Origin of the sequence: Porphyromonas sp. (assembly GCF_030529325.1) — a bacterium.
Classification (GTDB): Bacteria; Bacteroidota; Bacteroidia; order Bacteroidales; family Porphyromonadaceae; genus Porphyromonas_A.
Map to the genome: position 1 here is coordinate 19,568 of NZ_JAUMXC010000002.1, position 57,671 is coordinate 77,238.

The 57,671-nt window shown below is 43.5% G+C and carries 45 protein-coding genes and 1 tRNA gene (1 of these 46 cut by a window edge); 23 read left to right on the plus strand and 23 right to left on the minus strand.

Annotation, left to right across the window (positions count from 1 at the left end; all coding sequences use genetic code 11):
* Positions 1-666 precede the first annotated feature (666 nt).
* Complete coding sequence (locus Q4A14_RS00610) at positions 667-2,052, plus strand: UvrD-helicase domain-containing protein (RefSeq protein WP_303169175.1); 1,386 nt, start codon at positions 667-669, stop codon at positions 2,050-2,052.
* Here Q4A14_RS00610 and Q4A14_RS00615 read toward each other — a convergent pair.
* The 4 genes from Q4A14_RS00615 to Q4A14_RS00630 all read right to left on the minus strand — a co-directional run bounded on the left by Q4A14_RS00615 (position 2,049) and on the right by Q4A14_RS00630 (position 6,177).
* A complete protein-coding gene (locus Q4A14_RS00615) occupies positions 2,049-3,368 on the minus strand; it encodes a VWA-like domain-containing protein (RefSeq protein ID WP_303169177.1) in 1,320 nt (439 codons plus the stop codon). The two genes, Q4A14_RS00610 and Q4A14_RS00615, sit on opposite strands and share 4 nt — an antisense overlap.
* A gap of 2 nt (positions 3,369-3,370) precedes the next feature.
* On the minus strand, positions 3,371-4,444 hold the full coding sequence (locus Q4A14_RS00620) for an AAA family ATPase (RefSeq protein WP_303169178.1): 1,074 nt from the start codon (positions 4,442-4,444) through the stop codon (positions 3,371-3,373).
* 135 nt (positions 4,445-4,579) lie between these two features.
* A complete protein-coding gene (locus tag Q4A14_RS00625) occupies positions 4,580-5,074 on the minus strand; it encodes a calycin-like domain-containing protein (RefSeq protein ID WP_303169179.1) in 495 nt (164 codons plus the stop codon).
* Between the two features lie 5 nt (positions 5,075-5,079).
* Complete coding sequence (locus Q4A14_RS00630; RefSeq protein ID WP_303169181.1) at positions 5,080-6,177, minus strand: DUF2891 domain-containing protein; 1,098 nt, start codon at positions 6,175-6,177, stop codon at positions 5,080-5,082.
* Between the two features lie 613 nt (positions 6,178-6,790).
* Between Q4A14_RS00630 and rplM the strand changes: the two genes are divergently transcribed.
* The 15 genes from rplM to Q4A14_RS00705 all read left to right on the plus strand — a co-directional run bounded on the left by rplM (position 6,791) and on the right by Q4A14_RS00705 (position 26,538).
* On the plus strand, positions 6,791-7,243 hold the full coding sequence (gene rplM, locus Q4A14_RS00635; protein WP_303169183.1) for a 50S ribosomal protein L13: 453 nt from the start codon (positions 6,791-6,793) through the stop codon (positions 7,241-7,243).
* Between the two features lie 10 nt (positions 7,244-7,253).
* Entirely contained in the window at positions 7,254-7,640 is a 387-nt protein-coding gene (gene rpsI / locus Q4A14_RS00640; protein WP_025839583.1) for a 30S ribosomal protein S9, read from the plus strand.
* A gap of 205 nt (positions 7,641-7,845) precedes the next feature.
* Positions 7,846-8,700 (plus strand): 30S ribosomal protein S2, encoded by an 855-nt coding sequence (gene rpsB / locus Q4A14_RS00645; protein ID WP_303169186.1) that lies wholly within the window; start codon positions 7,846-7,848, stop codon positions 8,698-8,700.
* A gap of 168 nt (positions 8,701-8,868) precedes the next feature.
* On the plus strand, positions 8,869-9,693 hold the full coding sequence (gene tsf, locus Q4A14_RS00650; RefSeq protein WP_303169187.1) for a translation elongation factor Ts: 825 nt from the start codon (positions 8,869-8,871) through the stop codon (positions 9,691-9,693).
* Between the two features lie 205 nt (positions 9,694-9,898).
* Positions 9,899-11,992, plus strand: coding sequence for a M3 family metallopeptidase (locus tag Q4A14_RS00655; RefSeq protein ID WP_303169188.1), 2,094 nt, complete (start codon positions 9,899-9,901; stop codon positions 11,990-11,992).
* A 369-nt stretch (positions 11,993-12,361) separates the two neighbouring features.
* A complete protein-coding gene (locus tag Q4A14_RS00660) occupies positions 12,362-13,876 on the plus strand; it encodes an Mfa1 family fimbria major subunit (protein ID WP_303169189.1) in 1,515 nt (504 codons plus the stop codon).
* Positions 13,877-14,051: 175 nt separating this feature from the next.
* Positions 14,052-14,957, plus strand: coding sequence for a FimB/Mfa2 family fimbrial subunit (locus Q4A14_RS00665; protein WP_368492340.1), 906 nt, complete (start codon positions 14,052-14,054; stop codon positions 14,955-14,957).
* 37 nt (positions 14,958-14,994) lie between these two features.
* Positions 14,995-16,245 (plus strand): fimbrial protein, encoded by a 1,251-nt coding sequence (locus Q4A14_RS00670; protein WP_303169192.1) that lies wholly within the window; start codon positions 14,995-14,997, stop codon positions 16,243-16,245.
* A gap of 414 nt (positions 16,246-16,659) precedes the next feature.
* Positions 16,660-17,541 carry a bile acid:sodium symporter family protein gene (locus tag Q4A14_RS00675; RefSeq protein WP_303169194.1) on the plus strand — a complete coding sequence of 294 codons (882 nt, stop codon included), beginning with the start codon at positions 16,660-16,662 and terminating at the stop codon, positions 17,539-17,541.
* Positions 17,542-17,656: 115 nt separating this feature from the next.
* Positions 17,657-18,913, plus strand: a complete 1,257-nt coding sequence (locus tag Q4A14_RS00680) for an FtsW/RodA/SpoVE family cell cycle protein (RefSeq protein WP_303169196.1) — start codon at positions 17,657-17,659, stop codon at positions 18,911-18,913.
* Between the two features lie 11 nt (positions 18,914-18,924).
* Positions 18,925-20,046, plus strand: a complete 1,122-nt coding sequence (gene murG, locus Q4A14_RS00685; RefSeq protein ID WP_303169197.1) for an undecaprenyldiphospho-muramoylpentapeptide beta-N-acetylglucosaminyltransferase — start codon at positions 18,925-18,927, stop codon at positions 20,044-20,046.
* Position 20,047: 1 nt separating this feature from the next.
* Entirely contained in the window at positions 20,048-21,460 is a 1,413-nt protein-coding gene (gene murC / locus Q4A14_RS00690) for a UDP-N-acetylmuramate--L-alanine ligase (RefSeq protein ID WP_303169199.1), read from the plus strand.
* A gap of 5 nt (positions 21,461-21,465) precedes the next feature.
* Positions 21,466-22,221 (plus strand): cell division protein FtsQ/DivIB, encoded by a 756-nt coding sequence (locus Q4A14_RS00695; protein WP_303169201.1) that lies wholly within the window; start codon positions 21,466-21,468, stop codon positions 22,219-22,221.
* A gap of 478 nt (positions 22,222-22,699) precedes the next feature.
* A complete protein-coding gene (locus Q4A14_RS00700; RefSeq protein WP_303169203.1) occupies positions 22,700-23,563 on the plus strand; it encodes a mechanosensitive ion channel family protein in 864 nt (287 codons plus the stop codon).
* Positions 23,564-23,778: 215 nt separating this feature from the next.
* A complete protein-coding gene (locus tag Q4A14_RS00705; protein ID WP_303169205.1) occupies positions 23,779-26,538 on the plus strand; it encodes a TonB-dependent receptor in 2,760 nt (919 codons plus the stop codon).
* Between the two features lie 244 nt (positions 26,539-26,782).
* Here the strand turns inward: Q4A14_RS00705 and Q4A14_RS00710 are convergent.
* Positions 26,783-26,866: transfer RNA gene (locus Q4A14_RS00710), tRNA-Leu, on the minus strand.
* A 451-nt stretch (positions 26,867-27,317) separates the two neighbouring features.
* Here Q4A14_RS00710 and Q4A14_RS00715 point away from each other — a divergent pair.
* From Q4A14_RS00715 to lpxB, 4 genes are read left to right on the plus strand one after another with little or no spacing between them, the layout of a single operon-like run.
* Entirely contained in the window at positions 27,318-28,856 is a 1,539-nt protein-coding gene (locus Q4A14_RS00715) for a glycine--tRNA ligase (RefSeq protein ID WP_303169206.1), read from the plus strand.
* Between the two features lie 39 nt (positions 28,857-28,895).
* Complete coding sequence (locus Q4A14_RS00720; protein WP_303169207.1) at positions 28,896-29,498, plus strand: FKBP-type peptidyl-prolyl cis-trans isomerase; 603 nt, start codon at positions 28,896-28,898, stop codon at positions 29,496-29,498.
* 17 nt (positions 29,499-29,515) lie between these two features.
* Positions 29,516-30,286, plus strand: coding sequence for a 5'/3'-nucleotidase SurE (gene surE / locus Q4A14_RS00725; protein ID WP_303169260.1), 771 nt, complete (start codon positions 29,516-29,518; stop codon positions 30,284-30,286).
* A 33-nt stretch (positions 30,287-30,319) separates the two neighbouring features.
* Positions 30,320-31,441, plus strand: coding sequence for a lipid-A-disaccharide synthase (lpxB, locus tag Q4A14_RS00730; RefSeq protein ID WP_303169208.1), 1,122 nt, complete (start codon positions 30,320-30,322; stop codon positions 31,439-31,441).
* 171 nt (positions 31,442-31,612) lie between these two features.
* Here the strand turns inward: lpxB and Q4A14_RS00735 are convergent, their stop codons facing one another.
* The 5 genes from Q4A14_RS00735 to Q4A14_RS00755 form a co-directional block, all read right to left on the minus strand.
* Positions 31,613-33,190 (minus strand): DUF6029 family protein, encoded by a 1,578-nt coding sequence (locus Q4A14_RS00735; RefSeq protein ID WP_303169209.1) that lies wholly within the window; start codon positions 33,188-33,190, stop codon positions 31,613-31,615.
* A gap of 26 nt (positions 33,191-33,216) precedes the next feature.
* Positions 33,217-33,690 (minus strand): TlpA disulfide reductase family protein, encoded by a 474-nt coding sequence (locus tag Q4A14_RS00740; protein ID WP_303169210.1) that lies wholly within the window; start codon positions 33,688-33,690, stop codon positions 33,217-33,219.
* A 35-nt stretch (positions 33,691-33,725) separates the two neighbouring features.
* Positions 33,726-35,459 (minus strand): Omp28-related outer membrane protein, encoded by a 1,734-nt coding sequence (locus tag Q4A14_RS00745; protein ID WP_303169212.1) that lies wholly within the window; start codon positions 35,457-35,459, stop codon positions 33,726-33,728.
* Positions 35,460-35,917: 458 nt separating this feature from the next.
* Positions 35,918-38,398 (minus strand): TonB-dependent receptor, encoded by a 2,481-nt coding sequence (locus Q4A14_RS00750; protein WP_303169214.1) that lies wholly within the window; start codon positions 38,396-38,398, stop codon positions 35,918-35,920.
* Between the two features lie 158 nt (positions 38,399-38,556).
* Positions 38,557-38,913, minus strand: coding sequence for a hypothetical protein (locus Q4A14_RS00755; protein ID WP_303169215.1), 357 nt, complete (start codon positions 38,911-38,913; stop codon positions 38,557-38,559).
* Positions 38,914-39,090: 177 nt separating this feature from the next.
* Between Q4A14_RS00755 and Q4A14_RS00760 the strand changes: the two genes are divergently transcribed.
* Together Q4A14_RS00760 and murI are read left to right on the plus strand one after the other, a co-directional pair.
* Positions 39,091-39,462 (plus strand): YccF domain-containing protein, encoded by a 372-nt coding sequence (locus Q4A14_RS00760; protein ID WP_303169216.1) that lies wholly within the window; start codon positions 39,091-39,093, stop codon positions 39,460-39,462.
* Between the two features lie 6 nt (positions 39,463-39,468).
* Positions 39,469-40,338: a glutamate racemase gene (gene murI / locus Q4A14_RS00765; protein WP_303169218.1), complete on the plus strand. Its 870-nt coding sequence runs from the start codon at positions 39,469-39,471 to the stop codon at positions 40,336-40,338.
* 294 nt (positions 40,339-40,632) lie between these two features.
* Here murI and Q4A14_RS00770 read toward each other — a convergent pair whose 3' ends face one another.
* From Q4A14_RS00770 to pyrB, 10 genes are all read right to left on the minus strand, one after another.
* A complete protein-coding gene (locus Q4A14_RS00770) occupies positions 40,633-41,118 on the minus strand; it encodes a PaaI family thioesterase (RefSeq protein WP_303169220.1) in 486 nt (161 codons plus the stop codon).
* Between the two features lie 84 nt (positions 41,119-41,202).
* A complete protein-coding gene (locus Q4A14_RS00775) occupies positions 41,203-42,477 on the minus strand; it encodes a hypothetical protein (RefSeq protein ID WP_303169221.1) in 1,275 nt (424 codons plus the stop codon).
* Between the two features lie 34 nt (positions 42,478-42,511).
* On the minus strand, positions 42,512-45,100 hold the full coding sequence (locus Q4A14_RS00780) for a TonB-dependent receptor plug domain-containing protein (protein ID WP_303169222.1): 2,589 nt from the start codon (positions 45,098-45,100) through the stop codon (positions 42,512-42,514).
* 299 nt (positions 45,101-45,399) lie between these two features.
* Positions 45,400-45,954: a DNA alkylation repair protein gene (locus tag Q4A14_RS00785; RefSeq protein ID WP_303169223.1), complete on the minus strand. Its 555-nt coding sequence runs from the start codon at positions 45,952-45,954 to the stop codon at positions 45,400-45,402.
* Between the two features lie 11 nt (positions 45,955-45,965).
* On the minus strand, positions 45,966-47,630 hold the full coding sequence (locus Q4A14_RS00790) for a formate--tetrahydrofolate ligase (RefSeq protein WP_303169225.1): 1,665 nt from the start codon (positions 47,628-47,630) through the stop codon (positions 45,966-45,968).
* A gap of 179 nt (positions 47,631-47,809) precedes the next feature.
* Positions 47,810-49,258 carry a DUF3078 domain-containing protein gene (locus tag Q4A14_RS00795; RefSeq protein WP_303169226.1) on the minus strand — a complete coding sequence of 483 codons (1,449 nt, stop codon included), beginning with the start codon at positions 49,256-49,258 and terminating at the stop codon, positions 47,810-47,812.
* 234 nt (positions 49,259-49,492) lie between these two features.
* Positions 49,493-50,710 carry a YgcG family protein gene (locus Q4A14_RS00800; protein ID WP_303169227.1) on the minus strand — a complete coding sequence of 406 codons (1,218 nt, stop codon included), beginning with the start codon at positions 50,708-50,710 and terminating at the stop codon, positions 49,493-49,495.
* Between the two features lie 20 nt (positions 50,711-50,730).
* A complete protein-coding gene (locus Q4A14_RS00805) occupies positions 50,731-51,327 on the minus strand; it encodes a LemA family protein (protein WP_303169228.1) in 597 nt (198 codons plus the stop codon).
* Positions 51,328-51,351: 24 nt separating this feature from the next.
* Positions 51,352-51,825 carry an aspartate carbamoyltransferase regulatory subunit gene (gene pyrI / locus Q4A14_RS00810; RefSeq protein ID WP_303169230.1) on the minus strand — a complete coding sequence of 158 codons (474 nt, stop codon included), beginning with the start codon at positions 51,823-51,825 and terminating at the stop codon, positions 51,352-51,354.
* Between the two features lie 24 nt (positions 51,826-51,849).
* A complete protein-coding gene (gene pyrB, locus Q4A14_RS00815) occupies positions 51,850-52,782 on the minus strand; it encodes an aspartate carbamoyltransferase (RefSeq protein ID WP_303169232.1) in 933 nt (310 codons plus the stop codon).
* A gap of 410 nt (positions 52,783-53,192) precedes the next feature.
* Between pyrB and Q4A14_RS00820 the strand changes: the two genes are divergently transcribed.
* Complete coding sequence (locus tag Q4A14_RS00820) at positions 53,193-54,062, plus strand: glycosyltransferase (RefSeq protein WP_303169233.1); 870 nt, start codon at positions 53,193-53,195, stop codon at positions 54,060-54,062.
* A 2-nt stretch (positions 54,063-54,064) separates the two neighbouring features.
* Here Q4A14_RS00820 and Q4A14_RS00825 read toward each other — a convergent pair whose 3' ends face one another.
* The 3 genes in view from Q4A14_RS00825 to Q4A14_RS00835 are tightly spaced (at most 46 nt apart) and all read right to left on the minus strand, a layout consistent with a single transcriptional unit that may run on beyond the window.
* The gene (locus tag Q4A14_RS00825) at positions 54,065-54,940 is read right to left on the minus strand and encodes an ATP-grasp fold amidoligase family protein (protein WP_303169235.1); all 876 of its coding nucleotides are present in this window, start codon (positions 54,938-54,940) and stop codon (positions 54,065-54,067) included.
* Entirely contained in the window at positions 54,940-55,668 is a 729-nt protein-coding gene (locus Q4A14_RS00830) for a lipopolysaccharide kinase InaA family protein (protein WP_303169237.1), read from the minus strand. Before Q4A14_RS00830 ends, Q4A14_RS00825 begins: the two co-directional genes overlap by 1 nt.
* A gap of 46 nt (positions 55,669-55,714) precedes the next feature.
* Positions 55,715-57,671, minus strand: partial view of a xanthan lyase gene (locus Q4A14_RS00835; protein ID WP_303169238.1) — the 3' portion only. The gene runs 959 nt beyond the window's last position; 1,957 of the gene's 2,916 nt are visible here — the last part of the coding sequence; the start codon falls outside the window, past its right edge; its stop codon occupies positions 55,715-55,717.

The following is a 57,671-nucleotide window of genomic DNA, read 5'->3' on the forward strand; positions in this document are numbered from 1 at the left end:
ACATGCACCCTCTTTCCCCCTCAGGATTTAGGTCTTGTGTCTTTCGGATTCCGCTCCCCCATATTGCGTTTTCCTCTTTTTATTAAATTTTGTCCCAAAGCACAACGCACGGATGCTTAACAGCCATGGTGTATTTTTTAACTCTAAAAAAACGAAATTTGGAGAAACTTCTAAATGTGAAGATTATGTCCCTTCTTCCCCCTCAGGATTCAGGTTTTGTCTTGTGGATTCCGCTCCCCCATATTGCGTTTCCTTGTATTATACCACAAATGTAAACTATATTATTTGTAACTCCAAATTTATTTACGGATTATTTTGTGTTTTTGTTTTATTTGTTACACTGAGATGAGATGTAATATTCTCTTAATCTATTTGTTAGGGATTTTTTATACAAGGCGAAATACTTCGTGATTCAAGACTCTTGTTCACTTCGACCAAAAGAGTGATTCATAAATAATCATGGGGTATGCAGTCTTTGACTTTTTCGGGGAAGACAAAAAGGTTGTCTAACTTGACGCCTCAAGTTAGACATCTTGATTCATCAAGTTAGACACCTGAATTTCGAGGGTTGTATACCCCATATATTGGGATGTGGATCACGTGTTGAATTGTGATTTAGGATGATGTTATTTAATTTTGTCAAGACGTAAATGCAGCTATTTCATTATGCGACTACAGTTGGACGACATACAAAGGCAAGTGATCGACTTTACGAGAGGTCGGGCATTGGTGCTCGGAGCTCCCGGTACAGGTAAAACAGAAGTCTTGAGACAGAGGGTGCTAAAGGCTTTACAGCAAGAGAATATCAAGGGCGAAGATATGCTTTGCCTCACTGATGCAGCTATGAGCGGTGTGGGTGGATGCTTTGTTGGCAGTATGGCAGATTTCTGTTGGATGTTCCTTGCAGATAATGCCCTTTTATCTCCCGATGTCAGGGTCATCAAAACAAGCGAACAGCTGGAAATCATTTCCACACTCTCTCGAATACAGTACCGTGTGGAAGAATTAAAAAGTATCACAGATTGTGCTTGTATGATGCGAGAGAAGGAATTGGGATTTCCTGAATATTTGCAAGTACACCGTAATGCCAATCTTCGTTATCGTGGATTGGCGATGGAATACACGGAGCATAAAAAGAAAAATAATCTTGTCGATATTGATGACCTCCTGATGTTGACCTTGTTCGCCTTGCTCCGAGAGGATTATCGCACGTATAAATATTCTTCCTACAAGTGGATTGTTGTTGATGATGTGCAAGACATGGGTCAGATACATTATTGCATTCTGAACAGGTTAAGTGAGTGTGAGGACTCTACGTTCGTTATGTTTGGAGATGAGTCTTCGAGATTATCAACGGACGCTGATAAAGCTCCTATTTCGGAGCAGGTCAAAGTAGACAGTATCTTCATCCTTCGGAATAACTATAGATCATCCAAGTCTGTGGTCGAGATGCTTAATGCGTATATGAAGGAGCAGTTGGCGTTTGTTTCAAGGTCGAGTATTGAGCCTTCGATCTGCGTAAGGAGGGATGAAATCCTTCCCACGCTCGTCCCATGTCGCAATGAAGTCGAGCATTGCGATATGCTGGCAGCTCTCGTGCGACAAGCTCTTGTGGGAGATGCTGATCGCTCAGTGGGGATCTTGGCGAGTACGGAAGGAGAGGTGGATAGGATATGGAACTTGTGTGAAGCTCATGGCTTGGAATGCAAAAAAAAGTCGGATGTCAATCTCGATAATAAATCTGCTCTCGCCCAAGGAGCCGTCATAATGACTGTGGCAGAGTCTGTGGGAAAGGAGTTTGATCAAGTCATCATATACAATGTCTCAGATGGGATCTATCCACACGGCCCTACATCTGCAGAGCTTGATGCTTTGACTTTATATGTGGCTCTATCAAGAGCAAAAGGCCAGCTATATATTACGTATGAGAGGGAGCTGTCTCCATTTTTAACAAAGTTGGAGTCAGGACTTTTTTATGAGATGAGTGAGGGACAAAAGCAGCGAATGATGAAGATGGAGAGACTTTTTGTCAAATTCTCTCCAAATCCCTAAATCTCCATGGCGCAACACCTGCCGATCTTTTTCATCCAATTGTGATTGACGTTGTAGGCTCTTTGGGTGTTACAGACCCATATGACCTTACACTTCATGTGTTTGGGTAGGGTAGGGATAGGAGCATCCCCATCTGTAAAGATGATCAATCCGTTGTACTCCGGATGTCCACCTACATAATCAAAGAGTGGCTGGAAACTTGTTCCTCCGAATCCCATCACTTTGACTTGTATTTGTTTTTTCTTTATCGATTCGACAGCAGATAGCGTTGTGTCAAACTGAACCACGTCGATGGCTTCTATGCCATATTTGAAGAACCGATTGATCACAGAATAAAAATGCCTGATGCTTGCCTCTCCGATCGAAGCGCTCACATCCACTGCGACAAGTAGCCGGGTGTCGTAGCGTCGCATACTTCCCATGTTGTCAAAGCCTGTCCTACGATTGGGGCGCATGCGGGTCAACTGTCTTTTTGTGGATAGTATACTAGCCCTAAACCCTGCCAATACCTTACGGTAGTCTACTTTGGCTTGCGTATTGGCGATGATGTGGCGAGCAAAAGCGCCGGCAAGGCTTCCCCATTCGTTGGAAGCCTGAATTTCTTCGATCAAAGCCTCAATGGTGCTACCCATTGTTGGGTCTTCTTCCCAGAGTTCGGAAATGTCTTGAGCTTTGTTCTCTTCTAATTCAAACTGTCTGTCTTCAGTTGCTCTGTCTTGAGATTGAGTATTCTCCTCTCGTTTTTGATCTTCCGAAGATGAGGCTTCCTCTACATTTTCCGGAGGGTTTGAACTCTTGTTTTCCTCAGAGAGATTGCTCTCCTCTTCGCCCTCATTTCCGCTTGTGTTGTCCGAATTGGAGTTTTTGTCCGTAGGGTTTTCGCTCATGCTGTCAAGGTCGAGCTCCTGATTGGCGTACATCTCCTGTACTCTGTGAGCATACCATTCGAAGCTTTCTTGAGCTTCCAGATCAAACATCTCAGGTGTCGACATACCGATCTCTGTGAAGTCCTCGTAGTTGTCTGCCAGCACAAGGTTACTTCCCATCGCCACTGCTTTACGCTTGCACCCTATGGGTTGGCGCTCGTATGGGTGTTTTAGGAGGATTCGTATCATTTCTGCCTTTAGATGAAGTTCGATGGACCTCATCGGCATGGAAGTGACGATCATAGGGTTGTACTCGACCTTGCCCCTACCGCATCTGAATGGGCAGGAGATAGAAAGGTTAGCCTCAAAGTTGTGAGAGACAAAGGTCTGAAACAATGCTCCCTCAGATAGGTACCACCTGTCTACGATCTGTCTTACTTCAGGAAGCATAGTTACCTGATGTTGGCTGTATAGCTAAATAGCTTTTGAGCTATCTGAGGACATTTGCGCATGATGAACTCCTGTGTCTGCTCATACTTGTCTTGTTGGAACAAGTGTGCAAAGCTTGCAAGGACTTCGTTCTTTTTCTCACTTTCTATATATGCTATATACTTTGATAAGTTAGGCGCAATGATGTCTTCTGTTGCATCATCCAAATATGTTATGTGGATGTGCTTGAAGATATCTTCGTTTATTACTGAAAAGTCGTGCGTTTTGAATGTCGGGAGAGCTTCTTCATAATCATCAAAGTGGCGTAGAAAATCTGCTACATCGACTTGCTTGATCTGTCCTATCTTGGAGATGAATACATTGGCAGCCTTGTGGCCCACAATACTTGAAATAAGTTTGATATCTCTCTGATCAAGGTTTTCCACTCCGAGTATGACATCAGAGACCCTTTTCCATGAGCGACGGTCAGGCATCTTGTCCAATCCGGTGTCCGGATTTTCTTCCAATTGAGGATCTTTATCCAGCCATTCAGGGTTTTCTCTGATAAAAGTGATCACTCGCTCATCAAGTCCGATCTCTTCTCCCCACTCGAGCCACTCATGTACCGTAGGCTCAAATCTGAATACATTAAACCTTGACACCAAAGCCGGGTCAAGGTCTGTCAGTTGATACTCGTCTCCCTCATTTACTGCTGCAATGACACGACTGCCTACAGGGAGAGCTCTTCCTGCCAACTTGCGGTTCAAGGCGAGATCCATGATGGTCTGGAGTACTTCCGGACGAGCTCGGTTGAGTTCATCGAGAAAGAGTACTATCGGGTGCCCATCCATGGGAAACCAGTAGGGTGGGCGAAAAACTGTGAGTTCGCCGGATTTATCAGGGAGCCCTATGAGGTCTCCCGGGTCACTCATTTGCCCGAGAAAAAGGGTTACGATTTTCATCCCTTTACGGGCGAAGTAAGCTGTGAGTATCTCTGATTTTCCTATACCATGACGCCCTGTCAACATGATGTTGTGCGTTGCGGGTGTCCTGTCGAGCATGTATGTGAGTTCCGAAATATTTATCTTGATGTTCATCGTTGTTGTTTTTCTGACGGGAAACAAAAGTACACAATATATTTCAATGTGTGATGGGGTAAAGTCCTTTGATGACCTTTATATTTATTTGACTCTCAGTCCTGAAAGGTCATCTGTGGCTCTGTTTCTGAACCCTTATTGTTTTCTCCCCTCAAAGGTGGTAATGGAGGTGAAAGATTTAAATGCAAATTGACCTTTTACCGTGACGGTATACCTGAGTGTGTCCCCATCAAACGCTCCCGAGATTGTGCCGTCATATTTTAGAGGGAGGCCTATCATCTTGATCTTGACTATGTTCTTGCATTTTTGCGCGAAAGTGCCATCCTCAGATACTTCGATGTCTTTCGCCTCTATGCTGACAGTCCCGGGCATTGCTCCTACTTTGAATGGGGAGATGTGTATGTTGACTTTGGTATCCTTGTTACCCCGGGTTACTTGAGACTTGATATGATGAATAGGAGACTTGTCTTCGTTCATATGAACACGAGTCAATGCCCCACTGTATTCTCCCGTCAAGCTATACTCTCTTGTATTGAGTCCCGAACTCTTCTGAGTTTCTGCCTTTGCATCTCCTATATAGAGGATGAGCATCATGCATAGCGATAGGAGAGGGAGAAAAGTTGTCCTCATATCTATTAGAGTTTTTTCATCTGCTGACGGGCATAGGCTGAAAATGTGCCGAGCCAGTGATCTCCTCCATAGTTGCTGCGGAAGATCTGCCCCATCCCGATATCATAGTGCTTACGGGCAGATACCTCAAAGACGCCCTTGATAGGGTCTGTGTTGGGGAGAGCTTTGGCTATGGATGCCATACACCATGCCCTTGAAAATGAAAGTCCGACAAGGTGAACAATATGGTAGTCGTTGAGGTCGGACACCGTAGGGGGCGTGATGAGATTGCGTATTCCTTGGGGGGTGAGGAAGTTTTTCATCCACTGAGCAAATACAGCGGGCGAAAGCACTCTGCTCATAAGGTCAGCCTCTGTGAGTGAGGGAGAGAAGAAGTCAGTCGCGTTGGGTTCCCACTCTGCGGGTATGTCCTTGTCTCTGCTGTAGAGGTCAAGAGCCTTGGCACGTATTGCACTTGCGAACTCCGTATCTTCCACAAGTTCTGCCCAGTCAAGTGCAAACCCCAGCGCAAATGCTGAGTTGGAGTGCGTTCCGATACGATCGGCATAAGTCATCTTGGGTAGGTAAGCCTTCCATCGTTTGACGATACTTGTTGTGAGGGGCTTCATATTGTCGTGCCAGTTTCTCGCCTTCTTGGTGAGTTCCGGAGATGCGTTTTCTGCCTGAGAAAGCCTTATCAGGCCCTCATCTAATTTTAGCAACCAAGCCCATCCATATGTGCGCTCAAATGCAGCACCCAATGGGCGGTCAAAATACTCAGCTTCCTTGAGTAGCTTTTGTGTGGTAAGCGAGTTGTCGAGTGCTCCTACGATGCTGTCGCGTAGAGAAATATCAGGATGAGTGTAAAGCGTCTGCACCAGCATCCAATGGCTGTGGACACTGCTGTGCCAATCAAAAGAACCAAAAAATGCGGGGTGTAACTCTGATGGCGTGAGTTTGGCATCTGCCGCGTCGTTGATGATTTGGCCTGTTTTGTTGGGATATTCTACCGTGATGCTCTTTAGGGGCATTCGGACGAGGCGGAGCAGTGTGGAGTCCTCTTGTGCAGAGACTGTCATCCTGCAGATGAGGACGACAAAGAGTAATATTATTGTTCGTTTCATAGTGTGAAAATATTCCCTATTAACCATTGGGCTAAAGTCTTGGCGACAAAATTACCTTTTTTTCATCACTCCTACTATACATATATGTGTGTTTTTGTATCAGACGTTCATGTGTATAGGCTCTTGTTTCATGCGAATAACAATAGGGGCTATTCTTAGTGGCCTTTTTATATGTCGGACTTTGGGGTATACTCAATGTGGTGTCCTGAGCAAAAAATAATGTACACTCTTTCGAGTCGATGTGTCTAACTTGAGATCAGAGGTTGTCTAACTTGAGACTAAAGGTTGTCTAACCTCTGATCTCAAGTTAGACAACCTTTTTAGACCTTCTATAAATGGTTTTATACCAGAGGTTTCGATAAACTATGTTTTTTAGTCCTCTTGAAAACAAGTTTGCTGTGATGTTTCGGTTATAAAAACATAGAGAGGTGTGAAGTTCGGGTTTGTTTAATCGACAATAAATGTGTACCTTTGTAGGCCGAATTTTATGTTCAGGTCAATAGAAGTGAGTAGAGCTTGATGTCTTCCATCGGTTGAGAGTGTCCACTCTTGTTAGAGATAGAGAGCTTTTGTGTCACTTTTTTACTAACTCATTAATTTTTATTTATAGAAAGTGGAAACTTTAAGTTACAAGACCATTTCTGCAAACAAGGCAACTGTGAAAAAAGAGTGGGTTGTAGTTGATGCTACAGACCTTTCTTTGGGCCGTCTATGCAGTGAGATCGCGAAGATCTTGCGCGGCAAGAACAAACCAAACTTCACTCCACACGTTGATTGTGGCGACAATGTAATCGTCATCAATGCAGACAAAGTAGTCCTAACAGGTCTTAAGTGGACTGACAGAGAGTATTTGACATTCTCGGGATATCCCGGAGGTCAGAAGTCATTCTCTCCAGAGAGATTGAAACAAAAGGGTGTAGACCGTCTTTTCCGTAAGGTAGTCAAGGGTATGCTTCCAAAAAACAAACTTGGAGACAAGCTCATCAACAACCTTTATGTCTATGGCGGTAGCGAGCACAAGCATGCTGCACAACAACCTAAACTTGTCGAACTAAAAACTATCTAAGTAAACAACTATGGAAGTTATCAACGCATTAGGTAGAAGAAAAGCAGCCGTAGCTCGTGTCTACGTGAAAGAAGGTAGCGGTAAAATTGTCATCAACAAGAAGGAACTTGCTGCTTACTTCCCATCATCACTCCTACAGTTTGTCGTAAAGCAACCTCTTGCTACACTTGGTGTGGAAGAAAAGTACGACATCTATGTAAACCTCAAAGGTGGCGGTTTCAAGGGTCAGAGCGAAGCAGCTCGCCTCGGTATCGCACGTGCCCTCGTGAAGATCAACGCAGAAGACAAGGCAGCACTCCGTGCTCAAGGCTTCATGACTCGCGACCCACGTACGGTAGAGCGTAAGAAACCAGGTCAACCAAAAGCACGTAAGAGATTCCAGTTCTCTAAGCGTTAATACATTTTCTCCTTTGGAGGGGTATCGGGTATTATATGCTTCGGCATCTTCTCCCAAGAAAAGAGTAAAGAAAACAGTATTATTTAATCTACGTTTAGTATCTAAATCTGTAAGATGGGTCGTCCTCCCAAAATATTATCAGAAGGACAGTGTAGAAATACCCCTACTCGCAGGTTGAAAACAAACAGAAAGTAAACGAACAACTATGTCAAGAGTAACATTTGAACAACTCCTTGAGGCCGGTGCACACTTCGGTCACCTAAGAAGAAAGTGGAATCCGGCAATGGCTCCTTATATCTTTATGGAGCGCAATGATATTCACATCATTGACCTACACAAAACAGTTGCCAAAATAGATGAGGCAGCAGAAGCTCTAAAGAAAATGGCTCAAAATGGCAAGACTGTCCTTTTCGTTGCTACAAAGAAGCAAGCTAAGGAAGCTGTCGCTGAGCTCGCTCAAGCAGCTTCAATGCCTTATGTGGTAGAAAGATGGCCGGGCGGTATGCTCACCAACTTCCCTACTATCCGTAAAGCTGTCAAGAAGATGGACACCATCGACAAGATGACTTCTGATGGCACATTCGACAATCTCTCTAAGAGAGAAAAGCTTCAGATCAACCGTCAACGTGCTAAGCTCGAAACAACTCTTGGCTCGATCGCAAGCATGAAGCGTCTCCCATCAGCTCTTTTCGTCATCGACGTAATGAAGGAGCACATCGCTGTACGTGAGGCTAACAGACTTGGCATCCCGGTATTCGGTATCGTGGATACAAACTCTGATCCTTCAAACATCGACTACATGATCCCTGCCAACGATGACTCTACTAAGGCTATCGAAGTTATCCTCGGTGCAATGGTAGAAGCAATCAAGGAAGGTGCAACAGAGCGCAAGATCGAAAAGCAAGACGACGAAAACAACGAAGAAGCAGCACCACGCCGTGAGCGTCGTGCTCGTACAGGCGGTGTCCGTCGTGAGCGCACAAAGAAGGAAGACAGCGACGCAATGAATGCTCGCGTAGCTGAAAAGTTTCAAAAGGCGTCTGAAGACAACGAAGAGTAAATCAGATCTCGATCAGTTTTTTAGACATATCGGATCGATGAGATAGACTTTGTAGCTCGGCGACGACTCTTAATCAAATTAAAGAGCAGGCGCATGAGAGCTACAAAGTCTCTCAAATTAAGGAGATATAAAAGACCAAATACAAACCTAAAACAAAGGAATACAACTATGGCTGTATCAATGGCAGATATTAGCCACCTCAGAAAGATGAGTGGCGCAGGTATGATGGACTGTAAAAAGGCCTTGGAAGAAGCTAATGGCGACTTCGACAAGGCTATGGAAATCATCCGTAAGAAAGGTCAGGCAGTAGCTGCAAAGCGTTCGGACCGTGAGGCAACAGAAGGTTGCGTGCTTGCTAAGAGCAATGGCGATTTCGCTTGTGTCGTGGCTATCAACTGCGAAACAGACTTCGTCGCAAAGAACGAAGACTTCGTGGGCATGACTCGTGAGGTCCTCGAAGCTGCAATGAACAACAAACCTGAAACAAAGGACGCTCTCCTTGCAATTAAGCTTGCTGACGGTCGTACCGTTGCAGAGTGCATCACAGACCGCTCCGGTATCACCGGTGAAAAGATGGAGCTTAGCGCTTATGAAGCTGTTAAGGGTGTTGCAACAGTGGAATATATCCACCCGGGAAATAAGTTGGCCACCATCGTTGCTTTCAACGAAGGTCTTGAGCACCAACTTGCTCGTGACATCGCAATGCAGGTAGCAGCGATGAATCCTGTGGGTGTGACACCTGAAAATGTTCCTCAGAACATCATCGATCAGGAAATGGAGATCGCTCGCGACAAGGCTCGCCAATCAGGCAAGCCTGAAAACCTCATCGATCGTATCGCTGAAGGTGCTCTCCAAAAGTACTTCAAGGAAAATACGCTTTTGATGCAGGAGTCTATCAAGAACCCTAAGGAAACTGTAGAGCAAGTACTCAAGGGGGCGTCTAAGACTCTTACAGTCGCTGAGTTCAAGAGAGTAAACCTCAACGTAGACTAATCTCTATCCCAGGATAGAATTCTCACAATAACGAGAGGCTCTCGTGGTATGTTTATATCCGAGAGTCTCTCTTCTTTTTTGACAGATCAGGGATCTGACTTACTCTGATATAGTCTTTTTTGTATCTTTGCAGAAGTCCCTTTCCTTATTATAACCAAGAGTAATTTAACTTATCATGACAAAAAAAGTATTTTCTATTATCTGTATGGCACTTATTGCAACTGCCTGTGGATCAAAAAAGACCGATGCAGGTCTTGAAGGAAATCCATTCTTGACAGCCGGCTCATTGGAGTTTGGAGCTCCAGACTTCAGTCAGATCCGGACAACCCATTATCTTCCTGCAATGAAAGAGGGTATCCGTCTCGAAAAGGAAGAGATCAATGCTATCGTATCAAATACTGAAGCTCCTACATTTGAAAACACCATCCTTGCTCTTGAAAAAGCCGGAGAGGTGCTAAGACGTACGAGCAATGTCTTTTTTGCGGTTGCCGGTGCAGACAAGACTTCAGAGATCCGCGCTATCGAGGAAGAGATAATCCCTCTCATTACTGAGTGGAGCAATGAGAAGAGCCTCAATGAGGAACTCTTTAAGAGAGTTAAAGCTGTCTACGACAACGAACGTGCAAGCCTTACGGGTGAGGATTTAAAGCTTCTTGATGAAGTTTACAATAATTTTGTTCGCGAAGGGGCAGAACTTGATGCAGAGAGGAAGGCAGAACTTAAGGCTATCAATGCAAAGCTTGCGGAACTCCAACAAAAGTTTGGTAACACCGTCACTGATGCTACTGTAGCTGCGGGCGTATGGGTGGATAGCGAAGAAGAACTTGCAGGTCTCAGCCAAAGCCAAATCAATCAGTGTAAGCAAGATGCAGAGTCTGCAGGAGGAAAAGCTCCTTACTACATAGTCATTACAAATACCACACAGCAGCCTGTCCTTGCATCTCTCGAGAATAGAGCGCTGAGAGAAAAGGTTTATCAGGCCTCTATCCACAGAACAGACGAGACTTCAGACAACAATACTTACGGTATCATCGTAGAGTTGGCTAAGCTTCGTGCGCAGAAAGCTGCCCTCCTTGGTTATCCCAATTATGCAGCGTACTCTATAAGCAATGCTATGGCTAAGAAGCCTGAGAATGTCTATGGATTCCTAAATCGCCTCATTGATGAATATCTCCCAAAAGCGCAGAAAGAGACTGCTGAGATCGAGGCATACGCTCGTAAGACTCAAGGCTCAGACTTTAACCTTCAGCCATATGATCGCTTCTTCTACTCAAGCAAGATGAAGCAGGAGATGTTTAATATTTCTGATGATCAGGTGCGTCCATATTTCAATATGGATACTGTGCTTATCAAGGGTGTGTTCTATGCGGCAGAGAGAGTTTATGGTCTCTCATTTAGTGAACGCACGGATATCCCTGTCTATCATCCTGATGTCAAGGTATACAATGTGCATGATAAGGATGGTCATATCATGGCTTTGTTCTATGTAGATATGTTCCGTCGTCCTACAAAACAAGGAGGTGCATGGATGGGTGCGTTCCAAAAGCAGTCTCACTACTTTGGAGCTACTCCTATCATCTACAATGTTTGCAATGTCGCTAAGCCTGCTGAAGGGCAGCCTTGCTTGATCAATTGGGATGAAACTACTACCATGTTCCATGAGTTTGGTCATGCTCTTCATGGAATTGTTTCAGACTGTAAATACAATACACTTTCGGGGACTTCAGTTGCGAGAGACTTTGTTGAGTTGCCTTCTCAGTTCTACGAGTATTGGGCTTCACAACCTGAGATCTTTGACAACTACGTGAAGCACTATGAGACTAACGAGCCTATGCCAAAGGAATTGAAGGAAAATATGTTGAAGTTTGTCAATTTCCATGCCGCTTATGCTCTTGGTGAAAATCTTGCTTCCACATCGTCAGATCTAGGATGGCACATGCTCACGGCAGATCAGGTTCCTGCAGCTGATGCTGCTCCTGAATTCCAGGAAAACCTATTGAAGGAAATGAGACTTCTCAACCCTCAGATCCCTCCACGTTACAATCCTACGTACTTCCGTCACGTATGGGGTGGTGGTTATGCGGCCGGTTATTACTCATACCTATGGTCTGAAGTTCTTGCTGTCAATGTAGGAGAAGTCTTCACAAAGGGTGGAGGAGTCAATGCTGAATTGGGACAGGCATACCGTGATAAGATCATTTCTAAAGGTAATACCCTACCTCTCGAACAAATCTTCACAGACTTCACAGGGCTTGAGCAACCGGATGCTAAAGGCTTCCTTAAGTCTCGCGGATTATAATACGTTTTGCTCTCTTATTTAGAGCGAATTTTGGGCGCATCAGAGAATTCTCTGGTGCGCCTTTTTATTTAAGATATAATATTCTTCACGTACGATAAGGTTGTCAAGGCCACCATTGATCATGCCTGTGTATGTGGTTTAATGAAAACGATATAATCTCTTCAATAAGAGAATTAAATGGTGATTTTATTTTTTAACATCAATTGCTTTTCAGTTGTGTAAATAATGCATATATTTAAGCAACCTTATTAAGGTTTTGTGAAGTTGGAAATCAAAGGAAAACACGTGCTATCTTTTTTATTTGCTGTTAGTTATTAAATTTAGGGGGTGTTTTTGAGTGTTAATCTTTAAAGAGGAAATCATTAAATTATGAAAGCGTCAAGATTTCTATTGATCGGTGCGATTGCACTCGGTCTTTTTGCATGTAAAGATGGTTACAACAAAGGAGGAGTGGGTCCTGATAGTAAGGAGTCCACTTATGCCGGCTTATTTGTCAAGAATAAAATCTCAGATCTGAGAAATGTCGTTGATAGTGAAGCTGACTATGATGGACGTACTGGGGAGAATGGACTCAAGAAGATGCACCTTTTGTCTTCGGTCAAACCGATGATGTGGGATTATGCAGCTTCGTTAGGTCCTGGTCAATTTGCACCTATCCCTGCAGTTCCAGGTACTTTTACGGTGGAACCATGGGTGACAGAGCCCGGGCAGCATTTTATGGCGCTGCTCTTGAATGATGTAAACGGTAACATTATTTCCGGTGTCACCATCGCTGATGTGAAAGATCGTAAGTTTGGCTCAAAGACAGCTCCGGCCGAAGACTTGAAAGCTCTCTCGACCGATGGAGAATTTGTCATGACTTCCGGATCTATTGATAAGTTGGTTAAGGAAGGTGTTACCAAAGCTACTGCTGAAACTGGTACCGATGAAAATTCCAATGTGTTTACGTTTGATGTTGAGCGAGTCGTTGCTCAAGGACTCGTGGCAAAGGCTGATGCTCTCAACGCTGAAACAGTAGATGGCAGAGGAACGATTGATCTAACTAAACTGACTTATACTGCAGTCAATGGTGCGGTAGAGACATATCTTTTTACCGAGCATGCCGGCGATCGTACTATGGGTGCTGATCAACTCTATGACAACTATGAGTCTGCTCTTCATAATTATGTAGAGTATAAGAATGCTCAAGATCCTGCAGGAGTCGTTGACAAGCTTATTCGTCTTGGTAATATTAACCCTAATCTTGGAGGCTATGCAGCAGTAAATGTTGCTGACAATGCAGTAGGTGCGAAGGCTGCTCGAGGGATCTATTTCCTTGAAAACTCTGTTGAAAAGGCAACTTCTTGGACGAAGGAAAACAAGGATTATGGCTTCTATCGTATGGCTTATGCGAAGGTTTATGCTGAGTTCATTCCAAAAGTCCTTTATTACTTGGATGGAACTGTAATAAAGAGCAAATCCGGGGTTGCTGGAGCTACTTTCTATCAGGGCGAAAAGGATGGACTGTTCTACGAAACTAAGGAGGCTGCAAAGAAGAGTGCTATCGCTCCTGATCAGAAAGCGTATACTTACAAGGATGGTAAGTGTGCATATCGCGCATTATGGAATCGCCAGTTTGTTGCAGATAATCAGGGGGCTGTCAATGTGACTAATGCAGATACACGTAGAAACAATGTCTATCTGATCGAGATCAAGGGCTTCCAGACTATCGGTATGCCTTGGGACTCTTCCGATCCCGGTGACCCATATTTGCCGAAGCCTGCAGATGGTGAAGAACCTACAACGCCTGACAATCCTGATATTGAAAAGCAAGACACCTATATGCGTGTAGAGGCTAAGATTTTGAAATGGAATCTCGTCTCTCGTAAGGTGATCCTCAATTGAAAAGGACACTTCTCATCCGTATACCTTCTAAGCAAGGCGATGAATAAATACTAAAGAGAATGCAATGTGGCTGTGTGTCTTTTTCAGCCCTTTGCACCCTCTCTTTAAGGTGCAAATCACTTTTACCTTGAAACTATTTTGATTAGATAGTTCGGGCTAAATAACTGATCTCGAAGTGAAAACTATAAAAATATTACAGTTATTCTTTCTATGTGTCTTTTTACTCTTTTCGCAGTCATGTGATAAGTGTATATATGATGATCTTAGTGAATGTCCTCAAGGGATGGACTTCAAGTTTGTATCCAAGACTCCTTGTGGAGATGTTTTGTCGCTCGATGGAATGAGAGACCTCTTGGTTCAAGTTTATGATACCAAGGGAAATCTTGTCGCAAAGTTTGATCAGAAAGGAATTAATATCACCCCTGATTATAGGATTACTCTTCCTTTTTCGAGACCGGGAACATATACTTTTGCCTTCTGGGGGATGACTGCTGGAGCCCCGTATGCTAAGACGGACGAAGCCTCGTGTGCATTCATAAAGGCTGATAGTCCTATTACGACCGACTTATCATCTCTATTCTATGGAGTATTGAAGGATCATAAGGTTATAGATCGTTCGGATCTGGGGACATTGATTGATCTTTTCTCGATAAATATGTTGCCATATACATACCGCTTCAGTATGGAAGTTGCAGGCCTTTTGGCTCAGAAAAAGTATGTTGTTGAGCTTAGTGATGATAATGGCGCATATGATTTTTATGGGAAGTCTATTGGTGTACCTGTAATTTACACTCGGAGTGCAGAGTCCTACGATGGCAGGATACAGGTCTCTCTGAATACCCTTAAGTTGATTAGGGATGGAAAGACAATGATACATATTCGAGAGATGGATACAGGGCGAGAGCTTATGAAGATTCGCCTTGAAGACATCCTCCGTGGCATAGAGAAGCAAAATGGTGTGACGATCAATCTTGAATGTGTTTATGATCTAAATCTCAAACTTCAGATTTTGACCCATCAGTCCATCATGGTTTCTCTCAATCAGTGGAACTTCATTTATCGTGGTGTCATCCTGCGTTGATATGACGTTATGTAGATAAACATTTATAACGTATACAATGAATAAGTTTTTCATACATGTGTTGTCTGTGACAATAGTTCTGAGTCTTGTCTTTTCGTGCAAACGGGCAGATGAGATGGATGTCCACGGTAGTAAAGTGGCGGCTGACAATGTGGAATTGTCATTTGCGATAAAGATGAATAATTATAGCGCATCTCAGTCATCTCATTTACGTGGAACTATCACTGATCGTGATATCGAATATGGTGAAGTAGAAGGTACGGAGAACGAAAATGATATCAAGAAACTATGGGTTTTCCTTTTTGACAACTCTGACGACGAATTGAAGTATATCTTCCAATTCTCCAGGGATGCGGCAGATCCGGAAAATCAGCTTACCGGCCCTTATGAGCAGTTGAATGGCTTATATAGGACACCCGTGAAGTTGGTGAAACCCGGTCGTTATACCCTCGTGATTTCGGCCAATACCTACCAGTTTCGTTTCCATAATGATCATACAGCCATCGGTTTTGGTGACATGTATATAGAGGGTATGACACCGGTGTTGGGGATGAAGAGAGGTTTCTTTGCAGCCTCGGCAAGTTCCACACACTTTGTCAATGACCGTCCTGCTCATGATAGGGATCCGGAGACAAACGGGCTAAACGCCAATTATGTCAACTTGAACTTTATCGTCCCCAAAGACTATACTTCCAAACGCGAACCTTTTGTCGTACCGATATCTCTTACTCGCGTACTTTCTAAATTGGTGGTGACAATAGACAACCTCAATAATCAATCTGAGGAAGTCGTCCAGACAAGAGATTATCGTCTTCACGAGGTCGTAGTTGTCTCTTCCAAGTTGTATAAGTCTTTTTTGAGACCATGGTACTTACCTCCAATGGCTGTCGGAATGCGAACTGCGTGGTATACTCACGGTATATTGCCATTGCCGACTGCACCTTCGCCGGGCTATAGCGTAAAGCCGAACAATGGACTGATGAAGGATAAGTTCCCTCTATTGAAGAAACTCAATGAACAAGGGTTTACGGAGAGGTTGGAGGAGACCGAACTTTTCAACTACTATATCCCACCATGGAGCACAGGCAGCGATCCTCAGACTGATACACGGAATACAACAAAATTGATTCTCGTATTTAAACACAAGACTACCGGTGATGAAGAGAGGTACGAAGTCCCTCTCTATAATACCAAAAATGGACAGAAGGACTACACTATCAATCCTAATACCATATACAAGCTCCGTCTGTCTTTTAGGATAGGCTCTATACGATGTGAGTTCGAATAGCCTTGTGTTCGCAAAGATTCAAGAGGCCTCAATCTATCTATGGGATTGGGGTCTCTTTATTTTTGGGTATTCTTGTTCACAGAGAGCTACAATTTTATGCTGCTGGCAATCTTTCCCATCCGATGGTGTTGAAAGGGGGATGGCAAAGATGATTTTCAAGGTTGTCACATCGACTTATTAGGTTAGGCATCTTGATTTGTTAAGGTAGGCATCTTAATTTATTAGGTTAGCCACATTGATTTACCACGTTAGCCATATCAATTTTTAGAGGTGCATATCTTTCATTTGATTGTTTTTCGGGGTGTACATTGAGGGAGGTGGATATTAGAAGTGGTTGTCTGAGACTTGGTATGATAATATCGCTATCTTTGTGCTGAGAGAGTAGATAGGGTGTGTGAATAAGCAACTGAAATAATGACCAATCTGATAGATCTTTTGTTGTCCGGGGTAGTGGGGCTCGTCATGTTTGTCCTTGGGCTTTCCCTTACTCGTCAGGACTATTTGGACTTGGTGTTCCATCCCAAACCTATTTTGGTGGGTTTATTGGGTCAGATTGTCATGCTTCCTCTTGTCGTCTTTCTGTTTGTGACCTTCTTACCCATATCGAGTGCCTTTAAGGTCGGATTTATTCTCCTTTCTGCATGTCCGGGAGGCACTACATCGGGTATCATTACGTATCTTCTTAGGGGCAATGTGGCGATGTCTCTCTCTCTTACTGTACTCAACAGTATTATTTCTTTATTCACTATACCTGCTGTGATTTCACTTGCTCTTCACTTTTTTCATATGCCGGACATGGAGGTCGTGATGCCCATGGGAGAGATGATGTCACATATATTTCTACTCACGATTGTGCCCGTGGTGCTTGGTATGATTGTACGTAAAATGAGATCACAGCTCAGTCTGAGGTTGCAAGTCCCTCTGAAGTTGGTGGTACTTTTGTTACTTGCCTTTGTCTTTGGTGTCAAGTTTTTTGCCGGAGAATCTCACGGCGGGGCAGCTTTGGAAAGGAGTGAGATGGTCATATTATTTCCACTCGCGGTGCTCTTCAATATGGTAGGATTTGTTGCGGCCGTATTACTTTCTTCTATCACTCGTCTTGGCAAAGACCTTCGTCTCACAGCAGCTATCGAGATCGCTGTACAAAATAGTTCACTTGCGATGCTTATCTCCGGGACTCTGCTCCAAAGTCAGGCTATGTTGAGACCTTCTCTTGTCTACGCCATGACATCATTTTGGATCACATTACTATTTGGTTTTCTTTACAAGAAAAGTGTGATGAGAGAGCTAAAATAAAGTACAGAGATTGAGCCTGTATTGATAAAAAAAGTTGTTACCTTTGTTTATCTGAGGTGGCTGTCATCTATGGTGGGTATGACAGCCTTTTTCGTAGCAAAGATAAGTTACCCTTATGCATCGTTTTTTTCAGTTTATTTTCAAAGGAGACAAGACCATTTGGTATGTCATCTTGGGATTTATGTTTATCTCCATCGTCATGGTTTTTTCCGCGACGAGCAATATCGCTTTTTTGAGCGAACAGCGAGGAAGTAGCTTTTATGGCCCGATCTTACGCCACTCATCCCATGTCTTCATGGCCTTTTTGGTGTGTCTGGTGGGGGCACGTATCCCTACACGTGTTTTTGCAGGGATGTCAAGGTTGCTCGTCCTCATTTCGATAGTGCTGCTGCTGGCCGTTTTTGTCATGGGGGTGGAGCGCAACGATGGAAAACGCTGGCTGGAGATCATGGGGATAGAGTTTCAGCCCTCTGAGATTGCGAGATTTGCTGCCATCAACTTTGCTGCATTCAGGTTTGGGAAGCCTGATCATGCAGACAAACGGACATTTATCTCCGTCATGCTCCCTGTTGGTATTATTGTTGTACTTATCTTTATAGAGAATATATCTACGGCCCTCTTTATCTCTCTCGTTATCTTCCTGATGGGGGTGATTGCTCAAGCCAATAGACGGATGATGTTGATGACCGGACTTGGAGCACTCGTTGTCGGGACATTGGGACTCACAGTTCTACTTCTGACCCCTTCTTCCGTACTCAAGGGGAAAGGGCGTCTTGAGACCGGAAAGGCCCGCATCGAGAGATTTTTTAAGTCTACTGATGATAGCGGAGAGAAGAAACTGGACATGGAAAATAAAGACTATCAGATTGTTCAGTCAAAAAAAGCGATGGCTCGTGGAGGCATCACCGGCGTAGGACCCGGTAATAGCGAAGCAAGATATTTCTTGCCTCAGCCATATTCGGACTTCATCTATGCAATGATTGTGGAGGAGTATGGTCTGATGGGTAGTGCTGTGGTGTTATTCTTATATATCATGCTGTTTTTTCGTATAGCCATTATATCGAGACGTACCAATAGCATGTATCTGAAGTTGATGCTTATGGGGATTGGTTTGGCCATTACTTTGCAAGCCTTGGTCAATATGTTGGTGGCTACCGGTGTATTCCCGGTTACGGGACAACCTTTGCCATTTATAAGTAGAGGGGGAACGTCGTACATCATAACTGCTGCTTACTTTGCTGTACTACTTTCCGTCAGCAATGCTGCGGAGCAGGAGCGTGAACATAGGCTTGCAGAGGTAAGTGGAAATCATGTCGAGACGGATGTCGTGCCTGATTTTCAAGAGATGGAGGAAGAGGAGCAGGCTAATTAACTTTGTATACAATGAGAAAGCGTAAATATATCATCAGTGGCGGAGGAACGGGGGGACATATCTTTCCGGCTCTTTCCATTGCCAACGAGATAAGGCGCCGTGATCCTCAGGCCGATATCCTTTTTGTCGGAGCCAAGGGGCGTATGGAAGAAGAGAAGGTGCCTGCTGCCGGGTACGAGATCTTTACTTTGCCTGTCAAGGGGCTGGAGCGTAAACGGTTGCACAAAAATATAGCAATCATATACCGCCTTGTCAAGAGCCTTTTTTCTGTACGAAAGGTAATCAAGGACTTTGCTCCTGATATAGCTATAGGGGTAGGAGGGTATGCAAGCGCACCTACGCTGATCATGGCAAACCTTTTGGGTGTGCCGACTCTCGTGCAAGAGCAAAACTCATATGCCGGTGTCACCAACAAGATCGTAGGACGTCGTGCTAAGAAAGTCTGCGTGGCCTACAAGGGAATGGAGCGCTTTTTCCCGGAAGAGAGAATTATCCTGACAGGTAATCCTATACGACAATATCTCTTTGAGGTCGGTCGGCACGCTACAGAGGCTTACGAGTATTTCAAACTCAGATCAGATCGTAAGACAATCCTTGTAATCGGAGGCAGTCTTGGAGCAAGAACCATCAATGAGAGCGTATCCAATGCATTGCAAGAGTTGAGCCGGCGTACCGATATTCAGATCATATGGCAGACAGGTAAGGGTTATATCACTAAAGCAAGAGCCGAGCTTTCTGCATTGGGCGATTGTGATAATATTTCAGTCACGGATTTTGTGTATCGGATGGATTTGGCTTTTTCTGTTGCCGATCTTGTCGTTTCAAGAGCCGGAGCAGGTTCTATATCAGAGTTTTGCCTGCTTGGTTTGCCCGTCATCCTTGTTCCATCTCCCAACGTATCTGAGGATCATCAGACCAAAAATGCCATGGCTCTTGTCAATGAAGGAGCTGCCTTGATGGTCAGAGACTGTGATGCGAGGGAGCAGCTTGTGCCGTTACTTCTTGAAACAATTGGGGATCAAGACCGTCGTGAGATGTTGGCTGAAAATATCGCAAAACTGGCATTGAAAAATTCCGCCCGGCGCATTGTTGACGAAATCGAACTTATTATATCACAAAAAGAAAATCGCTGAGATGAAGCAGGATATCAATATAATTGAAGGTGTTGTATCTCCTCGTTCTATATTTTTTATCGGAATAGGAGGAATAGGAATGAGTGCTATAGCCCGCTACTTCATCCACTACGGTTATACAGTGGGGGGGTATGATCGCGTCGAGACTCCCATCACCCAAAGTCTTGTTGCTCAGGGAGCACAAGTCATTTATATAGATGATGATGCCTTGATCCCTGAAGTTTTCAAGGGGGATGATTGTCTCGTTGTGTATACCCCGGCTATTCCTCAAGATAATAATGTTCGTCTCTATTATGAAGGCAAAGGGATTACTTTTCATAAACGTTCCGAAATACTTGGCTTCATCACAGCCGGATCAAAGGCTCTTTGTGTAGCAGGTACGCATGGTAAAACTACGACCAGCACCCTTTTAGCGCATTTGCTTTCACAATCTCATGTCGGGGCCAACGCATTTCTTGGGGGAGTCTCACTCAATCATGACTCTAATCTGTTGCTTGATGAGCGTAGTCCTTACGTTGTCGTTGAGGCGGACGAATATGATCGTTCATTTCATCGACTCAGGCCTTTTATGTCCATCATTACATCTACCAAGCCTGATCACCTTGATATTTATGGTGATGCAGCTGCTTTTACTGAGGCCTTTGAATATTTTGCGTCTTTGACCACGGACGGTGGGCTTGTACTTATGCATGATAAGGAGACGAATATCACTCCCAAGGTGGGGCCGGGTACTCGGGTTATGCGGTATGGTTCATTGTCTACTTCCGAATATCGGTATGATAATATTCGTTACGAGGGGGGCGAATTGTTTTTTGACTGGTATCATCCGGATGGTGTATACAAGGATATGACCATAGGGACACCCATCGAAATCAATGTCGTCAATGCGACGGCAGCTCTTGCTGTTGCAAAGGATTGTGGATGTGCGGAGGCAGAACTGAGATCGGGCTTGAGCTCGTTCAGAGGTGTTCACAGGCGTTTTGAGCGGGTGTTGACATCCCCTCAGTATCCAATACTCCTCGATGATTATGCTCATCACCCCGAGGAGATAGAAGCCTCTTTATCTTCAATAAAGAAACTCTATCCCGATAAGGAAATAACAGTCGTCTTTCAGCCTCACTTATATAGTCGTACTGCTGACTTTCAGCGAGAGTTTGGGGAGAGTCTCAGTCAGTGTGATGATATCATCCTCCTTGATATCTATCCTGCAAGAGAATTGCCCATACCGGGCATAAGTTCGCACTCTATTCTCAAGTATATAGATAAGGAGTCAAAGTGTGTGGTTTCCAAAGCCGACCTTATCCAAGAGTTAAGTAAACATCACTTTGATGTACTTGTCATGATGGGAGCCGGCGATATAGAGTTTGAGGTGCCCAAGGTAAAAGAATATCTGATGACCAAAAAATATCAATAAATGGGATGAAGTACTTGTATAGACTCTTGAGATTTTTGGGTGTCGTTGTGTGCTTGGCCTTGGTGGGTTACACTCTGTTTTATGCTATTCGGCAGATAAGCGATGGCAGTAAAGAACGCATCATGATTCCAAGTAAGACGACGGTTCGAGTGTATCATGCTGATTCTGAGTATACATTTCTCTCTACCAACGATGTGCTGTCTCTTCTGCCTTTCAACGCCAAGGATACTGTTGCGCGAGAAGTGAATGCTCACAAAGTCGAGAGCCTGCTTTTGGCCAATTCTCCCTATATTTCCAAGGTGTCTGCATACATTGCTCCTATGGGGAGGGCGATGAATATCAATATTACCGAGAGATGCCCCCTCATACGATATTACGTTGGAGGTCAGTCTTATTATATTGATGATGAAGGGTATGTTTTTGCCAATAGAGCAGGAGCTTCAGCTCATGTGCCTCTTGTGACAGGTGCTGTCACCAAAGAGATTGCTACCGGAGTACTTTTCCCTTTGGGGATCTTTCTCAAAGAGCATAAGAAATGGCGTGAGTTTATCGGAGCTATTCACGTTGTATCTGATCATGAATTGCACCTCTATCCGAGAGTAGGAGATTACATTTTTGTAATCGATGATCTTGATGACTTAGAGGACAAACTGTCCAAGATTTCGATTTTTTACCGACGCATTTTGCCAAAAGTCGGCGCTCAGAAATACAAAATAATCAATCTCTCGTATAAGGATCAGATTGTCTGTAAACATAGGTAACCTTTTAGCAGCGTTTTTGCAGTGTGTTCAGAGGGTGGTTGAGATATTTTAGGTGCTGTTTTTAGGCATTTTGATTTGCCTTTTGGGGCATGGGTACTCAACTCTGTATCATTAGGTGTTTATTGTTTTCTTTTTGCACCCTCTCAAAACACAGAAGCCCGACATACTCTATGTCGGGCTTCTGTGTTTTTGACTTATCCTATCAGTTTTATATATCCGGCTCGACAGGAATCGGACGACTATAAGGTGTTTTCTAAATAGATGTGTCTGCTTTAATCAATTGCGGAATTTACCTTGATGTTTCAACTTGTACAATCTTTTTTCAGTACACATCAGTTTGAGTCGATTTAGTATTGTGCCAGGGGGATACTTGATATATGGAGCGTGCAATATTTTTATTCTTGTTCCCCTCTGGGGAGCTATTTATCTCATCGTTTTTTCGCTATATCTACGCAGATAAACAACAAAAGTGAAGGGTATGGAAGAATTTTGGAAGAAACTCAAAGATGTGATGCACTTTGTAGTATTTGATGTGCAGGGCAGTAATTTTACGGTCTTGACACTCCTCTATGTACTCATTGCGTCCTTATTACTTGTTTGGGGGACTCGGAAGTTAAGCCTCCTTCTTGATCGCCATGTTTTAGGGAGACGTATCAGTGAGAGGGGGACTCGACTTGCGATAGTTTCTATCATCAGGTATTGTGTACTCGTTGCCGGATTTGTGCTTATTTTTGACTCTGCAGGATTCAGTCTTGGGGCTTTCAGTTGGTTGCTTGGGGCACTTGGGGTCGGTCTCGGTTTTGGGTTGCAAAATATTACGAGCAACTTTGTTTCCGGGATTATTATCCTTTTTGAGCGTCCCATTAAGGTCGGTGACCGCATCCAAGTCGGAAATGTCTCAGGCGATGTTGTAGAGATATCTATGCGCTCCACGACGATAGTCACCAATGACAATATTTCAGTCATCATCCCCAACAACGAGTTTATAAACGGTAATGTCACCAACTGGTCTCATAATGATAGGTTGGTTCGCTTTCATTATCCCGTCGGAGTTTCCTACAAAGAAAATCCTGCTCAGGTCAAGGAGATTGTGTTGGGGATTGCAAAGAAACACCCGGGAGTACTTCAGCATCCCGCTCCTGACTTTTGGTTTGTCGAGTATGGGGATAATTCTTTGAAGTTTGAACTGGTCGTTTGGACATCTTCATACATACAGAGGCCGATTGTCCTCAAAAGCGAATTGTACTACGAGATCTTTGGCGAGTTTGCCAAGCACGGTGTAGAGATACCTTACCCACAGAGGGATATTCATATCCGTTCGGGTCTACCGATCAAAATGTAATACTTCTAAGTAATATCTGAGGATTTTTTAGATTCCACGGTAGTAAAAGTCTGTCGTTTGGCACTGCTAAACGACAGACTTTTTATTTGTCCGGCTTAAGGATTACAGTGTCATTATTTATCAAAAATATAAGTAGCAAATTAAACCTATTGATGTTTTTGGTAGTCTCCCCAATAGCAACTTCACAGAATATACTAAAACAACACCGCGTGAATATGAATCAGTCATTCACATTGCTAAGGCAACTCCTTTGGGGAGTCCTTCTTTTATTTTTATTGCCATGCCTTTTGCCGGCTCAAAATTCTGTAGACTATTACGAATTGATAGGGACAGTTTCAGATGCTGCCAATGGGGGGGAGGCTATGCCTGCCGTCACGGTTCGATTGATGAACAAAGGTGACGGAAAGCTTGTCAAAGGGACAACTACCGATGGACAAGGCGTTTTTTCACTTGGGCAACTTTCAGCAGGAGACTATCGCTTGATTATCACATTTGTAGGATACAACAACATAGAGAAGGCTCTATCTCTCTCTAAGGTGAGAAAGGTCAATCTGGGGCGTCTCAAGATGACTCCTGATGAGACTACGCTCAAGGAGTTGCAGGTGACCGGTCGTGTGAGGCCGATAGTGCTCAAGCAGGATACTGTGGAGTTTAATGCTGCAGCTTTCAAAGTGAGGGAGGGTGCCAATATCGAGGAGCTCTTAAAGAAGCTTCCCGGTGTCGAGGTAGATGCGGATGGCAATATCTCTTATAATGGGGAAAAGATACAGAAGATAGAGGTGGATGGACGCAACTTCTTCTCCGATGACCCCAAGAAAACTACTCGTAATCTCCCCTCTCTCATGGTAGATAGAGTGCAGGTTGTGGATAAACAAAGCGATGAGTCAATCCTCACAGGTATGGATGACGGTACACGCACAAAGGTCTTGAACCTCAGTATCAAGCCTGATATGAAGAAAGGTTTTGTGGCCAACATAAACGGTGGCTACGGTACTGAACGACGCTATACCGGTGATGCGATGTTGAACTTTTTTGATAAGCATTCTCGTTACTCTTTGCTCGGAAACTTTAACAATACCGAAGGGATCCTTTCAGGAGAAGGTGACAGAGATACACGTAGGGTAGGGTTCAACTATGAGACGTCTTTGGGCAAGACATTTGAACTCACCGCTGAGGTCGGATATGATGGTGAAAATAATGATCGATCCGGATCTGTGATGAGAGAAAATCTTCTCGGACAACAGAAGCGTAATATCTACACGGAGGACTACCGTGATTTGACTCGAAACAATCGTCTCTCAGCTCTCTCTCGTATGGAGTGGCGTCCCGATTCGATGACTACCATATTTTTTACTCCCGAGTTCTCCTGGTCTAGAGGTAGGACTGAGTCCACTCAGGCTTTTGAAACACGTAGTCAAGACAATGTCTTGATCAACAAGGGAGCATCTCTCAGGACAAGTAACAATGATAATATCGATGGTCAAATGTCGTTGCACCTCAGTCGTACGCTCAATTCCAGAGGGCGTCATGTTTACATTGGCCTTGAGGGAAGCATAAATCAGACTGAAGGCTCCGGTAGCAATATCCTCACGACAGAATTTTTCCGAGAAGGAAAGCCTTCCGAAAAGATTGATCAAAGTCTGAACAACTCCAACAAGGCCGGAGGCTTTATCCTCAGATCATCTTATATCGAGCCATTGAGCAAATACTGGGCTATGCAGTTGGTTTACAGACTTGAGGCTCGCCACCGAGACAACCGGCGTGAGGCTTACAATAAAGATACAAATGGGCAGTACACGATCTTGGATGAGGTCTACACGAGAGGTTCGACAAGTACATTCCGTAATCATAGTGTGGGGATCAATCTAAGATATAAGGTTGATCGTTCTCACATCACCTTCGGTATAGATGCTCGTCCATCATATGCCGGCACTATCTCGACAATAGGTAATAGGGAGGTGTTCAATAAATCCCGTGTAGTTTGGAACTATGCTCCTTCGGTGAGGATCGAGTACAGGAGCAGTGATAGTATATCTTTCAATCTTAGGTACAGCGGGCGGACTTCGCATGCCTCTATGGATCAGTTGAATCCCGCTGTTGTGATCAATTCTCCTCTGAGTAAGGTCACAGGTAATCCCGATCTTTTGCCATCTTTTTCTCACTCCCTGAGGTTTATGGGTAACTACAATAGTCCCTCCAAGAGACGTACTTTCGGTATCATGGGGCGTGCCTCTCTGACCGATAACGCCATCGTCGATCGTCGCACGATAGATCCTGAGACGGGTGCTGTCAACACGACTTTTGAAAATGTCAGTGGACTGGTCAATGTCGGGCTGGGAATGATGGCATCTCTTCCATTCGGACGCTCTCCTTGGTCTCTCTCCGCATTCGGGCGATTTGGATATGAAAGGACCAAAGCATATATCAATGATGAATTGAATACAGCAAATATCTTTACTCCCATGATTGCTCCGAAGTTGACTTGGAGAGGGCAGGATCTTTCGGTCTCTTTGGGTGCAAGGGGTGCTTGGCAGATGGCATCCAACAGTGTAGCAACCAATCTGGATCGCAGGGTCATTGACCACTCCCTCTCCAATGAAATCAATTGGAGTCTGCCTTGGAGTTTTGAACTTACTTCCAATCTCGTCTATACGCACAAATCCGGATATTCGGGTGGCTTGGACAAAGACATTTATCTATGGGATGTTTCTCTCGGAAAGAGCTTCCTGAGAGGTAATGCGGCTACGATAGAGATTTCCGTCTTTGACATCTTGGGACAGCGAGATCCATTTTCACGAATGATTACGTCTACATCCATAACAGATAGAACTGTCAATACCATCGGTACGTACGGTATGCTGACATTCAAGTATCGTTTCAATAGCTTTGGTAAGGGGAATGAGCCCAAGTCCAATAGTGGCTTTTCAAGAGGTAGGCCCGGAGGAGGACATCCGAGATCTATACCTCGTAGATAGTGCGCATATGGGTAGGGTGGAAAACGGAAGTTATTATTGTTGATTTTCAGCTATATTTTGAGTGTCTTTATTATGTGTCTTTCCATAAATATTTCCGGATACTACTCTCATAATTTGGAAGATTCAGATGTAATAAAAACTAAGAGTCCGTGTCATAAGCATATTTTATGACACGGACTCTTTCGTTTTTACCGAATAGGTATGAAAACAAAAAGCGACAAATGTTTTATATTTGTCGCTTTTGTGCGCAGGATGAGACTCGAACTCACACGCCGGAACCGGCACTACCCCCTCAAAGTAGCGTGTATACCAATTTCACCACCTGCGCATACACTTTTTCATTATGTTATGGTAACCTCTTTTGGTCAAACCATCATTAGTTCCCGTTTTGTGAGTGCAAATATACGACAAGTTTTTTAATTCGCAAGGGAGACTGATGTTTTTTAGGCGAAATGGGGTGGTTTTTCTTGGAAAGAGCCCCAATCCTTGTTTTACCCTTGATCACTTCATGTCTGATATCAGTCCCAAAACAAGATAGTGAACCTTCGAAATCAAGGTAGTGAACTTTCGATCAAAGGTTCACTACCTTGATTTCGAAGGTTAGACAACTTTTTCAGCCCCCTCTTTCGGCTTGCAAAGTTCGTGCTCTATATATCGGACGTATTGCTTTCTTTTGGTTATCTTTGTGATTGGTATTGTAAAATATAAACAACATAAACCGGAGACATCGCTCATAAGGGGGCGAAAAGTGCCGGTATCATCAACTTTAGGATAGCACTATGTCACAAGAAAATCTTTTCAAGAAGATTGTTTCACACTGTAAAGAATACGGATTTGTCTTCCCTTCATCTGAGATCTATGACGGTCTCGGAGCTGTCTATGACTACGGGCAGAATGGGGTCGAACTCAAAAATAATATCAAGAAATACTGGTGGGACAGCATGACCCTCCTCAATGAAAATGTGGTAGGGATTGACTCTGCCGTCTTCATGCACCCTACGATCTGGAAAGCTTCGGGACACGTCGATGCCTTCAATGACCCATTGATTGACAATAAGGAGTCCAAGAAACGTTACAGAGCGGATGTCCTCATCGAAGATCATTTGGCAAAGCTTGATGAGAAGATTGAGAAAGAAGTCCAAAAGGCAAGAAAAAGATTTGGAGACTCTTTCGATGAAGCTCAGTATCGTTCGACGTCGCCAAAGGTTTTGGAGATTACAGAGCAAAAAGCCGCAATTCATGACCGTTTTGCAAAAGCTCTCAATGACAATGACCTCAATGAGTTGCGTCAGATCATCATCGACTGTGAGATCGTGTGCCCTATCAGTGGGACAAAAAACTGGACAGAGGTGCGTCAGTTCAATCTCATGTTTGCTACAGAGATGGGCTCTACTGCCGATGGTGCGATGAAGGTATATCTCCGTCCGGAGACTGCGCAAGGTATATTTGTCAATTACTTGAACGTCCAAAAAAGTGGGCGCACGAAGATACCATTTGGTATCGCTCAGATAGGTAAGGCCTTCCGCAATGAGATCGTTGCTCGTCAGTTTATCTTCCGTATGCGCGAATTCGAGCAGATGGAGATGCAGTTTTTTGTGCGTCCCGGTAGTGAGCTCGAGTGGTTTGAGAAGTGGAAGGAGACTCGTATGAAGTGGCACCAAAACCTGGGCTTCGGAGCAGAGAAATATCGATTCCATGATCATGAGAAGCTTGCGCACTATGCCAATGCGGCCACTGATATTGAGTTTGAGATGCCTTTCGGCTTCAAGGAAGTTGAGGGTATTCACTCTCGTACAGACTTTGACTTGTCAAGTCACGAACAATACAGTGGTAAAAAACTGAGATATTTTGATCCTGAACTCAACGATAGTTATGTCCCATATGTGGTCGAGACTTCTATCGGTGTCGATCGATTGTTTTTGAGTATTCTTTCGGCATCCTACGAGGAAGAAGAGTTGGAAAATGGCGAAACTCGTGTCGTGCTCAAGTTCCCTGCTCCTCTTGCTCCTATCAAGTTGGCTGTATTACCGTTGGTTCGTAAGGATGGATTGCCCGAAGTTGCACGGAAGATCATTGATGAATTGAAGTATGACTTCGCATGTCAATATGATGAGAAAGACTCTATCGGTCGTCGCTATCGTCGTCAGGATGCTATGGGAACACCTTTCTGTGTGACCATCGATCATGAGACTCTCACTGACAACATGGTTACCATCAGATACAGGGACGATATGCGTCAGGAACGCGTGCCCATTTCACAGTTGAAAGAGATCATCGGAGAAAAGGTGAGCATGAAGAGTCTGCTCTCCGAACTGTAAGATGTCTCTCATCGGTATCTAACTCTAACAATATTCGCTATGAGTAAGTATATAATAAAGATCGGATGGCTTGTGACTTTGACCTTTGCCTTTCTGCTCACGAGCTGTAATGAGACGGTCGTCGAGGTTGTGACCGAGTATCAGAAGAAAAACGAGGCATTTGTAGATCTTGTAAGTAAAGACACAAGGTATAAAGAGCTGAGGTTTCTACATGAAGAGTATCCGATATACTATAAAGTCCTTGCCACAGGTCCTGCTGAGCTCAAGGACGAAAAGCCTCTACAAAATAGTAGAGTAAGTGTCTTTTTGAAAGGCGTGATACCTGCACTTCAACTTCTTGAACTGGATGAGGTCAAGGCTCTCAAGGATGTTACACCTTTGATCGCTCAGGGGCAGGTCTTTCAACATAAAGGTAAGAGTCCTACGCCTCTCAGAATTCAAGATAAAGAACCTTCAGGATCACCTCAGCTCTCACTTATCAAGGGTGTGCAGATTGCCCTTCAAAATATGTCCGTAGGTGACAAATGGGAAGTCGTGATACCTTGGCAATTGGGATACAAGCAGTATGATTATATGGGAGTTATCCCGGGGTTTTCTACACTTGTTTTCGAGGTCGAACTTATTGAGATACTGGAAAAATAAAATATCGGGTCTGAAATATTATGACAAAACGCCCTAATATACTTCTTTCAAATGATGATGGTGTGTTTGCCAAAGGGCTGGAAGAGTTGATCATAGCTCTCCAAGACATTGGTGATATCACTGTCATAGCTCCGGATAAGCCTCGTAGTGGAAGCTCGAGTGCGATCACTACAAGCGTACCTATTCACTATGACTGCGTCCGCACAGATCCCGGAATCACGATGTATAGCTGTAGCGGTACTCCCGCCGATTGTGTCAAACTTGCTCTCAATGAGATTGTCACGGATATGCCTGACCTGGTGATTGCAGGTATCAATCATGGTGGAAATCAAGGTATCTCTGTAAACTATTCCGGTACTTTGGGTGCTGCCATCGAGGGGTGTATTTTTAATATCCCATCATTTGCAATCTCTTTGCTTCAAGGCAATCAAGAGGATGACTTCTTGGATAGTTGTCGTTATGCCCGAATGCTGGCTCGTCGCCTGCTCAAGGAGGGACTGCCTAAGGGAATTTATCTCAATGTTAATGTCCCCAATGTCCCGGTCGTAAGAGGGTTGAAGGTTTGTAGTCAGGCTGATGGTCGCTTTTACAACGAGTATATCAAGCATAAGACGCCTACAAATAGAGATGTTTATTGGCTCTCCGGTGAGTTGAAGGTGCATGATCCGGTCAACAAAAATACCGACATTATGCTCCTCGAAAAGGGATATGCCACGGTTGTCCCATGTAGTATCGATGTGACTGACTATGAAGTGATACAGAAGATTAAACATTGGGAAGAGGCTTGAAGCCCTTCCCTTTTTATTTTCGATAAGTAACGGATGAAGTACTTTTTCGTTGTCGGTGAGGCGAGTGCAGATCTTCATGCCTCAAACATGATGAAAGCTCTCAAGGCTCAAGATAGCAGCGCTGAGTTCATGTATGTCGGAGGTTCGATGATGCGTGAAGTCGGAGGAACGTGTGTGATGAAATCTGAAGAACTTGCTTTTATGGGCTTTATCGAGGTCCTTAAGCATATGGGAGATATCAGACGAGGAGCACATAGGGTTCAACACTCTCTCCGGGCTTTCTCTCCCGACGTTGTAATCTGCATCGATTATGCAGGATTCAACTTCAGATATGTGCTTCCATTCATAAAGACTCAGCTCCCTTCTGCCAAATGTGTCTATTACATCCCCCCGAAAGTCTGGGCGTGGAAAAAGGGGAGAGTGAAGACTTTACAAACGCACACTGATTTGGTGCTGTGCATCTTTCCGTTTGAAAAGAGCTTCCTTGAGAAAAATGGTCTCTCTCAAGTGAAATACGTGGGTAATCCTTCTCTTGATGCAATCAGGGAATTTGACTACAATTCCATAGAGCAGCCACTTTTGAGTAAACCATACATAGCATTGGTGCCCGGCAGCAGGATTTCTGAGATCAGATCGAACTTACCGGCCATGCTTGAGGCAGCCTCTCACTTTCCGGACTACGAGGTTGTTGTGACTGCAGCTCCAGGTATAGATCCAAGAGTCTATGAAAACATCAAGGGCATACACAGAGCCACAGTACATCATGGTGAGACTTATAGACTGATAAAGCATGCGGCTGTGGCACTTGTCACTTCCGGGACTGCAACTTTGGAGACTGCTCTGATCGGCACACCTCAGGTTGTTTGCTATGCCGTAAAGGGTGGGGGATTGGCAAACTTTGTTTTTCGAAACTTCTTCGCTATTCCTTATATCTCGTTGGTGAATATTGTTGCTGAAAAAGAGGTGGTAAAGGAACTGTATGGCGGAAAATTCCGTGTCGGAAATATCGTATCGGAGCTTAGATCTCTGCTCCAAGATAAGCATCGAATGAGTAAGATGTTGAAAGAGTATCGGGAAATAAAGGATCGACTTGAAACTCCTCAGAGAGCCTCAGAGCATGCTGCTAATGAGGTGATAAAACTAATGTCTCCTTGAAAAACTTTATTGGACATTAATAAAAAACTAAGTCAACCGATTTAATGGGATTGTGCCTGTCGTATTACCTTTACCCTGAGTTTTATTAGATAGCTACAAAAATAAATTACCCCTGAAGGTATTCCGAACCTTGGGGGTAATTTTTATTGTTAGCTACTATCATCGTCTACATCAGAAGACATAAGACAGATTAGCTGTAAGCCCTGTATACTCGGGTACATAGCGACAGATACCACCGACGCACTGTACTCCTGCTCTACTACGTCCATAGCTGGTCATCAGACGGAAACTCTTGTAGGTAAAGCTTGCTCCGACACTGTAGTAGTGTTCCTTATTTTCGGCAGCATAGCTGTACATGTCACTTCCATAGAGGGTGAAGTGTGGGGCAAATCCAAACTCTACGAGTCCATATATCCAGCCCTTTTCATCCATCTCTGTTTTCATGTGTTGTAACTCCGTGCGTAGGGATGCTTTCTTGTTTACTTTCCAAAGTACATCCAGGACCTGAGCAAAGGATTTATGCATCTGAGCATTATGTATGATGTCTTGAAAATGAAGTCCTGCATTGACCTGTATTGCACGAGAGAAGCGTTTGCCTAATTCGATAGATACTTCGCTGAAGTTTTTCTCTCCCTCACGACCGAAAAACGGCATGGTTTCCATCGGATTTCGTCCAAGAGAGTTATAGTATGACATGTTTAAAGCAACCTTTAGGGGATACTTACCAATCCAGTCTGCTGTAAGGTTGTAGTACATATCAACTTGTCCTCCGATCTCACCGGAACTGTTGGTCTGGTGAGGATAGAGTGATGGGAGAGCATACTTGTGTTGCTTGGTCAAAGCCGGTATGTAGTTCATCGGTACATAGATTTCTTGTAGCTTGTTGTCTATACGAAAATCCATGTGTTCGATACGTCGGAAAGTTCCCGAGATCCCAAAATCTGTGCGGATGTAATCAAGGTTGAATAGGAGAGCTGTCCCACTCTCTTTGAGGAATTTATGTGCATAGGGAGAAAAAGACTGTCCCATGCCCTTAACCGTATACTCTGCACCGAGATTGAAACCTCCTGCACTGAAACCTGCACGAGCACTGTATAGATGCATCATATCAGGGTCAACGGATTCAGGGATGTTTTTGGTATTTTTCTTCGTTACCCAAGCACCTCCGATGGTGACATCATACTTCCCTTCTTTCTCCCAAAGTCTGGAGATGGTCACATCTGCATCTCCACCACCGATGATTGCATCTGCATAGGTGATGTATTTGCGAGGTTGTCCTCCCATGACCTTGAGTTGGAGCCAATCAGTAGGAGTGTACTTGACATTGAACCCTCTGAGTGAGTTGTTGATCCCGAGTGAACGTTCCTCAAAGGCCCTGAATATGAGACCGCTACCAAACTGTTCGTAGAAACTTCCCGCTGTGACACTTAACTTCTCATTTGAATAGCCTAAATAGTACTGCACCAGCCCATTTCCTTTGAGATCTTCCGGATACCCTCTCAATGGTGGCTCGAATATCTCGTACTGCAAACCCGCACCGAAGTTTTTGTAGTCATACTTGAGATTGAGATAAGTATTGTTCCCATAGTTTTTAATATCGGGATTGCTCTCATCCTTTTTGTACAGAGTCGCATTGCTCTCGATACCGCCATGGACGTTTCCCCGGTCTTTCTTCTGCTCCTGGGCCGACACTGTAAGTGTCGACCACAGAGCTGAAGATGCGATTAAACTTGTGATTAGTTTATTCATATTTATCCTTTTTTCTTTCTAACCTCTTACTTGACATACTTCATCGCCTCTTCTATTAAGTATTCTTCGTCACCGGGACTGTACCCACTGTGCTTGTATACTTGCTTTCCATTACTGAAAATAAAGAGGAATGGCACATTAAGTACATTGAGCTTTTTATATAGCTCCTGATTGCTATCCATATAAATTTCAAAAGGATAGTTTCGTCCTTTTACAAAGGAGGGAACTTTGTTTTTGGAGCGAGAATCATCAATAGAGATTGATACTACTCGGATTTTACCTTCCCAATCTTCTTTGATGTCTTTGAGGGCATCCATTTCCATGAGACATGGTTTGCACCAAGTCGCCCAAAATGATACAACGACAGGTTTGTCACCTTTGATTACATCTGAAAAGGATACTTTTTCACCTTTCAGATTTTCAATATTTACATTTTGTGCATGCGTGTTGAATGTTCCTACAAACATTATCGCAACAATAATGAATATAAATTTTTTCATAAGTCAATTTATTATTTCCTGATAGATTTAAGTGATCAATATCCTTCTGCTTCGCCTGCTCTTACTTTTTGTGCTGTAAGGACAGTATTGTCGCTTGCTTTCGTGATGAGTATAAAGACGCTGCATTTTTTAGGCTTCCAGTTGCCGTTCAGAGGTATAGTGAACTTTTTAACGACCGGTGTGTTGGCAGTGATGCTGAGAGGATCTCCCCACACTGTTGAGTTGTAGGTCTTTCGATATACATACCTATGTTCCATATTACGTATAGGATTACCAAGTTCAGGATATACCGCGTTGGCTTGATCTGCATGCAATCCATCCTCTGTGACTATTGCTACCCATTTTAGGTCATTGAAAGTTTCTGAACTTTGGACTGTCATGCTCACATCTATGGATTGACCACTAATGGTTGTGTAGACTGCGATACCTAGAGGCGTTGTTTTGGGGATCATATTCAAGATTGTTTTGCTTGTTCCATTACTGACTCGACGACCTTTATCTCTTCCTACTATGATTGTCGGGTAGCCGGTTACTGCCAGTGCATTTCCAATTGTCCCTGCATCGGCAGTAGTAAATGGATCTCGTCCGGAGTGGAGTGAGGAAGCCACGACCTGAGGATGATCACATACTTTTTCCAATAGGGTAATCAATCTTGGGCAATAAGGACACCATGTTCCTGTGAATAGTTCCATGTAGAGTCTTGGGGTTGCAACATATTCACTTTGTGATGTGATGGCTACTTCCTCTTTTGTTGTCTCTTCGCCGAACTTAGCTGTGATCTTGAACTCTTTGTTTACTTTGGTGTTAAAGTAAGGTCTATCCAACTCTTTACCATCGAGATAGAACTTTACTTCATCTGTCAAATCTCTATCTTCGTCCAAAGTGTTGATACATCTGAAAGATACTACATCAATACCATCACTTACAAGTGTTTTCTTGCTCGGTTTCACGACAAGATTATACTTTATCGGTTCTTCTACAGTGATGACAACCTGATTGGATTTATTACCCTTGTAATTGGCTGTTGCTTTAAATTTTCCTGTTGCTTTCGGTACGAAAACATTTCCTTCGATAGGATTATCACCGATGAATATTTGAGAATTAGCGGTGATATCCTCTTTTTCCTTAGTGTAAACCTTAAATGTTGTTTTGTCTTTACCATCGAGTACAAGTGTCACCTTGTCTGCTTCAAGGATGATGTCTTGCATCTTATTGGCTTGAATCGTGAGTTCGTTGGAAAATTCGTTGCCGCGTTTTGCTACAGCCTTGTATTCTCCTTCTACCTTGGCACGAAACTTATGTCCCGCAACCTGCTCTCCATTGACGAAGATATCGCAATCTTCTGTCACAACTTTTCCACCTTTTTCCTTTACCTCAAAAGCTACCCAATCCTTGTAGTCTCCGGCAAGGATAGTACTCTTATCACTGGTCAATACCAATGTTGCTTCTTTTGGTACTGCAGTTACTTGGATTTCATTGGATTCCACATCATTCAAGGTCGCGACGAATTTGTAAGTTCCGGCTTTGTCTGTTTTGAAAGTATTGCCATTGAGTTTTTCCCCATTGACAGTAAAGTTAACCCTCGATGTCACGTCTACATCTTTTTGGGTTACAGCAGTAACGGTAACCATATCCGTGTTATCCGCGGTGATGGTTGTTTTGTCTGCGTTGATTTTGATTGACTCGATGAGGTCTTCTCCCTTATTTTTTTCTGCACACGAGACGAAAATCATCGTAAGGAGAGTAAATAAAAAGAACACTTTTTTCATAGTTGTAGTGATTTTCATATGATTAATATTACGTGTTTTTTCTGTGTTTTTAAGTTTGAAAAATTAATCCGTCGCTCAATTTAGTGAAAAAATAGAAACTATGGCGTTTTTAATTATGTAAATTGTTCAGATTTGTTGTTTTTTTACGTTTTTGATGTGTTTATGTATTTCATGCCGATCATTTGATTTGTCTCTGGATAAAGGTGGATTTATCGAACCATGTTGTGGTTTGGCCTTTCTTTGGAATCTGATTTTGGGCTGTTTCGGCTTAAAATTTTTCGGGAGATCAAGACTGTAAAAGGGGTAATCTTAGTCCTTCGATATGCTTATCTCGATGTTCGGTAATTGTGTTTTATCATGCTTGTCTATAGTAGATGAAGCAAGGGCTGTGATACGACCTTAGATGGCCTCTATCACAACCCTTGCGGAATACTGAGGTTATCCTCTTGCTTTTTCTTTTAGATGGATAGCTTTACACCACAGAAGATACTGCGGGGAGCCTTAGGTCCATAAACGTATGCGGAAGCACGGTTAGGACCTTCATCAAAGTCTTTTTGGTAAGAGTTGAACATATTGTTGATACCTGCATTGAACTCGACCGAAGTGTTCGATACCTTTACTGTGTAAGTCAACTTCGTACCCAACGTGAAGAATGATGGTGCATGCACGAGCTTATCTTCATCTGAAGTGATATAGTTCTCTACCTTTTCACCTGCTTCGTGAGGCACCCACATTTTGCCTGAGTAGTCACCGAAGAGATTTACACCGAAGCGTGATGTCGGAGTCCATCCGAGTACGAAGTAGCCATATACGTTTGGAGTCCTCATGAATTCTCTGCTCTTGATTTCGCCAACACCGATCTCGGTCTCTTCGTCAAAGAGGCTCTTTTGGAGTGTGAGTCCTGTCTGAAGATTGAAGAGTTTTGCATATGCTACACGAGCTTCGAGGTTGACCCCGTAAACTGCAGCCTTGCCTGCATTGACAACTTCGAGATATTTGCTACCACTTAGTTCTCTTTCCTCTGCATTGAATTTGTCAAGAAGTCTTGTGTAGAATCCTTCCGCCATCAAGTTGATCTGTACGTTTTCAATATCGTGGTTGTACCAATCGACAGATCCTGTAAAGCTTCTTGAACGCTCCTCCTTGAGATCCTTGCTGAGGACACGAGGAACACCTTCGCCACCTGCAAAGGCTATGTGCAACTCTTCGTCAAAATATTGTGGAGCTCGGAAACCATGTGCATACGATAGACGGAAGTGTAGATCGTGAGTCGGATTGTATCTGAATGTCGCACGTGGAGTAATGATGTTGAGCTTACGTAGAGCTTCTACACTTTGCTTTTCATCTGTGTTGAGGTTCAGGTTGTCATAACGTAGACCGAGAAGGAAGGCAAATGTGTCGTCCTTCCACTCGTTTTGAAGGATTACACTGCGGGTTGATACCTTCTGCGCAAGATCAAGAGGGCGGTAACCACTGTTGTCGTTCAACTTGTTGTAGTTGTATTCAAAGCCTGTTGTGAGTTCCGCAGGCATGAATAGGAGCTTGTCAAAGTTGTGCACATACTGGACACCGGCTTGTATTGTGAGATCTTTGGTAAGTCCATAGTTGGTCAATGGCGATGCATCTTCAGGCACCTTTATACTGCCGTCATCTTGCTTTTCAGGAATATAAGCACCTCCTCCATAGAAGCTGTTGCGTATGGTGTTGGAGCCTGCAGCAAAGGCAGTGAGGTAACCGTTACCATCAAATAGATATCTGTCATAGCGCAAGATACCTGTATGGATGCGGTGTCCGAGGCTTTCAGCGATATTTGCTTCGTGCTCAGGGCGATCGAGAGCATCTCCTCCTCGACGAGACTCCTGTGTATAGAAGTAGTCAAGGGTCAATTTTGCAAGGGGAGATATATTGGCAAAGGTGTTGATCCCTACAGTCGAACTGAAGAGACGTGGCATCTCTGTGTAACCGTCCTTACCTGCGTCCAGACCTTTCTCTTTGTCTGCTTTGAGTTGGCTGCCCGGTCTTACGAAGTCAAGTCCTTCACGCTGCTTGATACGGCCAAATACTGTGAGACCTACCTTGGAATCATCGCTAAGGATAGAGGTCGCAACTCCCATGTTATGGGCAGGAGACGAGTAGTTGTCTTGGTATGCCTCCATAGTGTATTCTGCAGTTGCCGAGTTATGAGTAGGTGTCTTGGTGATGATGTTGATCGTACCACCGATGGCTGATGAACCATAGAGTGCAGAGCCACCACCACGCACAACTTCTACTCTGTCTATCATCGAGGTTGGGAGCATCTCAAGGCCGTAAACGGCTGCAAGGGAGCTGAAAATCGAACGAGAGTTGATCACGACTTGAGAGTATGCACCGTCGAGACCATTGATGCGTACTTGGTTGAATCCGCAGTTTTGGCAGTTATCTTCGACGCGTATACCCGGGTTGAACCTTAGGGCTTCGTCAAGTGATACAGAGTTTGTTGCGGTAAAGAGTTTTGCATCCGTGACATTGACAAGTACCGGAGCCAAGTGTCTACGGGTTTCTGTACGGTTGGCTGATACCACGACTTCTTCCATGTTAAACTCCGCCGGAGTAAGTCTGATTGTCACATCCTTGCTGTCTGCCGGTATGATGATTTCTTTTGTTTCGTAGCCGGTGTAGCGGACACGTAGTGTCACCCTCTTACGAGGAAGATTGTTGATCATGAAGTGTCCTTCGTTGTCTGCCACGAGTCCGATAGATGTCCCAAGTACTGTTATCTGAGCTCGAGGTAGGGCCTCACCACTTTTGGCATCCTTGATTTTGCCCTTGAGTTTATAGACATCAACGGCTTCCTTGGGGTCTGTGGTGTTGTCTTTGCTTATTACACCGGATGCTGTGATCGGTGAAATTGCTGATGTGGCAGCTCCTAAAATAAGCGCCGCAAGTAGATTATATCTCATTTGTTTAATCAGTATAATATTGTTTGTCGTAAATGTTGGAAAATGCCGTAAATCACAGATGTTTTTGTCTGTACAATACATCGCCCCTCAGCGACGTGACGGCACGCAAGGGGTTATCTTTTAGATAAAAAGATAAGTGAAACAGATCGATCTTAAGATTACAATGAGGGTGGTGCTCGGAGAGAAATCCCGCCATCCGAATAGGATGGGATGTGCCAAACAAGCCTATCAGAAAAACTTATTCTAAAATCTGCAAATACATTGTCAGGTACGATAGGAGAAAAGAATCCTCCAACACATGCAAATAGGTTTGCTACCTGATGAAAAAACACCAATTGTGTCGCAGAGTGATCTACAAATGGGTCATCATTATTGTCCCAGTAGTCCGGATGTGAGTGTACGACTATGACTCCATTGATGATGTGTGCATGAGTCAAGCCCATCACGCGCCCCAGATAGAGTATCATGATCAGAGATAAGAATGCTCCGCCCAATTGATGTTTAGTCAGTCTCATATCACAAAAATACATATTAAATCCTACATCTCATTGATAATTAATGAAATTTTATGTGGGGTTTAACACAGATATAACACATACTCAGCACAAAAGTTTGCCAAACATTTCACTATCTCTGCATATACCTGTATCTTTAGGAGTTAATATCCAAATCGTAACATAATAACAAATCTGATGAAACTAATAGGAAATATTGTTTGGTTGGTGCTTGGCGGCTTACCAACAGCCTTGGAGTACTTTACGGCAGGGGTGGTGCTTTGTATCTCCATTATAGGGATACCATTCGGGCTCCAGTGTTTTAAGCTTGGGTTACTTATGCTTTGGCCTTTCGGCTCTACTGTCAGCGAGGTCGGTGTCAATCCTCTTGGTTGTATCGGTAATCTTATTTGGTTTATCCTCGCAGGATGGGTGATTGCGCTCACTCATGCATTCTTTGGCATACTCTTGTGTATCACCATAGTCGGGATACCTTTCGGACTCAAACATTTCACCTTTGCGGGGCTTGCATTGACTCCTTTCGGGCGTGAAATTACGAACAATATCTGACCTTTGATGGAACAACCAAAGATGACTCTTGGAGCAATAGGTGTTTTTGATTCGGGATTTGGTGGCTTGACCATACTTAGGGAACTTCGGCATAGGCTTCCTGAGTATGATTTCATCTATCTCGGAGATAATGCACGTGCTCCTTATGGCTCCCACAGTTTTGATACCATATACAGATATACACGCGAAGCTGTCGCACATCTTTTCAATCTGGGATGCCCTCTCGTCATCCTTGCGTGCAATACGGCTTCTGCTAAGGCTCTTCGCAGTCTTCAACAGAAGGATCTGCCGATCAGTGCCGATCCGACGAGGCGCATATTGGGAGTCATCCGTCCCACGGTTGAGAGTATTGCTGAGTATACCGGAAACGGACATATAGGTATAGTCGGTACCAATGGTACAATAGCTTCCAACTCTTACGGTATCGAGATCGCTAATCTCTATCCTGAGGCTTGTGTCTCTCAGCATGCCTGTCCTATGTGGGTCCCCCTTGTGGAGAATAATGAGTTGGATGAGAATGTGGGTACTCAATACTTTATCCGACGGGATCTTGAAAGACTGCTTGAAAAAGATCCTGAGATCGATACTCTTTTGCTGGGGTGTACGCACTATCCATTGCTCTTGCCAAGGATAAAAGAAGCGCTTCCCCAAGGGATATCTGTTGTCAGTCAGGGAGCTATTGTTGCTTCTTCTCTCAGAGATTATTTATTTAGACATCCTGAGATGGACGTTCGTCTATCGAAAGGCGGGAGTGTCCGTTATCTTACTTCAGCGGAGAAGGAGGAATTTCTCTCTTTGGCATCTGCCTTTTTGGGCGAAGATATCAATGAGGAGTCAGTTGTACATACCCGTTTGTCTCCTTGTGAAGGGCTTTGATCTGATTGTAAGAAACTCTTAAACGGAATCTCAAACTTCTTGATCATATAGTCCTCTTGCCGTTTGGTGGCTCTTCTGACAAAGAGCCGGAAAAGGTGTAGAACTCTCCAAAACAAGGTGCCTACCTTGATGAATGAAGTTGTCTAACTTGAGGCGCCAAGTTAGACAACCTTTTTTGAGTCGTAGATAATTTCATTGTACGACTGCCAGTATACATCTTTGACACAAAAGGCATGTAAGGGAGAAATCCTTTATATGCCTTTTCTTAATATCTGATAATCGGTTATTTACCGGCTATTTATCCGTAGAGGACTTTTGCGGTAATAATACTGATATCATAGTTGCTGAGACGGTCTCTCGTCCTTCTGCAATAACAGATAGTTCCATACACACCTTGCGATCAGTGACATCCATGATCTTGCCCCTAAGCTCCAGTCTTGAGCCCATAGGGGTAGGGGCTTTGTAGTTGATGTTGAGATTGGCTGTGACATAGCGTAGCGCAGGTAGGGTATCCATGCCTCGTCCGGCATGTCTGTATCCTGCGGCGGCTGCAGTCCCATTGCCGTGACAATCCAATATCGCAGCAATTAACCCGCCGTATACAAATCCCGGATATCCTCCGGTATGGTGAGGCTCCGGAGAAAAGTAAGCGATGGTCTCTCCCTCAGCTTCATTTTTCCAATAGCTTTTGACATGAAGCCCGTGTGGATTAGCACAGCCACAACCAAAACAGTGGCTGAACTCCGGAGCATAGTATTCTTGAAATGCTTTCTTGTCCATCTTGATCTAATGAAGAAGAGGACACCCATGTCCTATCCAAGGCAGGGAATCCTCTCCTAAAATTTTGGGGGTTACGAGTAGTAATTAGATTTGTTCAGGTTTCCCTTCAAGTTGGAACTTACCGCTCCCCAATCCTTTGAACGTGTAGAGCCACTTGGTATTTGCGCTCTTCTCACGTATTTCTACTCTGATCTTATACATTTGATCGATACCGTTGATCTGTGCGGGATTTGTTGGATACCTGTGAGCCAATACCATTTTTAGACCTTCGATAATGCGCTCGAGTTTGATCTTTCTTAGCTCTTCAGGAGTCTTGCCTTCTTCTTCAGGACGTTCTCCGACAGTCTTGCCTCCGTCGAGGTTGAAGTTCTTGTAGTATCCACTACCTCCAAACCAGTACTCTTCATTGTTCTTGTATCTTTCGCTGATATATCCCGGATGATTTTCTTTGACCCATGCGTGGAGGTAAGCAAAGTCTTCCGGTGTCAATTCGAATTCGATTGTAGGATCAAAGATCCAAGCCTTGCCTGTGTGAATAAATTGCGACGTCTTTGCATGAACAGTAGGCGCAGGAGTCCAGACCTTATTCTTCTTCTCATACTTCACTGCTTCTGTAGACGTTGTCTTCCCGGTAGGATTGTAGAAAGCATAGATCATGATGTGAGAGTCTCCTTCTTTTGCGTATGGGTACTTTTGAGCAAGGAGGGTAGGAATGTAATCTTCCGGCTTCGCAGAGGGAGAGAAATTACCGTGTCTACCTAATCCCATTTGAGTAAACTCTTCCCATGAGATCATCAGATAGTCTTTTCCTGCCAACGCTCCATCAACAGCAAAGAGAAGCTTGTTTTCTTTGTCTATCGTTGCTCTGATCAGGATTGACTTTGCAGAGTCCGCCTTTGCTATCGCAGCCTTTATGATTGCTGTGATTTGGTCGGCTTTGAGGTCCTTTAGGCTGTTGATACCAAGGGCACTTAGCTCATTCTTGTCAAGCGTTACATAAGCTCTTTTTCCCAAAGCTTCGATCTTGCTGTCTATCGGAAGGACTTCGTTGTAAGTAACATTGACGGAAGACCCTTTGCCCCATTCAGGGTACTTGGACTTGAGGAGCTGAGGGACCATCTCTTGAGCTGTCACATTCTTGTCAAAGGCTTGCTTTGCCTTGAATGCTGCCGCATGAGGATTGTCTGCTCCTAAGAGGCCTGCAATGGTGTTGTAGTCTGCTCCGGTCAATTCGTACGAAGCAGTCTTCTTCACAGCAGTTTCCTTGCTGTCGATGTCTTTGTAAATATCCTTCATCGGATCACATGATGTGAATATCAATGAGGTAGCAAGGATAGCTAAAGTAATATATTTCTTCATTTCTATTTACGTTGTAATGATGATGATACTTGTGTTAGAAGTTGATGCGAAGACCTGTAGCCCAAGTGCGACCGAAGCCGTAGTAAACTAGTGCTGTGTGCTGATCATGACGAGAACCATCCCTTGCATCTGCAATGTACTCAGTGTCGAAGAGGTTGTCTACGTTCATGTACAATGTAGCACCAAGGCCACCAACTTTGAACTTGTATGAAGCACCAAGATCTACAAGCATGTAGTTAGGAAGTTGCCAAGCGTCTACCTTATCTGACTCTTTTGTCCTATTGACAGGGTCAAAGTCTGCAAAGTTCTTACCAAAGTAGTTGGTATTGAGGTTCAACTTGAATCCGTCAAAGACTTCCCAGCTTGCGCCCAAAGAAGCACTCAGCTGAGCAGAGTTACCGACATGCACACCCTTGATAAAGGCTTTGATGTCAGCTATCTTTGTCTGAGAACTATCAAAGATAGATGCATCCACATCATCAGACCATATCCAGTCTCCAAGAGATAGCATACCACGGAGTTCGAGAGTCTTGAATGGATTGTATGTTGCTTCAAGCTCAATACCCATGTGGCGAGCATTTAGACCTGTTATGTTGGCCACCTCATTGTTGCTCAAGGTTCTTGTGATACCCTTATCAAGCCACTTTGTATAGTAAGCATTGAAGTCTACTCTTAGGTTTTCGTTGCGGAATCCATAGCCGACTTCTCCGGTGAGTACTTTCTCATACTTTGCTCCTGTGTTGATCTCCGAATTGTACTTAAAGAAGACTGATCTGAAGTATGGGGCACGTGTGAAGTAACCAGCATTGATGAATACATTATTGCTCTCATTGACCTTATAGCTGAGGCCGGACTTGATGCTCCATGGGAGGTATGAAGCCCATTTTGAGTTGATAGATTCTCCCTTTTCACGTAGATCCTCCGATTCTGCTGTACCTCCAAGGTTGCGGTATCTGTAGCCTTGGTGTGAGAGCGTTGCAGACAAGAATCCGTTGAAATGATCACCGGTAAATTCTGTCTGAGTAAAGATGCCATTCCAGAGAACTTCACCTATATTGTCGTATTCCACATGGTCTCCGACCTTCAATGGCTGATAAGGTGCATGATACATGAGACGCTTGCTCGCATCCTGGGGCTCGATGTAGTAGTCTGCTCCAAGTAGGTCAGAGATGACATTGCGGTGAATACCTTGGTAGAAACGTGCGTCATACCCTGCAGTCAACTTGATACGATCACTTAATTTATTGTTGTATGTCGAAAGGATTCCGTACCAGTTGTGTGAGTTGATTGCATTCGCAAAGATGACCTTTGCTCCTGTGTTTGATGCGCGGTTGTCTGCGATGATGGAAGCATAGTCTATGAGTCCATCATCTGTGAGTCTTGTCTCCTCTGTAGGAAGACTGGCTGTTCTGTCGAAGTACATCCAATTTCTCTTTTCACCAACGATGCGACGACCACCTCCTCGTGCAACAGACGCATAAACAGAGGTATAAAGCTGACTCTTGTCGTTGATATCCCAGTAGTGGTTGAGAGACATCTGAGGTTTGTGGTAGAAGTTGTACGCCAACGTAGTCTCTTTTCCGTTGATGTAGCCATAACCGATATTACGACGACCTCTGTTTGGATCATTCTTAATGTCTTCTATGCGAGACATGATACCTCTTTGGTTGTGCCACTGAGGTGCTCCAAAAGCAGTGAACGATAGGCGATGTGCATCGTTGATAACTTTTGAAATGTTGACAAAGTATGACCAACCAAGGAATGATGTTGCATTGACGTAACCGTCACCTCCATTTCGAGCTCCTGCGATTGTCAGTGCCCAGCCGTTGTCCATAAGACCGGTAGAGACATTAAACGTAAATTTGTTGTAGCCGTCATTACCGATACCGGAGTAGAATGAGCCGCCTTTCTTTGCGTCTGTACTCTTTGTAACCATATTGATCGTACCTCCGACAGATGAAAGACCGAGTTTTGATGCTCCTAAACCTCTTTGTACCTGAATGAAACTTGATACGTCGGATAGACCTGCCCAGTTTGACCAGTATACTTTTCCGCTTTCCATATCGTTAATGGGGATACCATTGATGAGAACACCAATGTTATTGGAGTCAAAACCTCGGAGATTGATACGAGAGTCTCCAAAACCTCCACCCCCTTTGGTTACATAGACTGAAGGTGTAGATTTGAGAAGTTCCGGAAATTCAATGTTAGGTGCAGCTGTCTCAATCTTATCTATACTGACATTGGAGAGAGGTACAGGTGTTATGCGGTCTTTAGGTACAACCGATGCAATCACGCTGACTTCTTGTAGACCTACTGCTGACGGAGAGAGGTAGATCGTACCAAGATCTTGTTCTTCTGCTTTTCCAGCTTTTACAGTCTTGGTATCAAATCCAACCGCACGGATTGTTATCATTGCATCTTTTGCGACTTTGAGGGTAAACTTGCCATCCAGGTTGGTTGTAGTACCTGTTTTTCCGGACATGACAGTGACACCCATGAGTGGTTCATTGCTGCCTTTCTCAAGGACTTTCCCTTTAACTGTAACCTGTGCAAGTAGTGTTGCGCTCGACATGAGCATCAAGATTGCAGTTAGAATAGGCATCCAGACTTTCTTGTTCATAGTTGAATGAAATAGATTATAGTTTAAAAAATATAGTTTTAATTCAAGATAGATAACCAAAAATCGTTACAAAGATAGTTACTAATTAGCAATAATAAAATTTGCCTGATTTTGAGCTTTGTTTTCAACTTTGGTGGTATTTTATCCTTTGATTTATACGTGTTTGTAAGGACTTATCCTGCGAGATTCTCTCATCTTCTTGAGAGTTAGTTTAAGTACTTTTTCATTGTCTGGTTTTTCATTGATAAAGGCAACTATCTTCTCGGGGTAGGAGGTGTAAAGAGACGTTAAAGTCCATTCTATGCCCATGGATACGTAGTAGTCCTCATCATTTTGCTTTTTTTTGTATATGAGTTAGGGCCTCTGAGAGGGTGATATATTCCTTGGGAACTAGTTTTGAGTACTACTATGGTCAAGCGTCTGGCATAAGGATTAGCATTGTTTTTATGACGGTTAATTTGTTCTTTCAGAAGATCAATAGCACTTTTGTGTTTGTCACATATGGATGATATAACATCCAAGAAGAAGTCAGATGTCCCCCAACCATCAACACATTCGAACAAACGTTCATATAATTCTTGAACTTCAGCTTCTGATGCCCTTGAGCCGGCAACATTTGCAAAGAGGAGTTTGTATTCAAACTTCTTTTGTGCAATAGGGTAAAGGATATCAATTGCTTCCCTAAAAGATAGCAACTTACTTAGTTTCTTCCCTGCTTTCCTAATAAAAGGAATCCTGATACCCATGACGGTATCAGGATTCACACTTATCTTGAGACGGTTATCAAATAAAGCCTTCCCTTCCTCCGCGTTATTATCCAATGTTCGGAGTATTTGATGGACTTGATTAACCATGATGTTTATTATTAGCTTAGACCTTCGATATGTCCGTTGATGACATCGATGTGCTCTGCACTTGGCACTTTTGGTAATCCCGGCATACGCATGATATCTCCCATGATGACAATAATCATCTCAGCACCCGTATTTACCACAATATCATGCACTTTTAGGATAAAGCCTGATGGCGCACCTACCTTTTTAGGGTCACTTGTGAATGAGTATTGTGTTTTTGCAATACATACAGGATACTTGTCATATCCGAGTTCTTCAAGTTTTTTGAGTTTCTTCATTGCTGACAATTCAAACTCGACAGCTGATGCACCGTAGATTTCCCTTGTGATAGACGTAACCTTACTCTTGATATTCTCCTTTGTTTCATAGAGGAATGCAAGAGGGCAAGATGGTTTCTTTTGGATTGTTTCTACTACGATGTTTGCAAGGTCTACTGCGCCCTCTCCACCTTTTGTAAATGCGTTGTTGATAGCAAAAGGTAGATCCATATCCTCACAATGTTGACGGATAGTTGCAATTTCCTCGTCTGTATCAGATGGGAATCTGTTGATACAGATAACTACAGACTGACCAAACTTACGAAGGTTTGCCACGTGCTTATCCATATTGCTGAATCCTCTTCTGATAGCAGATGTATCCGGCTCTTTTAGTTCAGCCTGATCCTTGCCTCCGTGCATCTTTAGAGCTTGTGCTGTTGCAACGAGTACGGTAAGTGCCGGTTGGAGCCCTGCTTGGCGACATTTGATGTCAAAGAACTTTTCACCACCTAAGTCAGCACCGAACCCAGCCTCAGTCACAGTGTATTCACCAAATTTCATCGCCATTTTTGTCGCAATCACGGAGTTACACCCATGTGCAATGTTTGCGAAAGGTCCTCCGTGTATGAATGCCGGTGTCCCCTCTGTTGTCTGTACAAGGTTGGGGTCGATAGCGTCCATGAGAAGGACTGTAATTGCACCACCCACACCAAGATCTTTAACTGTAAATGGAGAACCATCCTTTTTGTAACCAAGCAAGATGTTATCTATACGCCTACGTAGGTCATCCATATCTGTTGCAAGACACAAGATCGCCATGATTTCTGATGCCGGAGTGATGTCAAATCCGGCTTCAGTTGGGATACCATTGCTGATTCCTCCGAGCCCTGTCAGGATGTTACGAAGGCTGCGGTCATTGACATCAAGGACGCGCTTCCATACTATACGACTTAGCCCATTTTCATTGTTGCGGTTCTGATAAGCATAGTTGTCGAGTAGGGCAGCAATCATATTATTCGCTGAAGTAACAGCATGGAAGTCTCCTGTAAAATGGAGGTTGATTTTCTCCATAGGAAGGACTTGTGCATACCCTCCGCCGGCAGCTCCACCTTTCATCCCAAAGCAAGGACCAAGAGATGGTTCTCTAAGTGCTACGATAGCTTTTTTACCAATCTTATTGAGTCCAAGAGCCAGTCCAATAGATACCGTTGTTTTACCGATACCGGCTTTGGTTGGGGTGATCGCAGATACGAGTATGAGTTTACCTTCCTTGCTTTTTTCTTTGAGTAGGTTCACATCAATTTTTGCCATGTAATTACCATACTGCTTTACAGCTTCGGCAGGGATGTTGATGCTTTGAGCGATCTCTCTGATGTCTTTTAGCTGAGTTTCTCTCGCTATTTGGATATCCGATTTCATGTTAGGTCTATATATTTAGGTTGTAAATGAATGTCAGTATGTGATAAACATACAATTGAGCTTAAATGTTTTCGATTTTTCTTTTGCTATGATGGATCTCGGGAGCAAATACCTAAAAAGGAGGAGGTCCGTTGAATCCCAAACTGTTCAACGGACCTCGTCTTTATATTTCCAACAGATTAGATTTTAAATGTAAATCCAAAACTGATAAGTTCATTATATTGTAGCAATTTGCGGAAAGATTTCTCATCAGTGATCACACTATCATCAAATCTCAAGTGAAGATTGATACGCGTAGAGAAGTATTTGTTGATTGAGAAGTTCAGCGAGTTTTCAAACTCTGTTTCTACATGCCTGAATGAAGTGTTGTAGAAAAATCTTGATTGCCAATTGATCGACTGAGAAATGTCAAAATCAAGTGTCATACGGACTGTTGAACCCAAGCGCAACTTATACTTCTCATCTGGCATCAGACCGATTCTTGCTTTGTCAATATCATTGGTGTAAGCGTAGATAAATGTCGCTGCAACAGGAGAGAAGTTCGCTGAAAATTTAAGTTTCTTGAATGGGTCGTTAAACTTCTTTTCTAGCTCGTACTTCATACCGGGTCCTCCGTCGATGATAAACGGAGCAAATGGTTGAGTCACAAGTATGCTATCTTTATTTCTATTGCGTAGCAGCTGAGTACGCAACTGAGCATCTATAGTATAGTACCAATGATCAAATGCCTTGAGACCAAAGTTGGATACGATACGGAAGAGGTCTTCTGAGATTTTGAACTTACCGATAGGCTCGTTAGGGCTATTGAAAAAGCCGAGTTTGGACTCGATTTCATTGACCCATTTTACATTATCTTTTGTGTAACTGAGGTTAAAGTAGTTTCTCATATTCAAGTTGAGACTGTTATTCCCTCCCTTGTACCAGTTTTCAGAAACTTGATTTTGAGAAAATTGTATGTTACTCTCAAATTTCTTTGTCCAATATACTTTGTCTACGATTTTCTTTTCGAGATCGTCTGTTTGTTGATTAAAAGTGATGCCATCTTTGATTGCGAGTTCTCCATTGTAGGCTGTTGCCGCAACAGGCTTAGACGCAAGTTTGTCTTGAGGGAGCATCGAACTTGTTACCTTGACGATGTTAATATTGTTTTGGAGGGCATTTGACTTGACTTCTTGGATTATTTTAGCCTCATTTTTGAGTGAAGGCATTTTTCCTTTCTCAAAGACTTCTTGTGCCATTAGTTCTTCAGAATACCTATCCAAAGAATAGCTGTCCAACTTATAAGGTGTCTGTTGATATACGGCATTGAGTCCTTTAGTGTCCATCCCTGTCTCGTTGAGTATTTCCATATCAAAGACAAGTGGTGTGAACAATTGCGAAAATGGAGCCATACCTTCTGACTCGTTTAGTATCATGACTATTGGACGTCCGATGATTTCTTGTGCCTTGGCAGATAGTCCTGAAGTACTTTTGCTATACAATATTTTTGTGGCGTAGTGGGGGATATAGCTCACCGTGCCGGGAGATTCGTTCTCCTGGACTCCCTCGATGCTATTTTGTGCATTCCCAAAGAAAGTTGTCGCAAACCCGATAATAGTTGCGATAGAGATTCCTTTTAACGTTTTCATTGCGATAAAATTTAAACTAACGTGTGTTAGATGATATATTTTCTACAAAAATACAAATAAAGCCTCGTTATTGAAACGAAATTTTCTCGTATTTATAACCTTTAACATGTATAAAGATCCTTCTATTTAGGAGGAATGAACTTGTAGTAGATAAAAATTGCGATGACACAGACGAACTGTTATAGGGACCCATCATCGTATAATAATCTCTGTGTTTTTGTTTTATTACAGATGTTAGAACCTTACGGTCGAGCCCCCGCCACCGGAGGACCCTCCACCCCAAGAGCCTCCTCCGCCTCCCCAAGAACCACCACTCCCTCGTCCTGGGCCTCTGTTGTTAGATGAAATGCGAGGAATATAATGAGTTTTAGTATGGGAGCAGTGTAGACACTTATAAGTTAATTTGTCTTTGTAAGCACTATAATGTTGAGTATTTTGTAGAGCCATGGTCAAGCCTCCACATTTCATACATAACTGATAACCGGATGTTTTTACTGAGATTCCGGCAATCTCTGATATATGACAGTTGGAGCAGGTACTTACATAGTATTTCTTACTGCCTAGATCTACCTCTTTTCTTTGCACACTATTCAGTAGGATGTTGTTTCGATCTGCAACGGATACCTTTACTGTGTTGATTCCATGGCAGTTGTCGCAGTTTCTGATCTTAGTATTTATTACTTTTCGTTTCCCTATAAGCCATGGATAGAATATAATCCAGGCTATAGGGAAAAGTATAGCCATACCACCCAAGAAGTGCCACACATTTGCATGAGTTTTAGCATATTGTGCGAGCAGATTTTTTTCTTTCAGCTTTCTGTTGACAAAGAAGATATAGGCTCCGGCAATTACAAGGGATAGTATCAAATAGGTTTTGAGTAGGAAGTTTCCCATCCCATCAGTTTCTCTTCTCCGTTCAAATCCCTCGTCAGTGTAGGATCTGTCAAGCTCTTCGGTCACAGCCCTTATCCCTTCTATGAGTCCTTCCGAAGTGCGGTCTTCAACAATATGAGGGATGATCCGCTTTCGAGATATCTGTGAGGTTAAAGCATCTGTGAGTATACCTTCGAGTCCATAACCAACCTCAAATCGGATAAACCTATTGGGTTTTTCAAAGCCGTAGAGGATCAATAGCCCGTTGTCTTTGGATTTTTCTCCTATTCCCCAAAGTTGAAACAGCTCGTGAGCAAATCTCTCCGGAGTATTATTTTTAACCGCTGGAACGATCACAAGAGCTACCCGAACTCCATACTTGTGCTTGATCCCTGCTATCATGTCATTGATCATAGCCCTTTCTGCCACCGATATATGCCCCGTAGGATCGGATACATATTGTGTGGAATCCGACAGTTGCACATTAGGGATTTGTTCAGGGGAGTATTCCTGAGCAAATCCCCAACTTGTATGGCATAGTGTGACGAGGAGTATGAGAAGTGATCTGATACCCTTCATAGCCTTGTCTACGTTTGATGTTAAAACTCCACCTTAGGAGCTTTCTCGCTACCGACTTCAGCCTCGAAGTAAGCTTTTTCAGAGAACCCAAACAATCGTGCCATAACAACACGAGGGAATACGCGCATATACTTGTTGAACAGCGTAACCTCCTCATTGAAATTCTTGCGTTCTACGCTGATCTGGTTTTCTATATTCTGAAGTTGCTCCTGAAGAGCGAGAAAGTTTTGGTTGGCTTTTAGGTCAGGATAGCGCTCTACTGTGACCAACAGGCGGCTGAGGGCCTGAGATAGCTCACCTTGTGCCGCTGCAAACTTTTTCATTGCTTCCGGGGAGAGGTTTGACGGATCTATAGTGACCTGGCTTGCTTTACTGCGTGCATTGACCACACTTTCGAGGGTTTCTCTCTCATGGGCAGCTGATCCCTTCGTTGTATTGACAATGTTAGGGATGAGATCCATACGCATTTGGTATTGTGTTTCGATGTTACCCCATGCTTTTTGGACTGTTTCTTCTAGGGTTACCAGACCATTATAGCTTCTTATGCCATAAGCGATCAACGTTACTGCTACAATAATGATGATGACAAGGGTCATCAGTCCTGATCTCGATTTCATAAGCTAAAGTCTTTTAGTCATTTTTTATTCATGGAAAGGGATGATGACCTCTTTCCTCTCTATTTTTCGGTTACAATATTTACACTGTAGTACTCCGTTGTCTCTATCTAATACATTGAAACTACTTGCCATTGGCTCGTTGTTGGATATACACTTGGGATTGCTGCATTGCACGATGCCTACAATCTCATCGGGTAGTACTGCCTGTATCTTTTGGACTACTTCATAGTCTTTGATGACATTGATGACGATGTGCGGAGCAATTAGTGCCAGTTTATTGACTTCATCTTGAGTAAAGTGCTTGCTCTCTACTTTGATAAGCCCCTTGCGTCCCAACTTTTCACTCTTGAAGTTCTGACCTATTGTCAGTGGATAGTTGAGTTTATCTATTCCTAAGAGTTGGACGACCTGCATCACTTTCTCCACCGGAATATGGTCTATGACTGAGCCATTGCAAATGGCTGGAACTTGTAGTGCACCTTTTTCTACCTTAGGCATAGCATTGTATATTTTGTGTGTTTTTTACTTTACTTTTGATGTCGGTACGTCAATGTTGAGAGCTCTGCATATAAGAGCTTCGCGTACATATAAACCGTTGAGTGCTTGCGTGAAGTAGTAGGCATGTGGGGTATCATCGACATCATAAGTAATCTCATTGACTCTCGGAAGAGGGTGCAATACCTTCATGTTGGGTTTAGCAACATCAAGCATATCCGCACTTAAGATAAATGCGTTTTTGATAGTCTCATAATCCTCATCATCTGTAAATCTCTCTCTCTGAACTCGGGTCATGTATATGATATCACTTTTCTGTATGACTTCCCTTGACAATTCATCGGAGAAAGTGTGTGGTATCCCTTTATTTTTACAGTACTCTACATATTCTATTGGCAGAGCCAAGGCTTGAGGAGCTACAAAGTTGAAGGTTGGAGAGAAGTGACTCATTCCCTCGATGAGAGAGTGCACTGTGCGACCGTACTTGAGGTCTCCGACCATGGTAATATTAAGGTTCTCCAATTTTCCTTGAGTTTTGCGTATGGAGTATAGATCCAACATGGTCTGAGACGGGTGTTGATTGGCTCCGTCTCCTGCATTGATGATAGGGATATCAGTGACTTCGGATGCATATCTTGCGGCACCTTCAAGGAAGTGCCTCATGATGATGACATCTGCATAGTTGGCAACCATAAGGATGGTGTCTTTGAGACTTTCGCCCTTAGCTGAACTCGTAGTTTTTGCATCTGTAAATCCAATCACCCGTCCACGAAGACGATTGACGGCAGTCTCAAAACTCAGACGTGTGCGGGTTGATGGTTCAAAAAAGAGAGTCGCGGCGACTTTGCCCTGTAGAAAGTCACAATTGGGATGCTGTTCAAAGTACTCTGCTTTGTCAAGAATGTTAATGATTTCATCAGCAGAGAGTTGTTCTATCGAGTAGAGACTTTTGATATTCATGGAAAGGTGATGTGTTTAATGTTGTGGAGCTTTATCTCTCCAAACAGTGAAACAAATATAACCATTCTACTAAAAATAACCAAAGTGGAGAGAATTGTACAAGCGTGTCTCAATATTTCCTTCTGATCCGAATGTATTGCCATAGACACCGAAAAAAGAGGTTTACTTTGGAGTCTCAAGGTAGGCGTCTCGATTTTGAGAGGTATACATCTTTTTCTTCAATCTTTTATCGGGATAACATTGGTGCATTTCCGATGAGTAAGATGACAATTTTCTTGGGATATTCTCAGATATCTACGATAGCCAACAATCCCCTTCAAAGTCTTTCACCTTACTTCTCATGAGGATAGGGGGATAGTTTCTTGAAATTGTGTTAACTTTACCACCCTAATGGCAAATTGTATATTCTTATGCGTCCATCGATAAGTGTTATTTTTACAACATATAACCAGCCAGTGTGGCTTCACAAGGTCCTTGTAGGATTCAGTATTCAGACCTTTACTGATTTTGAAGTTATCATCGCCGATGACGGTTCAGGACCGGAGACGAAATCTGTAATAGAAGATGCTAAGACATGGGCTCCATATCCTATCAAGCATGTGTGGATAGAGGACACAGGCTATCACAAATGTGACATCCTTAATATGGCTATCATGCAGTCTGAAGCTGACTATCTTGTCTTTACGGATGGAGACTGTATCCCCCGCAAGGATTTCCTTGAAGTGCATTGGCATCAAAAGTCTCCTCGACGTTTTCTGTCGGGAGGAGCGGTGCGTCTCCCCATGGGAATATCACTCGCGATAACTGATGAGGATATAAAATCAGGTAGAGCTTTTGATCGTACAGAACTAAATAAACTTGTTGAAGGGGAAAAAGTAAAGTCCCTGAAACTCTCCAGATGTCCATTTGTTCCCCTTTTTATGAATGCGGTTTCTACAGTGAAAGCGTCTTGGAATGGGAACAACTCATCGTGCTATAAGGAACATATTCTTGCGGTCAATGGTATGGATGAGCGTATGAAATATGGGGGACAGGACCGGCAGTTGGGCGAACGTTTGACAAACATTGGCATCAGGGGTAAACTCGTGAGATATAAGGCTATTATGGTACACCTTGATCACAAGAGAGGCTACGTGACTGAAGAGGGATGGAAGTTCAATAACCAATTGAGAAAGGAGACTCGCTCAAAGAAAGTGAAGTGGAGTCCTTATGGTATACTCAAAGTGGATACGTGCCCGGAAGACCTTTGGCAAGCATCAGAACTTAGAAAGAATTCATAAGATTATTTTCTACCGATAAGTGAGGGAGGCAGAGTCAGCATTTCACCAAGCTGCTTGTCTGCTTCCGGAATCCTTGTGCGGTCATGTCCACCTGCAGGTGAAAATGTGAGCTCTCCAAAATAAATCTTCCCACGAGAGAGGTAGAAATCTACCCTCACAAGGGGAAAGTCTTGGGACAAAATATCCGCATACTCAAACATCTGAGAGATTTTCTCTCTGTCAAGATTCGTAGGCAGTACTCCTTCATCTCCGTATTCGATATGGAGCCTGTTGAAGTCCCTGTCTATATATCTGAACTTGGTGTCTCCTGTACCTCTGTCTGAGCAGAGCATACAGCAGTAAGGCTTCCCATTGAAACAATAGATTTTGTAGTCGATGGGACTTTTTTGTCCCTCATCCGGATCAATATATTCTTCGACAAGTATGCGATGAGGGATATATTTGTAGTGCATCTCGGCATGTGTCAGATGTGCCTTTCGTTTGTTCCACCGCTTTAGCTTCTTTATGGCCTTTGATATGTCAAGTTTTGACTTGTCTTTGCATATGATGTTCATTCCGAAGCCAAAGTTATACTTGAGTGCAAACTTTGTCGGAAGTTTATCAAACTCTATTTCTTCAGCATCGTTATAAACCCCAATGAGAGGAGGCAGTAGTTCTGCAAGCCCCTTCTCCTTGATGTACTCTCGTACCGCAAACTTATCTGCACATCCGGCATATATTGGATCATACGGATGCACGTGTAGCTTGAGCCACTGGATCTTTTCGTCAAGTGATTTGGGATGTTTGAGATTGGGGTAATAACCATGATACCTCTTGAACGTCCAAAGGATATTCAATCTCGGAGAGACGCAGGTAAGTAACTGTTTGAAAATTTTCATCAGAAGTGCTTTCTACGGTTACGCCAAAACTTTTCGTGGTACTTGAATATGAGTTCTCTTACAAGAGTTTTATCGGCATTTCTTACAGTTGCATATTCATCAGCAAGTACCGTTAAGAAATCCTCCCGTCCCCAAAGGCGACAGAGGTTGCGACAACCTGCCTCTACCGATACCTGCATGAATTTAATACGGTTGATGTCGACAAGTGAAAAGTCATAGCCCCCATGTTCATTTTTATCAAATAGAATGTTGCCAGGAGAGAAGTCTTTGTGGTAAACACCTTTATCATGTAAGTCTGCGGTAAAGTGAGCAAAGGCTCTGACTATATCATCTCTGCCATCGAGATTACTGTAGCCAAACTCATACATCGTCCTTGTTAGGTGGCTTTGAAATGTCACCAAGTAGCTGTGTCGGATACTCCATAGAGTGCGGTATACCATATAACCGATAGGTTCCGGAGTATTGATGCCTAAAGTTTTTAATCTCAATGCATTTTTGTATGCTCTTACTGCCTTGGGTTTACGAAAAAAAGCATACACATGTTTATTGATGATATTGGGGACAGTGAATCGTTTGACATTGATCGTCACGCCATCTTCCATTGAGAAGGTTTTGATTTCATTTCGCTCCTGATAGATCGTTTTACCCTCCTTATGAAAAACCTCATCAAGATTTTCCACAAAGTTACGGTACTTTTCATGTGCCGGCGCGATGATGATACTTCTCATTGGTGTATAAGCATTCAATAGTTCGCCCAAAGTTAAGGATAATAATCTATTGTTGTCTCTTTATGAGTAGTGGCAGTAGTTCTTTGAGAAAGCGCTCTCTGCTATCCGAGTCTTCGATATTTTCAATAGGAAACCCTATGACACAGGCTTTGTGTTGGGAGTTGAAGAATATTCCGGCGCTCACATTGTCTTCGGTATAATGGAGTATCCTACCGGCTCCTTCAGCCGGTAGAATCGGATCACAATCGGTGCCCTCTTTGAGTACATACGTACGTCTATCGAGGAGGTCTCTATGTTCGGTTTCTACCTTGCTTCCATTAAATAAGCTAAGAGGGAAGGGATATTCATAGCCCAAAATCTGCCTTGCAAAATCCTTAACAATGGCAGACTCCACAGATGTATCCCTTAGGTCCAAAGCTGAGTTAAGGTAGGCTCCGGATACCAAAATTCCCCCTCCGTTTTGGGCGAAAGATTGCAGAGCCTCTCTGAGTTCCCTATCAAAGAGAGCAAAGCGTTGTTTCCCGGTCGGATAGACCGTTTGCTTTGCCTTCTGCTTTCCAAGTATTAAGTCCGTGACAGCATAGGATTTGAGTATTTCAGGATTTGAGCTGACGTAAGTTCTTGATGATGAGCCAAAAGAGTAGCCGATATTTAGAAGGCTCGAGCCATGTGTTGCTACATAATTGAAGCTGTTACCTACGACCCTTTGTGGTAGGGCAGAATCACTTGGTATCCCTACATCTTCTTTATAGGTTATTCCCGTTCCGGAAACGAAGGTTCTTTCAATGTCATTGTACTCCATTTCAGAGACTTTATCATAACCATTGATGATCATAACTCTCCCATTGGAGAGTGGTGCTATCCCACAGCATAACTCCTCTGAAGGGAAAGAAACTCCTCCTTCATTTGCTGCTACCACCTTGAATCTGTAAAGTACTCCCGGATCAACGGGGACAGAGATACTATTCCCCTTAACAATCCGGCCTTTATCAAAATGCCCATCTTCTACTGCAGTGTACAGTATGTAGTGTGAGGGAGCGGCAGAGGCTTCCATAGGATCATCGGTTGCTTGCCACGAAAGGTGAGCTGTAAATTCTACACGATCGATATCTACGGCAAATTGTTTTACCGGGAGGGGTTGGACGATAAAAGGCTGATTGTACTCATCTGAGAGGTATCTCAGTATGCCTTTGTATATAGCCCTGGAGACAACAAACTTAAATTCAGGGTCATGACCATAGCACATGTCTTTGAAGTTTTGATGAGACAAGAGCTCCAGTAGTACCCCGGGCACACTTCCCCAAGTTGCTTCTGAGTAATTTTTGTCCCACATCCCTCTACGCGTCCATTGAGGATTGTGGCTGATTCTCACATCTCTGACGATATAGCTTTGGACTATATCTGTAAGTTCTCTTGAGATAAGCCTATCCAGTCCGCTTGGGTAGTATCCTTGTTGCCATTTGGTGTTGAAGATGGCCAACGTCCCCACAACCTCCTCCGGATCTTCACGAAGACCTGCGTCTGTGTGCAACGTAAGGGAGAGATCTATCGGGATGTTTAATCCCTCTTTATTGGGGTTGATTGCAGTGCCCCCTGTGAGGTAACTCACCCAGACCGATCTACATTTGTAGTCATCGGTATAGTCATCAGTACTTTTAAAAGAGTTGTATATCGAGTCCGGTACACCTGCCCATTGCATCCAGTATCGTGAGGCTTCTGCATATCGGGGCAGTCCACTTGTTATTTTGGGAGACGCAGGTACTGTGACCCAACGACGTCTTTTTTTTATTTTAGTTGCCGGCGTCCAGCGCTTTGTGTTACCCATACCTCCTCCTATCTTTACAGCGTCGGCAGAGACTATTTTACCTCTCTTTGATGAGATGTTGGATAGAGACACCCCCTGCTTTTCTTTATCTTTCTCAAAAGGGAATGTGCCAAGGTATATCCAAGTGCCTCCACCCATCGTTTGATTGACTCTGAATGATGAGGTTCCGGCTGCATGA

Bases quoted from the DNA above. Each gene is read 5' to 3' on its own strand.
- rpsB (WP_303169186.1), top strand. From the start codon at position 7,846: ATGTCAAGAGTAACATTTGAACAACTCCTTGAGGCCGGTGCACACTTC.
- Q4A14_RS00805 (WP_303169228.1), bottom strand. From the start codon at position 51,327: ATGAAATCGAGATCAGGACTGATGACCCTTGTCATCATCATTATTGTA.
- Q4A14_RS00630 (WP_303169181.1), bottom strand. From the start codon at position 6,177: ATGAAACGAACAATAATATTACTCTTTGTCGTCCTCATCTGCAGGATG.
- Q4A14_RS00705 (WP_303169205.1), top strand. From the start codon at position 23,779: ATGAATCAGTCATTCACATTGCTAAGGCAACTCCTTTGGGGAGTCCTT.
- Q4A14_RS00625 (WP_303169179.1), bottom strand. From the start codon at position 5,074: ATGAGGACAACTTTTCTCCCTCTCCTATCGCTATGCATGATGCTCATC.
- pyrI (WP_303169230.1), bottom strand. From the start codon at position 51,825: ATGCCTAAGGTAGAAAAAGGTGCACTACAAGTTCCAGCCATTTGCAAT.
- Q4A14_RS00800 (WP_303169227.1), bottom strand. From the start codon at position 50,710: ATGAAGGGTATCAGATCACTTCTCATACTCCTCGTCACACTATGCCAT.
- Q4A14_RS00700 (WP_303169203.1), top strand. From the start codon at position 22,700: ATGGAAGAATTTTGGAAGAAACTCAAAGATGTGATGCACTTTGTAGTA.
- Q4A14_RS00675 (WP_303169194.1), top strand. From the start codon at position 16,660: ATGACCAATCTGATAGATCTTTTGTTGTCCGGGGTAGTGGGGCTCGTC.
- Q4A14_RS00695 (WP_303169201.1), top strand. From the start codon at position 21,466: ATGAAGTACTTGTATAGACTCTTGAGATTTTTGGGTGTCGTTGTGTGC.
- murI (WP_303169218.1), top strand. From the start codon at position 39,469: ATGGAACAACCAAAGATGACTCTTGGAGCAATAGGTGTTTTTGATTCG.
- Q4A14_RS00795 (WP_303169226.1), bottom strand. From the start codon at position 49,258: ATGAAAACGTTAAAAGGAATCTCTATCGCAACTATTATCGGGTTTGCG.
- Q4A14_RS00655 (WP_303169188.1), top strand. From the start codon at position 9,899: ATGGCACTTATTGCAACTGCCTGTGGATCAAAAAAGACCGATGCAGGT.
- rpsI (WP_025839583.1), top strand. From the start codon at position 7,254: ATGGAAGTTATCAACGCATTAGGTAGAAGAAAAGCAGCCGTAGCTCGT.
- Q4A14_RS00740 (WP_303169210.1), bottom strand. From the start codon at position 33,690: ATGAAAAAATTTATATTCATTATTGTTGCGATAATGTTTGTAGGAACA.
- murG (WP_303169197.1), top strand. From the start codon at position 18,925: ATGAGAAAGCGTAAATATATCATCAGTGGCGGAGGAACGGGGGGACAT.
- Q4A14_RS00670 (WP_303169192.1), top strand. From the start codon at position 14,995: ATGAATAAGTTTTTCATACATGTGTTGTCTGTGACAATAGTTCTGAGT.
- Q4A14_RS00785 (WP_303169223.1), bottom strand. From the start codon at position 45,954: ATGGTTAATCAAGTCCATCAAATACTCCGAACATTGGATAATAACGCG.
- tsf (WP_303169187.1), top strand. From the start codon at position 8,869: ATGGCTGTATCAATGGCAGATATTAGCCACCTCAGAAAGATGAGTGGC.
- Q4A14_RS00745 (WP_303169212.1), bottom strand. From the start codon at position 35,459: ATGAAAAAAGTGTTCTTTTTATTTACTCTCCTTACGATGATTTTCGTC.
- Q4A14_RS00620 (WP_303169178.1), bottom strand. From the start codon at position 4,444: ATGAACATCAAGATAAATATTTCGGAACTCACATACATGCTCGACAGG.
- Q4A14_RS00780 (WP_303169222.1), bottom strand. From the start codon at position 45,100: ATGAACAAGAAAGTCTGGATGCCTATTCTAACTGCAATCTTGATGCTC.
- pyrB (WP_303169232.1), bottom strand. From the start codon at position 52,782: ATGAATATCAAAAGTCTCTACTCGATAGAACAACTCTCTGCTGATGAA.
- Q4A14_RS00720 (WP_303169207.1), top strand. From the start codon at position 28,896: ATGAGTAAGTATATAATAAAGATCGGATGGCTTGTGACTTTGACCTTT.
- Q4A14_RS00755 (WP_303169215.1), bottom strand. From the start codon at position 38,913: ATGAGACTGACTAAACATCAATTGGGCGGAGCATTCTTATCTCTGATC.
- Q4A14_RS00715 (WP_303169206.1), top strand. From the start codon at position 27,318: ATGTCACAAGAAAATCTTTTCAAGAAGATTGTTTCACACTGTAAAGAA.
- Q4A14_RS00820 (WP_303169233.1), top strand. From the start codon at position 53,193: ATGCGTCCATCGATAAGTGTTATTTTTACAACATATAACCAGCCAGTG.
- murC (WP_303169199.1), top strand. From the start codon at position 20,048: ATGAAGCAGGATATCAATATAATTGAAGGTGTTGTATCTCCTCGTTCT.
- Q4A14_RS00660 (WP_303169189.1), top strand. From the start codon at position 12,362: ATGAAAGCGTCAAGATTTCTATTGATCGGTGCGATTGCACTCGGTCTT.
- Q4A14_RS00760 (WP_303169216.1), top strand. From the start codon at position 39,091: ATGAAACTAATAGGAAATATTGTTTGGTTGGTGCTTGGCGGCTTACCA.
- Q4A14_RS00790 (WP_303169225.1), bottom strand. From the start codon at position 47,630: ATGAAATCGGATATCCAAATAGCGAGAGAAACTCAGCTAAAAGACATC.
- Q4A14_RS00775 (WP_303169221.1), bottom strand. From the start codon at position 42,477: ATGAAGAAATATATTACTTTAGCTATCCTTGCTACCTCATTGATATTC.
- Q4A14_RS00610 (WP_303169175.1), top strand. From the start codon at position 667: ATGCGACTACAGTTGGACGACATACAAAGGCAAGTGATCGACTTTACG.
- Q4A14_RS00830 (WP_303169237.1), bottom strand. From the start codon at position 55,668: ATGAGAAGTATCATCATCGCGCCGGCACATGAAAAGTACCGTAACTTT.
- lpxB (WP_303169208.1), top strand. From the start codon at position 30,320: ATGAAGTACTTTTTCGTTGTCGGTGAGGCGAGTGCAGATCTTCATGCC.
- Q4A14_RS00750 (WP_303169214.1), bottom strand. From the start codon at position 38,398: ATGAGATATAATCTACTTGCGGCGCTTATTTTAGGAGCTGCCACATCA.
- Q4A14_RS00680 (WP_303169196.1), top strand. From the start codon at position 17,657: ATGCATCGTTTTTTTCAGTTTATTTTCAAAGGAGACAAGACCATTTGG.
- Q4A14_RS00825 (WP_303169235.1), bottom strand. From the start codon at position 54,940: ATGAAAATTTTCAAACAGTTACTTACCTGCGTCTCTCCGAGATTGAAT.
- Q4A14_RS00615 (WP_303169177.1), bottom strand. From the start codon at position 3,368: ATGCTTCCTGAAGTAAGACAGATCGTAGACAGGTGGTACCTATCTGAG.
- Q4A14_RS00770 (WP_303169220.1), bottom strand. From the start codon at position 41,118: ATGGACAAGAAAGCATTTCAAGAATACTATGCTCCGGAGTTCAGCCAC.
- Q4A14_RS00735 (WP_303169209.1), bottom strand. From the start codon at position 33,190: ATGAATAAACTAATCACAAGTTTAATCGCATCTTCAGCTCTGTGGTCG.